This window comes from Halorubrum sp. CGM4_25_10-8A (assembly GCF_005435025.1).
Classification (GTDB): domain Archaea; phylum Halobacteriota; class Halobacteria; order Halobacteriales; family Haloferacaceae; genus Halorubrum; species Halorubrum ezzemoulense.
The window spans coordinates 55181-110737 of sequence record NZ_SGTX01000011.1 but is presented as its reverse complement, the minus strand read 5'-3'; the positions used below and the strand labels follow the sequence as shown (position 1 = coordinate 110737).

At 70.8% G+C, this 55557-nt stretch carries 58 protein-coding genes, 1 tRNA gene and 1 pseudogene (2 of these 60 only partly in view); 33 read left to right on the top strand and 27 right to left on the bottom strand.

The window, feature by feature from the left end; all coding sequences use genetic code 11:
* From EXE52_RS12575 to speB, 5 genes are all read left to right on the top strand, one after another.
* Positions 1-47, top strand: partial view of an aminotransferase class I/II-fold pyridoxal phosphate-dependent enzyme gene (locus EXE52_RS12575; RefSeq protein ID WP_089308767.1) — the end only. The gene continues 1123 nt to the left of window position 1, outside the view; 47 of the gene's 1170 nt are visible here — the last part of the coding sequence; its start codon lies beyond the left edge, outside the window; its stop codon occupies positions 45-47.
* On the top strand, positions 47-331 hold the full coding sequence (locus tag EXE52_RS12570; RefSeq protein ID WP_049932525.1) for a hypothetical protein: 285 nt from the start codon (positions 47-49) through the stop codon (positions 329-331). Before EXE52_RS12575 ends, EXE52_RS12570 begins: the two co-directional genes overlap by 1 nt.
* 171 nt (positions 332-502) lie before the next feature.
* Positions 503-697 (top strand): hypothetical protein, encoded by a 195-nt coding sequence (locus EXE52_RS12565; RefSeq protein WP_094495395.1) that lies wholly within the window; start codon positions 503-505, stop codon positions 695-697.
* A 48-nt stretch (positions 698-745) separates the two neighbouring features.
* Positions 746-1123, top strand: coding sequence for a translation initiation factor IF-5A (locus EXE52_RS12560; RefSeq protein ID WP_049932521.1), 378 nt, complete (start codon positions 746-748; stop codon positions 1121-1123).
* Between the two features lie 6 nt (positions 1124-1129).
* Positions 1130-1960 carry an agmatinase gene (speB, locus tag EXE52_RS12555; RefSeq protein ID WP_049932519.1) on the top strand — a complete coding sequence of 277 codons (831 nt, stop codon included), beginning with the start codon at positions 1130-1132 and terminating at the stop codon, positions 1958-1960.
* A gap of 18 nt (positions 1961-1978) precedes the next feature.
* Here speB and EXE52_RS12550 read toward each other — a convergent pair whose 3' ends face one another.
* The gene (locus EXE52_RS12550; RefSeq protein WP_049932517.1) at positions 1979-2230 is read right to left on the bottom strand and encodes a hypothetical protein; all 252 of its coding nucleotides are present in this window, start codon (positions 2228-2230) and stop codon (positions 1979-1981) included.
* Positions 2231-2327: 97 nt separating this feature from the next.
* Entirely contained in the window at positions 2328-3926 is a 1599-nt protein-coding gene (locus tag EXE52_RS12545) for an amidohydrolase (RefSeq protein ID WP_089308766.1), read from the bottom strand.
* 81 nt (positions 3927-4007) lie between these two features.
* Here EXE52_RS12545 and EXE52_RS12540 point away from each other — a divergent pair, with 81 nt between their 5' ends.
* Entirely contained in the window at positions 4008-4457 is a 450-nt protein-coding gene (locus EXE52_RS12540; RefSeq protein ID WP_086216017.1) for a universal stress protein, read from the top strand.
* A 57-nt stretch (positions 4458-4514) separates the two neighbouring features.
* Here the strand turns inward: EXE52_RS12540 and EXE52_RS12535 are convergent, their stop codons facing one another.
* Positions 4515-4970: a cupin domain-containing protein gene (locus tag EXE52_RS12535; RefSeq protein ID WP_089308765.1), complete on the bottom strand. Its 456-nt coding sequence runs from the start codon at positions 4968-4970 to the stop codon at positions 4515-4517.
* A 106-nt stretch (positions 4971-5076) separates the two neighbouring features.
* Positions 5077-6039, bottom strand: a complete 963-nt coding sequence (locus EXE52_RS12530) for an alpha/beta hydrolase (protein ID WP_089308764.1) — start codon at positions 6037-6039, stop codon at positions 5077-5079.
* Positions 6040-6088: 49 nt separating this feature from the next.
* Here EXE52_RS12530 and EXE52_RS12525 point away from each other — a divergent pair, with 49 nt between their 5' ends.
* Positions 6089-7471 (top strand): DEAD/DEAH box helicase family protein, encoded by a 1383-nt coding sequence (locus tag EXE52_RS12525; RefSeq protein ID WP_089308763.1) that lies wholly within the window; start codon positions 6089-6091, stop codon positions 7469-7471.
* A 421-nt stretch (positions 7472-7892) separates the two neighbouring features.
* Here the strand turns inward: EXE52_RS12525 and udk are convergent, their stop codons facing one another.
* Entirely contained in the window at positions 7893-8591 is a 699-nt protein-coding gene (gene udk, locus EXE52_RS12520; RefSeq protein ID WP_137703728.1) for a uridine kinase, read from the bottom strand.
* Positions 8592-8768: 177 nt separating this feature from the next.
* Here udk and EXE52_RS12515 point away from each other — a divergent pair, with 177 nt between their 5' ends.
* From EXE52_RS12515 to EXE52_RS12485, 7 genes are all read left to right on the top strand, one after another.
* Positions 8769-9491 carry a CBS domain-containing protein gene (locus EXE52_RS12515; RefSeq protein ID WP_086219773.1) on the top strand — a complete coding sequence of 241 codons (723 nt, stop codon included), beginning with the start codon at positions 8769-8771 and terminating at the stop codon, positions 9489-9491.
* An 86-nt stretch (positions 9492-9577) separates the two neighbouring features.
* The gene (locus EXE52_RS12510; RefSeq protein WP_089308762.1) at positions 9578-10120 is read left to right on the top strand and encodes a GNAT family N-acetyltransferase; all 543 of its coding nucleotides are present in this window, start codon (positions 9578-9580) and stop codon (positions 10118-10120) included.
* 61 nt (positions 10121-10181) lie between these two features.
* A tRNA-Thr gene (locus tag EXE52_RS12505) sits at positions 10182-10255 on the top strand.
* A gap of 141 nt (positions 10256-10396) precedes the next feature.
* Positions 10397-11164, top strand: coding sequence for a metallophosphoesterase (locus EXE52_RS12500; RefSeq protein WP_049933101.1), 768 nt, complete (start codon positions 10397-10399; stop codon positions 11162-11164).
* Between the two features lie 72 nt (positions 11165-11236).
* Positions 11237-13393, top strand: a complete 2157-nt coding sequence (locus tag EXE52_RS12495; RefSeq protein WP_049933102.1) for a pentapeptide repeat-containing protein — start codon at positions 11237-11239, stop codon at positions 13391-13393.
* Between the two features lie 31 nt (positions 13394-13424).
* Positions 13425-13814, top strand: a complete 390-nt coding sequence (locus EXE52_RS12490) for a hypothetical protein (RefSeq protein WP_049933103.1) — start codon at positions 13425-13427, stop codon at positions 13812-13814.
* 109 nt (positions 13815-13923) lie between these two features.
* On the top strand, positions 13924-14127 hold the full coding sequence (locus EXE52_RS12485; RefSeq protein WP_086216023.1) for a hypothetical protein: 204 nt from the start codon (positions 13924-13926) through the stop codon (positions 14125-14127).
* A 115-nt stretch (positions 14128-14242) separates the two neighbouring features.
* On the opposite strand, the gene EXE52_RS12480 is transcribed toward EXE52_RS12485, so the two are convergent.
* A complete protein-coding gene (locus tag EXE52_RS12480; protein WP_049933106.1) occupies positions 14243-14755 on the bottom strand; it encodes a CinA family protein in 513 nt (170 codons plus the stop codon).
* A 59-nt stretch (positions 14756-14814) separates the two neighbouring features.
* On the opposite strand from EXE52_RS12480, the gene EXE52_RS12475 reads away from it, so the two are divergent.
* The 4 genes from EXE52_RS12475 (at position 14815) to EXE52_RS12460 (ending at position 17711) form a co-directional block, all read left to right on the top strand.
* Complete coding sequence (locus tag EXE52_RS12475) at positions 14815-15486, top strand: bifunctional 2-polyprenyl-6-hydroxyphenol methylase/3-demethylubiquinol 3-O-methyltransferase UbiG (RefSeq protein ID WP_049933107.1); 672 nt, start codon at positions 14815-14817, stop codon at positions 15484-15486.
* Positions 15483-16082, top strand: coding sequence for a hypothetical protein (locus tag EXE52_RS12470; protein WP_049933123.1), 600 nt, complete (start codon positions 15483-15485; stop codon positions 16080-16082). Before EXE52_RS12475 ends, EXE52_RS12470 begins: the two co-directional genes overlap by 4 nt.
* A 66-nt stretch (positions 16083-16148) precedes the next feature.
* Positions 16149-16457, top strand: a complete 309-nt coding sequence (locus EXE52_RS12465) for a hypothetical protein (RefSeq protein ID WP_089308759.1) — start codon at positions 16149-16151, stop codon at positions 16455-16457.
* 72 nt (positions 16458-16529) lie between these two features.
* A complete protein-coding gene (locus EXE52_RS12460) occupies positions 16530-17711 on the top strand; it encodes a PAS domain S-box protein (protein WP_089308758.1) in 1182 nt (393 codons plus the stop codon).
* 46 nt (positions 17712-17757) lie between these two features.
* Here EXE52_RS12460 and EXE52_RS12455 read toward each other — a convergent pair whose 3' ends face one another.
* The 5 genes from EXE52_RS12455 to EXE52_RS12435 all read right to left on the bottom strand — a co-directional run bounded on the left by EXE52_RS12455 (position 17758) and on the right by EXE52_RS12435 (position 22275).
* Complete coding sequence (locus EXE52_RS12455; RefSeq protein WP_089308757.1) at positions 17758-18399, bottom strand: thymidine kinase; 642 nt, start codon at positions 18397-18399, stop codon at positions 17758-17760.
* A gap of 79 nt (positions 18400-18478) precedes the next feature.
* Complete coding sequence (locus EXE52_RS12450) at positions 18479-18934, bottom strand: hypothetical protein (protein ID WP_086216028.1); 456 nt, start codon at positions 18932-18934, stop codon at positions 18479-18481.
* A 104-nt stretch (positions 18935-19038) separates the two neighbouring features.
* Positions 19039-20103 carry an amidohydrolase family protein gene (locus tag EXE52_RS12445; RefSeq protein WP_089308756.1) on the bottom strand — a complete coding sequence of 355 codons (1065 nt, stop codon included), beginning with the start codon at positions 20101-20103 and terminating at the stop codon, positions 19039-19041.
* Positions 20104-20177: 74 nt separating this feature from the next.
* The gene (locus EXE52_RS12440; RefSeq protein WP_049933116.1) at positions 20178-20957 is read right to left on the bottom strand and encodes a class I SAM-dependent methyltransferase; all 780 of its coding nucleotides are present in this window, start codon (positions 20955-20957) and stop codon (positions 20178-20180) included.
* A gap of 31 nt (positions 20958-20988) precedes the next feature.
* The gene (locus tag EXE52_RS12435; protein WP_089308755.1) at positions 20989-22275 is read right to left on the bottom strand and encodes an HD domain-containing protein; all 1287 of its coding nucleotides are present in this window, start codon (positions 22273-22275) and stop codon (positions 20989-20991) included.
* 137 nt (positions 22276-22412) lie between these two features.
* Between EXE52_RS12435 and EXE52_RS12430 the strand changes: the two genes are divergently transcribed.
* Complete coding sequence (locus EXE52_RS12430) at positions 22413-22817, top strand: universal stress protein (RefSeq protein WP_049933119.1); 405 nt, start codon at positions 22413-22415, stop codon at positions 22815-22817.
* A 105-nt stretch (positions 22818-22922) separates the two neighbouring features.
* Here EXE52_RS12430 and EXE52_RS12425 read toward each other — a convergent pair whose 3' ends face one another.
* The 3 genes and pseudogenes from EXE52_RS12425 to EXE52_RS18770 form a co-directional block, all read right to left on the bottom strand.
* The gene (locus tag EXE52_RS12425; protein ID WP_049933120.1) at positions 22923-24155 is read right to left on the bottom strand and encodes an HD domain-containing protein; all 1233 of its coding nucleotides are present in this window, start codon (positions 24153-24155) and stop codon (positions 22923-22925) included.
* Positions 24156-24174: 19 nt separating this feature from the next.
* Positions 24175-24729 (bottom strand): transcriptional regulator, encoded by a 555-nt coding sequence (locus EXE52_RS12420; RefSeq protein ID WP_049933122.1) that lies wholly within the window; start codon positions 24727-24729, stop codon positions 24175-24177.
* 83 nt (positions 24730-24812) lie between these two features.
* A pseudogene (locus tag EXE52_RS18770) lies at positions 24813-26122 on the bottom strand (phosphoribosylamine--glycine ligase).
* Positions 26123-26241: 119 nt separating this feature from the next.
* On the opposite strand from EXE52_RS18770, the gene EXE52_RS12410 reads away from it, so the two are divergent.
* From EXE52_RS12410 to EXE52_RS12365, 10 genes are all read left to right on the top strand, one after another.
* Positions 26242-27048 (top strand): alpha/beta fold hydrolase, encoded by an 807-nt coding sequence (locus tag EXE52_RS12410; RefSeq protein WP_049932954.1) that lies wholly within the window; start codon positions 26242-26244, stop codon positions 27046-27048.
* 1 nt (position 27049) lies between these two features.
* The gene (locus EXE52_RS12405) at positions 27050-28654 is read left to right on the top strand and encodes a class I adenylate-forming enzyme family protein (protein WP_089308754.1); all 1605 of its coding nucleotides are present in this window, start codon (positions 27050-27052) and stop codon (positions 28652-28654) included.
* Positions 28655-28733: 79 nt separating this feature from the next.
* Positions 28734-29735 carry a hypothetical protein gene (locus tag EXE52_RS12400; protein WP_241988249.1) on the top strand — a complete coding sequence of 334 codons (1002 nt, stop codon included), beginning with the start codon at positions 28734-28736 and terminating at the stop codon, positions 29733-29735.
* Positions 29736-30176: 441 nt separating this feature from the next.
* Positions 30177-30878, top strand: coding sequence for a helix-turn-helix domain-containing protein (locus tag EXE52_RS12395; RefSeq protein WP_049932952.1), 702 nt, complete (start codon positions 30177-30179; stop codon positions 30876-30878).
* Between the two features lie 167 nt (positions 30879-31045).
* Positions 31046-32398: an ABC transporter substrate-binding protein gene (locus EXE52_RS12390; protein ID WP_096592131.1), complete on the top strand. Its 1353-nt coding sequence runs from the start codon at positions 31046-31048 to the stop codon at positions 32396-32398.
* Positions 32398-33309 carry an ABC transporter ATP-binding protein gene (locus EXE52_RS12385; RefSeq protein ID WP_049932950.1) on the top strand — a complete coding sequence of 304 codons (912 nt, stop codon included), beginning with the start codon at positions 32398-32400 and terminating at the stop codon, positions 33307-33309. The genes EXE52_RS12390 and EXE52_RS12385 overlap by 1 nt, the downstream gene beginning before the upstream one ends.
* Positions 33306-34004 (top strand): ABC transporter ATP-binding protein, encoded by a 699-nt coding sequence (locus EXE52_RS12380; protein WP_049932949.1) that lies wholly within the window; start codon positions 33306-33308, stop codon positions 34002-34004. The genes EXE52_RS12385 and EXE52_RS12380 overlap by 4 nt, the downstream gene beginning before the upstream one ends.
* The gene (locus tag EXE52_RS12375) at positions 34001-35053 is read left to right on the top strand and encodes a branched-chain amino acid ABC transporter permease (RefSeq protein ID WP_049932948.1); all 1053 of its coding nucleotides are present in this window, start codon (positions 34001-34003) and stop codon (positions 35051-35053) included. Before EXE52_RS12380 ends, EXE52_RS12375 begins: the two co-directional genes overlap by 4 nt.
* A 199-nt stretch (positions 35054-35252) precedes the next feature.
* Complete coding sequence (locus EXE52_RS12370; RefSeq protein WP_089308751.1) at positions 35253-36437, top strand: branched-chain amino acid ABC transporter permease; 1185 nt, start codon at positions 35253-35255, stop codon at positions 36435-36437.
* Positions 36438-36588: 151 nt separating this feature from the next.
* A complete protein-coding gene (locus tag EXE52_RS12365) occupies positions 36589-37641 on the top strand; it encodes a 3-oxoacyl-ACP synthase (RefSeq protein ID WP_089308750.1) in 1053 nt (350 codons plus the stop codon).
* Positions 37642-37953: 312 nt separating this feature from the next.
* On the opposite strand, the gene EXE52_RS12360 is transcribed toward EXE52_RS12365, so the two are convergent.
* The 4 genes from EXE52_RS12360 to EXE52_RS12345 all read right to left on the bottom strand — a co-directional run bounded on the left by EXE52_RS12360 (position 37954) and on the right by EXE52_RS12345 (position 41777).
* Positions 37954-38364 carry a MaoC family dehydratase gene (locus EXE52_RS12360; RefSeq protein WP_089308749.1) on the bottom strand — a complete coding sequence of 137 codons (411 nt, stop codon included), beginning with the start codon at positions 38362-38364 and terminating at the stop codon, positions 37954-37956.
* 83 nt (positions 38365-38447) lie between these two features.
* Positions 38448-39680 carry an FAD-dependent oxidoreductase gene (locus tag EXE52_RS12355; RefSeq protein WP_089308748.1) on the bottom strand — a complete coding sequence of 411 codons (1233 nt, stop codon included), beginning with the start codon at positions 39678-39680 and terminating at the stop codon, positions 38448-38450.
* A 181-nt stretch (positions 39681-39861) separates the two neighbouring features.
* A complete protein-coding gene (locus EXE52_RS12350; RefSeq protein ID WP_049932943.1) occupies positions 39862-40095 on the bottom strand; it encodes a YgaP-like transmembrane domain in 234 nt (77 codons plus the stop codon).
* Between the two features lie 59 nt (positions 40096-40154).
* Positions 40155-41777, bottom strand: coding sequence for a cryptochrome/deoxyribodipyrimidine photo-lyase family protein (locus tag EXE52_RS12345; protein WP_137703727.1), 1623 nt, complete (start codon positions 41775-41777; stop codon positions 40155-40157).
* A gap of 113 nt (positions 41778-41890) precedes the next feature.
* Here EXE52_RS12345 and EXE52_RS12340 point away from each other — a divergent pair, with 113 nt between their 5' ends.
* Positions 41891-43789, top strand: a complete 1899-nt coding sequence (locus EXE52_RS12340; RefSeq protein ID WP_089308746.1) for a prolyl oligopeptidase family serine peptidase — start codon at positions 41891-41893, stop codon at positions 43787-43789.
* A gap of 117 nt (positions 43790-43906) precedes the next feature.
* Positions 43907-44758 carry an NAD(P)-dependent oxidoreductase gene (locus EXE52_RS12335; protein WP_049932940.1) on the top strand — a complete coding sequence of 284 codons (852 nt, stop codon included), beginning with the start codon at positions 43907-43909 and terminating at the stop codon, positions 44756-44758.
* Positions 44759-44768: 10 nt separating this feature from the next.
* On the opposite strand, the gene thiE is transcribed toward EXE52_RS12335, so the two are convergent.
* Positions 44769-45401 carry a thiamine phosphate synthase gene (gene thiE, locus EXE52_RS12330; RefSeq protein WP_049932939.1) on the bottom strand — a complete coding sequence of 211 codons (633 nt, stop codon included), beginning with the start codon at positions 45399-45401 and terminating at the stop codon, positions 44769-44771.
* Positions 45402-45502: 101 nt separating this feature from the next.
* Here thiE and EXE52_RS12325 point away from each other — a divergent pair, with 101 nt between their 5' ends.
* Complete coding sequence (locus tag EXE52_RS12325) at positions 45503-46954, top strand: MATE family efflux transporter (RefSeq protein ID WP_089308745.1); 1452 nt, start codon at positions 45503-45505, stop codon at positions 46952-46954.
* 21 nt (positions 46955-46975) lie between these two features.
* Here EXE52_RS12325 and EXE52_RS12320 read toward each other — a convergent pair whose 3' ends face one another.
* The 7 genes from EXE52_RS12320 to EXE52_RS12290 all read right to left on the bottom strand — a co-directional run bounded on the left by EXE52_RS12320 (position 46976) and on the right by EXE52_RS12290 (position 54519).
* Positions 46976-47833, bottom strand: coding sequence for a mechanosensitive ion channel family protein (locus tag EXE52_RS12320; RefSeq protein WP_089308744.1), 858 nt, complete (start codon positions 47831-47833; stop codon positions 46976-46978).
* Positions 47834-47960: 127 nt separating this feature from the next.
* Positions 47961-49124: a 7,8-didemethyl-8-hydroxy-5-deazariboflavin synthase subunit CofG gene (cofG, locus tag EXE52_RS12315; RefSeq protein WP_049932936.1), complete on the bottom strand. Its 1164-nt coding sequence runs from the start codon at positions 49122-49124 to the stop codon at positions 47961-47963.
* A 113-nt stretch (positions 49125-49237) separates the two neighbouring features.
* Positions 49238-49885, bottom strand: coding sequence for a 2-phospho-L-lactate guanylyltransferase (gene cofC / locus EXE52_RS12310; protein WP_089308743.1), 648 nt, complete (start codon positions 49883-49885; stop codon positions 49238-49240).
* Positions 49886-49903: 18 nt separating this feature from the next.
* Entirely contained in the window at positions 49904-51082 is a 1179-nt protein-coding gene (locus EXE52_RS12305; protein ID WP_176450647.1) for a tubulin/FtsZ family protein, read from the bottom strand.
* Between the two features lie 109 nt (positions 51083-51191).
* Entirely contained in the window at positions 51192-52088 is an 897-nt protein-coding gene (locus EXE52_RS12300) for a complex I NDUFA9 subunit family protein (RefSeq protein ID WP_089308741.1), read from the bottom strand.
* 100 nt (positions 52089-52188) lie between these two features.
* Positions 52189-53046, bottom strand: coding sequence for a universal stress protein (locus tag EXE52_RS12295; RefSeq protein WP_089308740.1), 858 nt, complete (start codon positions 53044-53046; stop codon positions 52189-52191).
* Between the two features lie 108 nt (positions 53047-53154).
* The gene (locus tag EXE52_RS12290; protein WP_089308739.1) at positions 53155-54519 is read right to left on the bottom strand and encodes a hemolysin family protein; all 1365 of its coding nucleotides are present in this window, start codon (positions 54517-54519) and stop codon (positions 53155-53157) included.
* A gap of 179 nt (positions 54520-54698) precedes the next feature.
* Here EXE52_RS12290 and tmk point away from each other — a divergent pair, with 179 nt between their 5' ends.
* Positions 54699-55292 carry a dTMP kinase gene (gene tmk, locus EXE52_RS12285; RefSeq protein WP_049932930.1) on the top strand — a complete coding sequence of 198 codons (594 nt, stop codon included), beginning with the start codon at positions 54699-54701 and terminating at the stop codon, positions 55290-55292.
* 21 nt (positions 55293-55313) lie between these two features.
* Here tmk and EXE52_RS12280 read toward each other — a convergent pair whose 3' ends face one another.
* Positions 55314-55557, bottom strand: partial view of a hypothetical protein gene (locus EXE52_RS12280; RefSeq protein ID WP_049932929.1) — the 3' portion only. It continues 80 nt past the right edge of the window; 244 of the gene's 324 nt are visible here — the last part of the coding sequence; its start codon lies beyond the right edge, outside the window; its stop codon occupies positions 55314-55316.

Genomic DNA, 55557 nt, shown 5'->3' with positions numbered 1-55557 from the left:
ACGCGCCGACGGTCGACTCGGCCGCGACGAACGGGGGTGACGCCTGATGGGCGTGTTCGGCGACCTCAAAAACGACGTAGTCGGCTTCGTCCGCAACCCCACCGACGAGCAGAAGATCTTGTTGGTGGCGTTCGTCTCCATGGCGGTCTCGGACCGGTACTTCTATTATAACGACATCCCGTTCGTCGTGCGGACGACCGCGGCCGTCGGCGTCGGCTTCATCGTCATGTTCGTCGTCAGCTACCTGTACACGGGCCAACTCGTCCCGCCGGACGGGAACGTCGACGACGACGAGGAGCCGGAGGAGTACGTGGACGAGCTCGACCCGTAGGCTCGCTTTCGGGACGAGTTCGGTCGCCGCGGTCGTCGCGGCTGCCACGTCGCCGCCGTCATGGTCGCTACGTCGCCGCGGCGGCGCCCGCCGCCCCGGAGGACCCGCCGCCGCTCGCGGAGTCACCGCGTCGCCCCAGTCGACCGGGGGAACGCCGAGGTCGCCGTCCGCGTGCGTCGCGATCTCGTGGAGGCACGCGGCCGCCGGAACGTCGGCGTCATCGCGTATCGGCGCGCCGGCGTTGCCGGAGAGGTCGTCGCCGAGGGCGTCGGTGACGCGATCGACTCGGTCGTCCGACGAGCGGAGGACGTACACGACCACGCCGCAGGCCGTCGGGGCGGTTGGACGCCGTCTCGGGCCGGGTAGCGGCGGCATTCCAAACCGTTTATACCCGCGCCGGGGAAATTGGCGGACATGCCGCGAGAGCAGAAGCAGGTTCGCGAACTCCAGGAGGGCAGCTACGTGATGATGGACGACGCGCCCTGTAAGATCAACCACTACAGCACCGCCAAACCCGGTAAACACGGCAGCGCGAAGGCCCGCGTCGAAGGGAAGGGCGTCTTCGACGACAAGAAGCGCTCGCTCTCGCAGCCTGTCGACGCGAAGGTGTGGGTCCCGATCATTCAGCGCAAGCAGGGACAGGTCGTCAACGTCAGCGGCGACGAGGTTCAGGTGATGGACTTAGACACCTACGACACGTTCACGATGCGCATTCCCGAGGGCGAAGACTTCTCCTCGGACGACAACATCGAGTACCTCGACTACGAGGGCCAACGGAAGATCATCGGGTAATCGGCGATGTTCCCCGGGGCGACGACCGACCGCGAAGCTGCTTCCTACGTGGTCGTCGGCGCTCCGCTCGACGCCACGACCACGTTTCAGCCGGGCACCCGGTTCGGACCGGACCGAGTCCGGCGATTCGCCGAGACGTACGACGACTACGACCGCCGCACCGACAGTCGCTTCTCCGCGCTGGGCGTCAACGACGCGGGCGACGTGCGCCCGTGGGACGACGTGCCGGCGTACCTCGACCACCTCGCCGCCGAACTGCGGAGCGTCGTCTACGACGAGTCGGTCCCGCTCCTCGTCGGCGGCGAACACACGGTCACGCACGCGGGGGTCGAGGCCGTCGACCCCGACGCGCTCGTCATCTGCGACGCGCACCTCGACCTCCGGGACGCATACGACGGGAACCCGCTGAACCACGCCTGCGTCACGCGCCGGTGTCTCGACGACCTCGGCGTCGACCGCGCCGTTATCGTCGGCGCGCGGACCGGGTCCGAGGCCGAGTGGGACCGGGCGGCCGACGCCGACGTGGAGGTCGTCGCGCCGGAGGACGCCCGCGAGTGGGTCGACGGTCTCGACGGCGACGCGTTCGCCGGGGAGACGGTCTACTGCTCCGTCGACATCGACGGGCTCGACCCCGCTTACGCTCCCGGTACGGGGACGATGGAACCGTTCGGGGTAGCGCCGCGGACCGTCCGTGACCTCGTCCGCGCGGTCGCGCCGCGCGCCGACGGGTTCGACGCGGTCGAGGTGAACGACCGGGACGACGGGCAGGCGGCGGCGCTGGCCGCGAAGCTCCTGCGGGAGTTCGCGTACTCGCACGCGGCCGCAACGACCGAGTAACCGGGTTTTCGAGGCGAGTTACGAGAGTTCGGAGAGGCGGCGCCGCGCGGCGGTCACCGCCTCCATCGAGTCGATCCACTCGCGGGTGTCGGTACACCAGATGCGGTCGCCCTCGACGCTGACGCAGAAGACGGACTCGCCGGAGGGCGAGAGGGTGACGCGGTCGACGTCGGGCCGGTCACCGAGGTACGCGTCGATGAGTCGTCGGGCGGTCTCGGCCTCGGAGCGGAGACGGTTTCCCGCGGCGTACTCGACGGCTATCTCTGTCATGCTCCCAGATTAGAACTACATGATTAATAACTGCTGTTTTCTGGCAGCGATTGCGGCTTTCTCGGCGTTCCGGCAGGGTCGCGCCTCGGCCGCCGATTCACCGACCGTCGAACACGATGTCGCCGTCGACGACGGTCAGCGCCACGTCGATATCGTCGATCGCGTCGTCGCGCTCCCACGGCGACGCGTCGAGCGCGACGAGGTCGGCCCGCTTCCCCACCTCGATCGTCCCGAGCCGGTCCTCGTCGAAGCCGGCGTACGCGGCGCCGCGGGTGTACGCCCGCAGCGCCTCGGTGACGGTGAGGCGCTGAGGTTCGGCCGGCGCGTTGACCGCGTGGTGAACCCCGAACAGTGGGTCCATCGGCATCCCGTCCGAGCCGAACGCGAGCCGGACCCCCGCGTCGAGCATGTCCCGGTAGCGGTTCGTCTCGGCGGTGCGCTCGGATCCCAGTCGCTCCTCGTAGAGACCGCCGGGTTGCGCCCACTTCAGGAAGTTCGGCTGGACGCTCGCGACGACGCCGGTCTCCGCGAGCCACTCGATCGCGTCGTCGTCGGCCAGTTCGGCGTGTTCGACGCGGTGACGGGCTTCCCCGGCGTCGGTCCGGGAGGCGTGCTCGTATGCGTCCAAGACGGCGTCGACGGCCTCGTCTCCGATCGCGTGGGCGGTGAACTGGAGGCCCGCCTCGGTCGCGGTTGCGACGGCCTCGTCCAGCTCGTCGGGATCGACGACCCACTGCCCGGTCTCGTCTGGCGCGTCCGCGTACGGCTTGGAGAGGCGCGCGGTCCGGCCGCCGAAGCTCCCGTCCGTGTACGACTTGATCGCTCCGGTCCGTACCATATCGCTCCCGGCGTTCGTCGCGAGGCCGACCTCCCGGACCGCGTCGAGGTGGTCGCTCCAGTAGTTGATCCGGACGCGGGCGGTGAGCGACCCGGACTCGTCGAGGTCGCGGTAGACCCGGGGCGCGTGCGAGTTGCGGACCATGTCGTGGAAGCCCGTGATACCGCGGGCGGCGCAGCCGTCGAGCGCGGCCTCGACGACCGCGCGCGTCTCGGCCGGGCCGGGCTCGACCGCTCGGTAGATCGGGTCGATGGCGGCTTCGAGCAGGACGCCGGTCGGATCGCCGTCGTCGTCCGTGGGCACCGTCTCGTCGGGAGCGTCGGCGAGCGCGTCGGCGAAGCGGCCGAGCGCGACGCCGTTGACCGCCGCGACGTGCATGTCCTCGCGGAACGCCGCCACCGGGCGCTCGGTCGAGACGCGGTCGAGGTCCGCGCGGGTCAGGTAGCGCGAGTCGTCCCACGTCGACTCGTCGTAACCGTAGCCGAGGACCCAGTCGTCGCTTTCGGGGTCCTCCACCTCGCTCGCTTCGCGTTCCACTTCCGCCGCGCGCTCGGCCAATAGGTCGACGGCCCCGTCCGGGGAGTCGGCCGCCGAGAGGTCGGCGTGGAGGAGGTAGCGGCCAACGGTGGTCAGGTGGGTGTGCGCGTCGACGAACCCGGGGAGGATGACGCGCCCGTCGAGGTCGACCACGTCCGTGTCGACGCCGGCGAGCAGTTCCACGTCGTGCGTCCGCCCGGTCCGGACGATCTCGCCGTCGCGCACGGCGACGGCCTCGCAGACCGCGTCGCCGCCCGAATCCGGGTCCGCAAGCGTGTGTACCTCCCCGTTCACGAAGATCCGGTCCGCGGCCTCGGTCATGGAACTCCGGGGGGCACACAGCGTGTTAACCGTTCGGGAAACGGCGACCGATTTATTCGGTCGCTCGACGAACCGCCGCGTATGTACGACAACGTGCTCCTCCCGACCGACGGCAGCGTCGGCGTCGACCGCGCGATCGACCACGCGATCGACGCCGCCGACCGCTACGACGCGACGCTCCACGTCCTCTACGTCGTCGACAGCGGCGTGGTGAACGCCTACTCCGGCGACGAGTTCGTCGACGGCGCCGAGGGCGCCGAGGAGACGCTCGAAGAGACCGGCCGCGAGTCGCTTGACGCGGTGGCCTCGCTCGCCCGCGACGCCGACGTGGAGGCGGTCACCGCCCTCCGCTACGGCGTCCCGCACGAGGAGATCCTCCGCTACGCCGACGAGGAGGACGTCGACCTCACGGTGATGGGGTCGAAGACGCGCTCCGGCGACTACCGCCGGATGCTCGGCTCCGTCACTGAGCGCGTCTCCCGGCAGTCGACCGCGCCCGTGAGCATCGTGAAGACGACCGTCGACGCCTGAGTCCCGACGCCGGTCCGACTCCGTTTTCTCCCGTCTCCCGCGCCCGCCTCGACGGCGTCAGCCCTCCAGTTCGGCGCCGCACTCCGGACACCGGAGATCGAACCCGTCGTCGCTCGGAACGGCCCGCATGTTCTCGTGTCCGCACTCCGGACACTCCTGCGGGATCCGCACGTCCTCGCTGTCGCGGGGCGCGCCCAGTGCGAACGCGACGACCGGCTCGTCGCCGTCGTTCTTGCCCGACTGGAACTCGCCGGGCGCGAACCGGACCGCCTCGCCCGCGCCGACGCTCACGTCCCCGTCCATCGTCTCGAACGTCGCCTCCCCCTCGACGACGACGAAGATCTCTTCCTGGTCCGTGTGAGCGTGAAGCCCGCCGGAGAACCGCTCCCCAGGATCGAGGCGGTAGCGGTTGAGCGCCACGTCGGTCGCCCCGAGCGGCTCCGACAGCCCCCGGCGGTCCACGTCGCTTCCGAGGGCGCTCGGCTCGACCTCGTCGATAGAGACTCGTTCCATACTCACGGACACGGCCTCGCGAGAGTTATGCTTTGACCTCGCGCCGCGATTTCCGCTCGCCGCCGTCCGACGGGACCGGTCGGCGGACGACGCTTCGGGCGACCGATCACAGCCGGGATCGCGCGTCGCTCGCGACCGCGGACAGGGCGGTCTCCGCGGTGGCCACCCTGTCCGCGAGGCTACAGAACCCGTGCGCCATCGCCGGGTAGTGACGGTGCTCGACCGGCGTTCCCTCGCGCTCGAACCGGTCCGCGAGCGCGACGCCGTCGTCGCGCAGGGGGTCGAACCCGGCGGTGACGACCGTCGCGGGCGCGAGGTCCCCCAAGTCCGTCGCCTCCAGCGGGACCGCGTACGGGTTCGCGGCGTCGATGGGGCTCCGCAGGTACTGCTCGTAGAACCACCGCATGTCCTCGCGCGTGAGCAGCGGGCCGTCCGCGTTCTCCCGGTACGAGTCCGTCTCGAAGTCGCGGCCGGCGATCGGGTACAGCAGGAACTGCCCGGCGGGCGTCGGCGCGTCTCCGACGTCCCGCGCGCGGAGCGACGCCGCGACCGCGAGCGCGCCGCCGGCGCTGGTGCCCGAGACGCCGGTCCGGTCGGGATCGACGCCCAGCGCGTCCGCCGTCTCGGTGACCCACTCCAGCGCCGCGGTCGCCTCGTCGACCGCGACGGGGAACGGATGCTCTGGCGCGAGCCGGTAGTCGACGGAGACGACGACCGCGTCGGCGCGGACCGCGAGCTCGCGGCAGATCCCGTCGACCGAATCGAGCGTCCCAAGCGTCCAGCCGCCGCCGTGGAAGTGGACGAGGGCGCGGGCCGGCGGGTCGCCCCCTGCGCCCATCGGATCGGGCGCCCCCGCCGGGCGGTACACCCGGACCGGCACCTCGCCGTGCGGGCCGTCGAACGCGAGGTCGCGGGCGTCGGCCACCGGCGGTTCGGGCGGTCCCGAGAACAGGTCGTCTTCGAGGCGGCGGGCGGCATCGACCGAGAGGTCGCTCCACGCGGGCAGGCCCAGCGACTCGATCTCGGCGATCGCCGCGGCGAGGTCGGGGTCGAGTTCGTCCGCGCGCATGGCGGACCGAGGCGGTGGGCCTTTGTAAGTCGGACGGGAACTCGGGACGATGGACGTCCGGTTGACCTACGAGGACGGCACGATCCGGGTCGACGCGGACGTCGACCTCGCGCCCGACGCGCTGCCGCCGCTGCCCGGGGTCGAGACGGACCCCCGAACCGGGACCGGCCGGGCGCCCGCCCACCGCTACGCCGAACTCCGGCGGGCGCTCCGGGTGGCCGGCGTCGCAGTCGACGACCGGGTCCTCGACGCGAGCGAGCGCGCCGCGAGCGAGGCCGGGCTCCCGGACGCGCTCGCCACCGACTACGACCTCCGCGAGTACCAGCGCGAGGCGTTGGACGCGTGGCGCGACGCCGGCAACCGCGGCGTCCTCGAGCTGCCGACCGGGGCCGGCAAGACCGTGATCGCGATCCGCGCGATGGTCGAACTCGGCGTTCCGACGCTCGTGGTCGTCCCCACGGTCGACCTGCTCGACCAGTGGCAACGAGAGTTGGAGCGCGAGTTCGACGCCCCGATCGGCCGGTTCGGCGGCGGCGAGCAGCGTCGGGAGGCGATCACGGTGTCGACGTACGACTCCGCGTACCTGAAGGCGGACGGCGTCGGCGACGCCTTCGAGTTCGTCGTCTTCGACGAGGTCCACCACCTCGGCGGCGAGGGGTACCGGGACGCCGCGCGCCTCCTCGCCGCGCCCGCGCGACTCGGGCTCACGGCCACCTTCGAGCGCCCGGACGGCGCCCACGAGGCGGTCGCGGAGCTGGTCGGCGACCGCGTCTACGCGCTCGACGTCGACGACCTCGCGGGCGACCACCTCGCCCCCTACGACATCCGGCGGATCGAGGTGGAGCTCACCGAGGCGGAGCGCGAGCGCTACGACGAGAAACAGGGCACCTTCGTCGAGTACGTCCGCGACGCGGGGATCACGTTTTCGAGCGGGAGCGACTACCAGGAGCTGGTCAAGCGCTCGGGAAACGACCCGGCGGCCCGCGAGGCGCTCCTCGCGAAGCAGGACGCCCGCGAGGTCATGATGAACGCCGACCGCAAGGTCGAGCGGCTCGCGGAGATCCTCGACCGCCACCGCGACGACCGCGTGATCGTGTTCACGGCCCACACCGACCTCGTCTACCGCCTCTCCGAGCGCTTCCTGCTGCCCGCGATCACGGCCGAGACGGGCGCGAAGGAGCGCCGCGAAATCTTGGAGCGCTTCCGCGACGGCACCTACGGCCGGGTCGTCGCCGCGAACGTCCTCGACGAGGGGGTCGACGTGCCGGACGCCAACGTGGCGGTCCTGCTCTCCGGGTCGGGCAGCGAGCGGGAGTTCACCCAGCGGCTCGGTCGCGTGCTCCGCCCGAAGGAGGACGGCGGCCGCGCGACGCTGTACGAGCTCGTCAGCGCCGAGACCGCCGAGGAGCGGGTGGCGAGCCGGCGGCGATGAGCCGGGACGGTCGAGATACGATGGTTAAATGCCTGTGAGCGGCTACGACGATCGCTTGTAAATGACAGTGCGGTGGCGCGTGCCTCCGAGTGGCCGCCGGAGGCGGCCGCGAGGAGCACGCGCGAGGGACGCCGCGAGCGACCGGAGGGAGCGAGCGGCGAGGCTGGGGAGGCGTGAGGTGCGGTCGCGGGACGGGACTCAAAGGGGCAGCCGCGAGGACGCCGTAGGCGACGTAAGGACCGCAGGAGCGAGCAACACGAGCGACGAGGACCGCAGCGAGCGTACGGCGTCCTCGCGGCTGGGGCTTAGGAAGTGTTCAGCGTCGATCTACGAGCAGCGGTTTATAAGCAAACGAACGGGCTTCGGCGACAGATACCGTCGCTCCGGCGTCCACGCCCAGAGACCCACCGTTTCGAACTGATTAATCGTCGCCGTCCATGTCGAGCGAGCGCTTCTCGCCCAGCTCCGATTCGAGGCTGCCGCGCTCCCAACTCCTGACCGCGTCGCCCTCGACCTCGGCGCGCAGTTTCTCTTCTAAGAGGTTCACCGCGACGCTGTTGGCGCCCTCCGGGATGATCACGTCGGCGTGTTTCTTCGAGGGCTCGATGAACTGCTCGTGCATGGGCTTCACCGTCGAGAGGTACTGGTCGATGACGCCCTCCAGGTCGCGGCCGCGGTCGATCACGTCCCGGCGGATCCGGCGCAGGATCCGCACGTCGGCGTCGGTCTCGACGAAGAGCCGCAGGTCCATCATGTCGTTTATGTCCTCGTCGTACAGCGCCAGGATGCCCTCCAGCACGATGACATCGGTGGGTTCGACAGTGATCCGCTCGTCTTTCCGATTGTGAATCTCGAAGTCGTACTGCGGCATCTCGACGGACTGGCCCTCCAGGAGGGCTTCGAGGTGCTCCCTGAGGATTTCCCACTCGAACGCCGACGGGTGGTCGTAGTTGACCTCCTTGCGCTCCTCGAACTCGAGGTGCGAGAGGTCCTCGTAGTAGTTGTCCAGCGGGATCCGGGTGACGCTGTCGCCGAGGTCGCGGGTGACGAGCCGGGAGACCGTCGTCTTCCCGGCGCCCGTCCCCCCCGCGATCCCGATCACGAACGAGGGAATGGCCATGTCCCAGTTCGAACGTCGGAGGGTTTGAACGCTCCCTTTCGTCGGCGGGGCGCGCCCGCAGGGCGTCCGGACGCGACTCGCCCCGCCGGATATGCGAACCGATCGCAAGCGTAGGCCGGGCACGGATAAAACGCTACCGGGGGCACCTTTTAGCCGGTCGGAGCGGATCCGAGACGTATGCGAACAGACACCACGGTTCATGACGTGATGCACCGCGAGTTCCTCGGCGTCAGCGAGTCGGACGCGCTGCCGGAGGCGGCCGCGCTCTTGGTCGAAGAGGAGACGAACTGTCTGGTGGTCGTGCGCGGCGGCGAGCCGGTGGGACGGCTGGAGGCCCGCGACGCGCTCGAGGTGCTGCTGGAGGCGGGCGACGGCGGGGAGTCGCCCGAGGGGCCGCCGTCCACGGTCGGCGCGGCCATGAGTCCGCCGCTGCCGACGGTCTCGCCGGACGACTCGCTCGCGGCGCTCGAAGAGCGGCTCGTCGCCGAGGGGACGGACCGAGTCGTCGCCGTCGACGACGGGGAGGCGGTCGGCGTCGTCACGGACGGCGACGCGCTCGCCGCGGGGGCGCCGCGGACGGGCGCCGGCGCCGACGGCTTCGGTGACGAACCCGCGACGGGCGACCCCCACCCGGAGGAGACCGTGCTGTCAACCGCGGCCGCGGCGGACTCCGACGCGGAGCGGAGCGCCGCGGCGACGATGGACCCGGCCACGGCATCGGAGCCCGCCGCGGCCGCCTCGGGAGACGGCCCCTCCGGAAGCGAAGACGGCGTCGACCCGGTGACGGGTGCGCCGAGCGAGGGCTCGACGCAGGGGGTCTGCGAGAGCTGCGGCGCGCTCGTCCCCGACCTCGTCACCGCGAACGGGCAGGCCGTCTGCCCGAACTGCCGCGAGGTCTGAGTCGCTGGGCCGCCGTTCGATGCGCCAACGGCGAGGCCGAGTCATCGGCCGGCACTCTCAACACGTCGCGAGCCGAACGCGAACGTATGGCCGAGACGGACGCCCGGATCGAGCCGGCGACCGCCGACGACGTCGACCCGGTCACCGACATGTGGGTGGCGCTCGCCGCGGGGCAGCGCGAGTACGGCGCCACGCTCCGCGGCGAGGCGAACCGCGCGACCGTCCGCGAGTGGGTCGCGCAGTCGGTGGTTACCAGCGACCTGCTGGTCGCTCGCGACCCTGAAGCCGCGGCCGAAGCGGACGCCGGCGATCCGGACCCCGTCGGGTTCGTCGGCTTCTCGCTCGAACGCGGTGACTACGACCGCGACGCCGTCCGCGGAACCGTCAGCAACCTCTTCGTGCGACCGGACCGGCGCGGCGAGGGGGTCGGTGCGGCGCTGCTCGACGCGGCCGAGCGCGCGCTCGTCGAGGCGGGCGCCGAGCGCGTGGCGCTAGAGGCGCTGGCAGACAACGACCGCGCCCGTGCGTTCTACGCGGACCGCGGCTACGGCCTCCACCGCGTGGAATTGACGAAGTCACTGGACCCCCAAGACGAGGACGAGCGCGGCGGCGATCAGGAAAGCCGATGACTCCGGCCGGGTTCGCGGAAAGCGACACGCACTCATAGGAGGACCGAGTACGGCCGCACGCGCCAGGGGAGCATGGGTGGTTCATGCACTCGACTTGTAATCGAGACTTCCGGGGTTCAAATCCCTGCCCTGGCTCTGCTGGACGCCGTCGACTCTCTGAGGAGTCGGGCGGCGACTCCCCGACGCGATCTGGCGCCGAGACGGCGAGGCGTTTTCCCCGCGGCGAGCGCCGATCCGTAGTTATTTGACCGCGGTGCGTCGACTCATTGGTAACCGATGGGTCGATTCGCGCTGTTTCCCGATGTCCACATGCGGAGCGGCCACGCGGCCGAGATCGAGCGGGAGCTACGCGACGCGCTCGAGGCCGTCTCCGCCGACGCGTTCGACCGGATCTTCGTGTTGGGCGACCTGATCGAAGACGACGGCTCGGCCGAGGTCGACGAGGCGAACGTCGAACGGGTCCGCGAGATATTCGCGGACGCGCCGGTCCCGGTCACGTATCTGCTGGGGAACCACGACGTCGAGACGCTGACCCGCGCGGAGCTCACGTCGCTGCTCGGCCAGGACCGTTTCCACGGCGTGATCGAGACCGACGACGTGCCGATTGTCTACCTCGACTCGACGAAGGAGGCGACGCCGGGCGCCCGCGGCGAGCTCGGGTCCGACCAGCGCGAGTGGCTGGCGGGCGTCTGCGCGGAGTACGACGACCCGCTCTTCCTGAGCCATCACCCGCTCGGGACCTTCGACATCTCGGACAACGACTGGTTCAGACACTACCCGGAGCGCGCGTTCCTCTCCGACCGAAAGGAGACGCTTCGCGTCATCGAGGGGCTCGGGTCCGGACGCGGCACGATAAGCGGGCACATCCACCAGTCCGGGTTCGCGAACTTCCGCAACATGGCCCACGTCTCGGTCAACGCGTTCAGCAAGGAGGTGCCCGGCAAACCTCTGACCGGGACCTACGCCGACGTGACCGTCGGCGATCGGATCACCGTCGACGTGACCGTCGGGGGCGACACCGTGACGTCGTACACCATCCTCTAGCCGGACGGCGGTTGCGTCGGGCGGTGCTGTGAGGTAGTTTTACTATCCGCGCTGTCGTCGGCCCGGTACGTCGTGTCCGTCGGAACGTGTGCGTACAGCTTCGACCCGGTGGCGTGGGAGGAGGAACACGGTCGTTCGGCCGCGCTCGACGAGAGGTGGTCCTGTCCCCGAGAGGCGGAGGGAGAGACGGACCGCTGTCGGTTCCACCTCTCTCCCGCTCGGCGCGCGGAGCTCGGCATCGACGACGAGTCGGTGTGCGAATCGCTGGTGTCGGAGCTGGCGACCGGCGAGGCGTCGTCGCTCGGGTTCGTCGGGGCCGAGTTCGGAACGATCGACGTCTCACACCGAGTCCTCGACCGGGTGACCAACCACCCGATCGACCTCCGGCACGTCACCGTCTATGGGGAGTTCCTCGCGGAGCAGACCGTCCTCCGACAGCCGCTCCTGATGGACGAGATACGGGTCGAGGGTGCCGCCGACTTCACCGACGCTGAGTTCGGCGAAGACGTGTCGGCGGAGCGGGCGACGTTCCGCGGCGACGCCGTCTTCGACGGGACGGACTTCGAGGACAGCGCGCGGTTCGGCGGCTCGACGTTCGCCCGGCCGGCGAGCTTCGACCGCGTCAGGTTCGGCGACGTGGCCGACTTCTACCGGGCCCGGTTCCGCGCCCCCTGTTCGTTCGAGGAGTCGGCGTGGCGGGGCGCGTGTCTGTTCCAGCGCGCGGCGTTCCGGTCGGACGTGACCTTCACCGCCAGCCGGTTCCACGCGAGGACCGACTTCCGCACCGTCCAGTTCGGCGGGACGAGCCGGTTCAACCGGTGCGAGTTCGAGGACGCCGCGGTGTTCATGAACTGCGCGTTCGCGGCCGAGGCGTTGTTTAAAAAGGCGAGCTTCGCGCAGCCCGCGCACTACCAGAACGCCGACTTCGACTCCGAGGCGTCGTTCACCGAGACCGAGTTCGGCGACAAGGCGAAGTTCCAGTTCGCGACGTTCGACGGCGAGGCGGTGCTGTCGTACATCCGGTTCGGCGGCGCGACGTACTTCAAGGCGGTCGATTTCAACAGCTACGCGTCGTTTTACAAGTCGACGTTCGACCGGCTGGGCGACTTCCGGAATGCCACGTTCGCCGACACGGCGCGGTTCCTGAAGGCCGAGTTCACGGACGAGGCCTTCTTCGGGCGGGCGACGTTCGTCGGCGACGGCGACTTCCGGAGCGCCGCGTTCCGGGGGACGGTCCACTTCGTCGAGACGACGTTCAGATCGAGCGCGACGCTTCGGGAGTCGACGTTCGAGCGGGCGCGGTTCGAGAACGTGCGAACGGCCGGCGGCGACGTCACCATCAACCTGGAGCGCACGACGGTCGACGGCGGCCGGTTCGTCCAGGAGAACGGGGCCGCCGTGTACTACAACCTCCGACGGAGCAGGGTCGGCGACGTGGATATCGAGATGGCCGACTCGGAGGGCGTCTTCGAGCGGTTCCTCTTCTACCGGACCGAGTTCGACGGCTTCGACTTCTCCAACTACCGGTACGTGCTGGCTCCGGAGTGGGTGTTACACACGTTCCGCGGGACGGTCGACGACACGTACAGCCTCGAAGCGGACCGGTTCGCCATCGAGGACGACGCCGACGAGGCGCCCGGCGCGGACGGCGGCGCCGCCGACGAATCGGGCGGGGGTCCGGGAGAGCCGGCCGACGGAGGCGGCGTTCGAAGCCGGCTCGCGGGCTGGCTCGCCGACGGCGAGGCGTCGGACCTCGAAGTGACGTACCTGAAGGCGAAGAACGGGGCCGAGCGCGTCGGCGACAGCCAGTCCGCCTCCCGGTTTTTCATCAAGGAGATGTACTACCGGCGCCGGACGCACGTCGACCGGGCGTTCGCCCACAAGGAGTCACTTCGCAGCCGGCTCAAACTGCTGTTCTTAGTCGCGGTGAACCTCACGCTCTCGGCCACGTGCGGGTACGGCGAGAAGCCGCGCCGCACCATCGGATTCTCGCTCGTCACCGTCGTCGTCTACGCGGCGCTCTTCGCCGCGGTCGTCACAGACCCGCCGTTCGCGTCGCCGCTCGGATACGGGCTGTTGAGCGTTCAGTCGTTCACGTCGCTGATATTCGGCCCCACGGCGACCGTTCCGAACTTCGCGGGCAGTTTCCTCGCCGCCACCGAAGGATTCGTCGGCGCGTTCATGATCGGCCTGTTCATCTTCGCGCTCACCCGCAGCGTCCACCGGTGACGTTATGCGACGACGGGTCCCACGAGGCGCCATGAGCGAGTCGACGGGCGACGGGGAGTTCCGGCGGACCCTCCCGCTGTTCGACAACCGAGACCGAGACGCCGTCCAGCGACTGCTCCACCACGCGGTCGAGGACCTCAGGTACGACCACCCGGACCGGAAGGTCGCGAGGGACCTCTACCACGAGATCCGAGAAGGGGACGCGATCCGGCTCCGCGTCGGGCGGGGGATCCGCGACGAGACCCTCGTGATAACGCCGGCCGAACTCGACGCCGACGCCGGGCAGATACTCGACCGGTTCGTCGGGGCCATCCCGTCGGAGTCGGTCGAGTGGCGCCGCGTCGCGACCGAACTCGGGGAGTGGCGGACGGAGCGAGAGCTGTCGGACGACACCGAGATCGCCTTCCAGTACCTCCACTGACACCGGACGCGGCGGCGCGGGTTTTCACGCCCGCCGCCTTCTCGACGGCGCGTCGACCGCTGTCTCGCGTTCGGGATCCGTTTATATACGTCCCGCGCGGATCGCCGCCATGGACTCGTCGGACCGGGCGCTGCTCGGCGTGGCCGGAATCGTCGGCGCGCTCGTGCTGGCGGTAGCGCTCGCCGGCGGCGCCCTCTTCGGCTTCGGCGAGTCGGCCGCGCGGCCGCTCCGCCTCCTCGCGGTCGAACCGCTCACGTGGATCGTGATCGCGGCGCTGCTCGTCGCCGTCGTCGGGAACGCCTACATCGACTGACGGCGCGAACGCTTCACCGGACGACGGCCACCGGCACCGACGATCGCCGGGACACCGTCTCGACGACGAGGAGAGCGGCGTCCTCGGTCGCTCAGCCGTCGGCGTCCCCGGTCGCTCAGCCGTCGGCGTCCTCGATCGCACGGACGAGCGCGTCGAGCGCGCGCTCGGCGGCGCCCCGCTTCACCGCGTCGCGGTCGCCGTCGATGACGGCCCGCACGGTCCGGACGAACGACTCCCCGGTTCCCCACGGGGCGGCGTGCGCGACGCCGAAGTGGACGAGACCCACCGGCTTCTCGTCGGTGCCGCCCGTCGGGCCGGCGATACCGGTCGTCGCGACCGCCCAGTCCGCGTTCGCCCGGTCTCGGGCGCCCGCCGCCATCTCGCGGACGACGGGGTCGCTCACGGCGCCGTGGGCGTCGAGCGACTCGCGGGAAACGCCGAGCAGCTCGCGTTTCGCGTCGTAGGTGTACGTCACGAAGCCGCGGTCGAAGTAGGCGCTCGCGCCCGGCACGTCCGTCACCCGCGATCCGACCAGCCCGCCGGTGAGCGACTCCGCGGTCGCGAGCGTCTCGTCGCGGTCGCCGAGGAGCGCGTTCAGTCGCTCGGCGGGGGCCTCGGTCTCGTTCATACCCGCAGTCCGGGCGAGACGCCCCTGAGGTTTACGCCGCGGCGCGGCGAAGGGCGCCCGTGACCGACACCGACTGGGACGAGCGGTTCGCGTCGGGCGAGTACCCGCGCGCGCCGGAGCCGTCCCCCGTGCTTCGCGCCTACGAGCCGTCGCTCCCCGACGGTCGCGCGCTCGACGTGGCTGCGGGGACCGGCCGCAACGCCGTGTTCCTCGCGGACCGCGGACGCGAGGTGGACGCGCTCGACGCGTCGGCGGAGGGGCTCCGCGTCGTCCGCGACCGCGCCGCCGAGCGCGGGATCGGCGGGCGGATCGAGGCGGTCCGCGCCGACGTCTCGACGTACGGCTTCCCGACGGAGGCGTACGACGTGATCACGATGAGCTTCTTCCACGCGCTCGGTCGGTTCGCGGACCTCGTCGAGGCGCTCGCGCCGGGCGGCTACCTCTTCGTGGAGGGGCACCTCCGGTCGGCGGACCCGTCGCCGTCGGGACCGAGCGACGACCGATACCGGTTCGCGGCCAACGAGCTGCTCCGCGCCGGACTGGCCTTGAGCGTGCGCTACTACGACGAGACCACGGCGGAGCGCCCGGACGACCGCCGGCGCGCCACCGCGCGGCTGCTCGCGCGGAAGGCGAGCGGCGGCCGGCAGTCGTACCCGACGCGCCCGGACGCGCCGGACAGGTGGCCGGGCGGCGAGAGCGACGCGACCGCCGCGGACGAGCGAGACGCGTGAGCGACGACGGCTCCGCGTCGCCCGCGGCGGTCCTCCGGTCGATCGTAGCGCGCGCAGTCGACTGCGACCCCGCGGGCCTCGGCGATCGGACCGCGATCGTCGAACGCGCGAGCGGCTCGGCGAACGGCGCCGACGAGCCGGAAGGTTCGCCGACGCCCGTGGGCCGACTCGCCGAGCTGATCGGTGGGTCCGACAGCGTCGTCGCGGTCGTGCCGCGGTTCGACGCCGACCTCGCCGGGCGACTGAACGCGTCGCTATCGGCGGGAGACGAGGCGCACGAATCCGGCGCCGCCGCCGACGCGACCGCGCCGAGCGAGGGCCGCGTCGTGTTCACCGGTTCCGCGGCCGACCGCCTCACCGGAACGACGGGGGCGGTCGTCCGCCGCGCGCTCGCCGACCGCGGCGTCGACGCGTACCGCCACGAGGGCGAGTCCCCGATCGCGGTCGTCCTCGCCGACGACCGCGCGGCCGTCGGGCTGATCGACGGAGCGGGGGTCGCCGCCCTGCTGTGGACGAGGGACGCCGCGGTGCGGGAGTGGGCGGCCGCGACCTGTCGGCGGTATCTCGACGCCGCTGAGCCGGTAGCGGACGGCTGAGGGACCGACGCCGAACGACGCCGCAGTCCCCGGGCCGCTTTTGAGGGCCCCCGACGAAGGGGGCGTATGAAAGCGCTACTGCTGTTGGTGGCCGGACTCGGCGGACTGATCGAGGCCATCGCGCCGCGCCGCGTCGTCGCGCTCTGGACCCGCGCGCTCTACCGGAACGCCGGCGAGGCGGAGCCGCGCGAGTGGGTGTACGCGGCCGCGAAGGTCGAGGGAACGCTGATCGCGGCCGGCGCGCTCGTGGGGTTGTTCCGGCTCGCGACCGCGGACGGGGATTTCCCGGTCGACGACTCGACGGCGGCGGACGAGCGCGAATCCGACCCGGCGATCGCAGGCGGGCACGGGGACGACCAAGCGGCCGCGGAGTGAGCCGACCGCCCGCCCGAACCGTTTGATAAACGGACCCGAACGTATATTGCGCAGGTCGCGGTATGAGTGCGCATGACGGGGCCTCCAGCGGACCCCAAGTCGGACGACCCGTCGACGGTCCGCGTCCTCCACGTCGACGACGACCCGGCCTTCCTCGATCTGACCGCGACGTATCTCGAACGGATCGACGAGACGTTCGAGGTCAGCTCCGAGACGAGCGTCGAGGACGCCCTCGACGCGCTGGAGTCGGCGCCGATCGACTGCGTCGTCTCCGACTACGACATGCCCGAGACCGACGGGTTGGCCTTCCTCCAGCGCGCCCGCGACAACGGCGTCGACACCCCGTTCGTCCTGTTCACCGGGAAGGGGAGCGAGGAGATAGCGAGCGAGGCCATCTCCGTCGGCGCGACCGATTACATCCAGAAGCGCGGGGGAAACGACCAGTACGAGGTGTTGGCCAACCGCGTCCGCAACGCCGTCGACCAACACCGGTCGCGGGCCGCGCTCGCCGCGAGCCAGGAGCGGCTGTCGCGGTTCATCGGCCAGTCACCGCTGGGAACGATCGAGTACGACGACGAGTTCCGGATCGTTCGGGTGAACCCCGCCGCCGAGGAGATCCTCGGCTACGAGGAGTCCGAACTCCTCGGCGGGACGTGGCTCCCGTTCGTTCCCGAGACGGAACGCCGACACGTCGCGGTGCTCGAACGCGACCTGCTCGCGAATAAGGGCGGGTACCAGAGCGTCAACGAGAACGTCCGCAGCGACGGGGAGCGGATCCGCTGCGCGTGGCACAACCAGGTGGTGACCGACGAGGACGGAGCGGTGATCGGCGTCTTCTCACAGTTCGAGGACGTCACCGAGGCGGAGGCCCGGAAGCGCGAGATCGAGCGGACGAACGCCGTCCTGTCGACCGCGCTGGACGCGCTCCCCGTCGGGATGCTCGTCGAGGACGGGGACAGGCGCGTGATACGCGCGAACGAGCGGGTGTACGAGCTGTTCGACATCGACGGCGACCCGGAGGCCGCCGCCGGGCGCGACTGCCGGGAACTCGCCGTCCAACTGAGCAGGCGGTTCGCCGATCCGGAGGGGTTCGTCGACGGGATCGAGCGGATCGTCGACGCCCGGCAGCCGGTCGACGACGAGCGGCTGGCGCTCGCCGACGGAACCGCGCTGATTCGGACGTACCGACCGATCGATCTGCCGGGCGGCGGCGGCCACCTCTGGGCCTATCGGCTGGCGAACGGGCCCGACTGAGCCGCGGTTCGTCCCCACCGTCGAGGGGCGGCGTCGCGGGACCGGCTCAGTCGTTCGCGGAGTCCGCCTCCGGGCAGTCGAACGGTCGCTCCGCGTCGGGGCGGTCGCCGGTCAGGAGGACGTGGCAGTCGCGGCACCGCGCCTCGTAGGACTCCTCGGCGCCGACGAGTATCGTCGGGTCGTCGACGTGGGCGGGCTCCCCCTCGATGAGCCGCTGGTTCCGAGAGGCGGGCTCGCCGCAGACCGAGCAGATGGCCTGGAGCTTGTCGACGTACTCCGCGGTCGCCATGAGCTGCGGGAGCGGCTCGAACGGCTCGCCGCGGAACGTCTGGTCGGTGCCCGAGACGATCACGCGGCTGCCGCGGTCCGCGAGGGCGTTACAGACCTCGACGAGCGCGTCCGAGAAGAAGTTCGCCTCGTCGATCGCGACGACCTCGGCGGGGTCGTCGTCGAGGATGTCGAGCGGCCCGTCCCCCTCGTTGTCGACGACGGTCGCCTCCCACTGCCGGCCCGTGTGGCTCCCGATCGTCGCCTCGCCGTAGCGGTCGTCGATCGCGGGTGTGTAGACGGCGACCGACTGGCCGGCGATCTCGGACCGCCGGAGCCGGCGGAGCAGCTCCTCCGTCTTGCCCGAGAACATCGACCCCGAGATGACCTCGATCCACCCGGATCGAGTGATTGCGTGCATACCCGATCCGGCCGGAGCCAGCGACTAAACCGTTTCTCTCCCGGAACGCGGCCGCCGCGTCGCCGCCGGCGACCGCCGCTCAGATCCCGGTCGCGACCCCGACGATCGCGGCGGCGACGACGACGTACGCCGCCGCGGAGACGGCCCAGTCGCGCCGGACCCGACCGAGCCGCTGACGCGGGAGCCCCGACGCGCGCGGCAGCGGGACGAGCGCGAAGAAGCCGACCATCAGCGCGAGCTGGACGACCCCGGCGACCGCGACGGCCACGAGGGGACCGAGACCGAGCAGCGACCCGGTCGCGGCCGCCAGCCCGACGAACAGCAGGCCGGAGCCGCCGCCGGCGACGTAGTGGACCCACGTCGCCAGCCGCTCGGGCGCGTCGTCGACCGGCGTGTCCGTGAGCACGCCGGCGGCGACCTTCGGGGCCGTCGTCCCCTCGGGGAGCCGAGGCATCACCTGATCCATCGCGAGCGTCGCGACGAGACCGACGATCGGTCCAAGCGCGAGTCCGGCGAGCAACGAGAGCGTCGTCATCGCGCGGTCGTACGCTCGGAAGCCATTTCATCCCGTCGGCGCGGTGCGGAATCGGACCGGGAGCGGAGCGAGCGAGGAGTCGCGGCGGAAGGCGAGAGCGCGATTCAGTCGTCGCGGGGGACGACCTGCCTGCCGCCGATGACGACCCGCGAGACGTCTGCCTGTCCGGCCCGCCTGACGACCGCGCGGACGAGGTCGCGCGCGCCGCTGAGGTTGTCGGAGTCGCCGTCGAGGACGAGCAGGTCGGCGTCGGCACCGGGCTCTATCACGCCGCGGTCCACCCCGGCTATCTCCGCGCCGTTGGCCGTCGCCATGCGCAGTATCGCTCGGGCCGGGAGGTCGGACAGCTTCGCCGCGAACTCCATCTCGCGGAACATCGAGGGCGAGTCGGTCATCACGTTGTCCGTGCCGAGGGCGACGGTCGTTCGCTCGCTCAGCTCGCGGATCGGCGGCACGCCGACGTTGGTGACGAGGTTCGACCGGGGGCAGACGACGACCGGCGTCCCGCGGTCGTCGAGCCGTTCGAGGTGGATCGGCTCGGCGTGGACCATGTGGACGAGGAAGTCGGGCGCTAAGTCCATCGCGGCGTTGATGTCGTCGGCGTCGCGCTCCCCGGCGTGGATCCCGAAGGGCTTGCCTGCGTCCCGCGTCGCCGTCCGGACCGCGTCGAAGTCCGCGTCGCGGGCGCCGGAGGCGCCGTACCCGTCCGCGACGGAGAGCACGTCGGGGTCGTCGCGCCCGAAGACCACCGGGTCGATCGCCCGCTCGCCGAACGGAACGCCCGCTCCGGCGAGCGCGTCGCGGAGCGCGGCGACGCCGTCGACGCCCCCCTCGCGGAACTCGAGGAACGTCCCCGTGCCGGTCGACTCCATGTACCGCAACGTGCGCGCCATCGCGGCCACCTTCTGCCCGCGGTCGGCCGCCCGGAGGAGCCGGTGTTTCAGCCCGTCCGGCGGCACGACCAGCTCGTCGAGCGAGAGGCCCTCGCCCGCCTCCTTGGCGATCGAGTCGCCGATGTGGGTGTGCGCGTTGACGAACGCCGGGAGGATCACGTCGTCGCTCTCGACGGTCGCCTCCTCGACCCGGACGACCTCGCCGTCCGCGACGACGACCCGGCCCTCGACCGGCTCGAAGTCGGGGCCGACGAGGATCGTCCCTTCAAGATACATACCGGAGGCTCGTCGCGCCGCGGGGAAAACGTCGTGGGAGCGGCACCGAGCGGCGGCACCTCCGAGGAGGGGCGTCAGGGCGCGTCGAGCCGCGCCCAGAACCCGAGCGTGTCCGGGAGGAGCGCCCGTGGCTCGGCGGCCGACGCGGCGTCGCCCTCGCTCGTCGTCTCGCCGCCCGCGGGCTCCGGCTCCACGACGCGCTCGACGTCGAACCCCGCGTCAACGAGGGCGCGGTGGAGCTCGGAGACCGACCGGTCGAAGGCGACGAGGTCGGCATCGTACGACTCGTCGATCTCGATCTCCCGCCGCGGCGGCGCGTGATACCCCCTGTCGATCGTTCCGGTCTCCGGGTCGATCAGCTCCCGGAACGGGTGCATCACCGACAGGTAGAACGCGCCGCCCGGCCGGAGGACGCGACGCGCCTCGCGCACCGCGGCGTCGAGGTCCGCGACGAGTTGGAACGCCGCCTCGGAGAACGCCGCGTCGAACGCGTCGTCTGCGAGCGGGATCCGGGTCACGTCACCCTGGAGGAACCGGGCGTCGACGCCGTAGTAGTCGCGGAGCCGGCGCGCGTGATCGAGCTGCCCCTCGGCGATGTCGACGCCGACCACGCGGTCGGCGCCCGCCAGCGCCGTCCCCACGCTCCCTTGGCCGCCGCCGCAGCCGAGTTCGACGACGTCCGCGCCCGCTATCGGCGGCGGGAACTCCGAGCCGGCCGCCGCGTGGCTGTCCGGGTCGAAGGGCGTCGGGACCGGCGGAACTCCGGACTCGTCCGTGTCGGCGTTCCACAGCGCCTGGAACGCGTCGCTCCACTCGTTCCAGAGCCGGCGGTTCTCGCGGTGGTCGTCGGTCACGCCGGCGGATCGGTCGGCGACGGCATAAACCTCACTCGAACTCGTCGAGCGTCGTCGGCATCGCGCCGCGCACCTCGGTCACGAGCCCGTCCGGGTTGAGGCCGAGCACGTCCGCGGCCGCGCGGCCGACGCGGTCGGTGGCCGGTGCCGGGGCGTACACCCCGAGGCGCCACTGGTTGCGCTGGGCGGTCCGGAGCGCGGAGACGAGCGGCGACTGGCGCTCCAGCCGCCGTATCTCGCCGTTGACGGTGACGCGCGCGGTCGACTCCCGCATTGTCGGCTCGGGGGGCACGTCGAGGATCACGTGGTCGCGGGCGACGCCCGCCTCCGCGGCGATCTCGCGTTCGAGCGCCGTCTCGGCCGCGCGGTCCGCCTCGTGGACCCGCTCCGGCACGTCGTCGTACTCGGCCCACACCGCCAGCTTGTACAGGTCGCGCTCGTCGTACCGCCGGGAGAGCTCCGCGGTCCCCGGGCAGTCGCGGATCGCGGCGAGGAAGTCGTGGTCGTCCATCCGGCGCAGCTCGGCCGCCGTCGTCGCGGTCGCGTCGAGGAGTTCGCTCGCAGCCCGACGCAGCATCGCCTTCGATATCCGCGCGACGTGATGGGTGTAGACGACCGGGTTCATCAGCGCGCGGGCGAGGAGCAGGCTCTCGGCGGTCTGGACGTTCCCCTCGTCCAAGACGAGCTCCGGGGCGCGGCGGTCCGGGGTGTCGCCGTCGGTGGCGGCGCTCTCCCCGCCGTCCGCGACCTCGCCGCGCTCGACGAACGTCAGCTCACGGACGAACCGCTCGGTGTCGATCGTGCCGTACGGGACGCCGGTGTGGTAGGCGTCGCGCACGAGGTAGTCCATGCGGTCCACGTCGAGCTCGCCCGAGACGAGCCCGGCGTAGGGCCCCTCGCCGGCGACGATGTCGGCGATCCGGTCCGGGTCGAGGCCGTGGTCGCGCAGCACCTCGCCGACCGCGCCGGTCGCGAGCAGCTCGTCGACATCGTCGTGGTACTTCCCGGTCCGGCGGTGGGTGAGCGATTCGAGGTTGTGGCTGAACGGGCCGTGCCCCACGTCGTGGAGCATCGCCGCCGCCTCGATGCGGTCGGCGCGCTTCCCCTCGATCCCGAGGTGGTCGAGCGCGCGGCTCGCGAGGTGGTAGACGCCGAGGCTGTGTTCGAACCGCGTGTGGTTCGCGGAGGGGTAGACGAGCTGGACCGTGCCGAGCTGTTTGACGTGGCGGAGCCGCTGGAGGGCGGGGGTGTCGACGAGGTCCGCGGCGACACCGTCGATCTCGATGTGGTCGTGGACGGTGTCCTTGACCGTGATCATGCGTCCGGCTTCGGCGGCAACCGGTAAAAGGCTGTGAGTGTCGCTCCCGCCGCGGCGGCGCCGGAAGCCGCCGGTCGGCTCCCGTCAGCCGCGAATCCGTGGCACGGTTTATGAGGCGACCGTGCGAAGTGTCGCGTATGTACGACGTGTTGCTCGGCATCGGACTCGACGACGAGCCGCGAGCGATCGCACAGGCCGAGGCGGTGATCGACCTCCCGGGCGATCCCGACGAGGTGACCGCGCACCTCTGTCACGTGTTCCGAGACAACCCGGAAGGCGCGTCGGTCCACCAGATCGGGACCGTGCGGCGCGCCCGGGAGATTCTGGAGGACGCCGGCGTGAACTGCGTCCACTACGAGGCCAGCGGCGATCCGGGCGAGGAGATCCTCGCGGCCGCGACCGACATCGACGCAGACCTCATCTGCGTGTCCGGGCGCAAGCGGAGTCCGGCCGGCAAGGTGGTCTTCGGCAGCACGACGCAGGCGCTCGTGTTGAACGCCGACCGACCCGTGTTGGCGGTTCCGGGACCGAACGAGGAGTGACGCCCGCGGTGTGCGATCAGGGGTGGCGAAACTGAGCGCGCGGTCGCGGCGGAAGCGAGAGCACGCCGCGGCGCCCGAGCCCCGGGGCGTCGCCGTCGGCGGGGGTCAGGGAGCGGGCCGCTCCGTCGCGCGCAGTCCCAAGACTTCCCGCGCCGCAGTCGCGACCGGGTCGACGCGTTCCGCGGGACAGTAGACGCCGAGCGTCCAGCGGCGGCGCTCGGCGGCGCGGAGCCCGGTGACGAGTTCGGAGGCGTCCTCCAACCGCTGCGGGACGCCGTCGACGACGACGGCGGAGCCGGACTCCTTGAGGGTCGGTCGCGAGGGAATGTCCACGATCACCGCGTCGCGGTCGACCCCCGCGGCGTCCGCGATCTCGCGTTCGGCGGTCCGCTCCTCGGCGCGCCCCGCGTCGACCGTACCAGCCGGCACTTCGTCGATCCCCGCCCACACCGCGCGCTTGTAGAGGTCGCGCCGCTCGATGCGCTCGCCGAGCGCCGGCACGCGCTCGCGGAGTTCGACGAGGAGGTCGTGGTCCGCCATCCGGCGGAACGCCGCCGCGTCGGTGTCGGTCCGGCCGAGGTAGCGCTCGCAGGCGCGCTCCAGCATCGCGCCCGCCACGCGGGAGACGTGGTGGCGGTAGACGACGGCGTTCATCAGCGAGCGCGCGACGAGCAAACTCTCCGCGGTCGCAACGTTCCCCTCGTCCAAGACGAGGTCGACAGCGTGGCCCGGATCCGAGACGAGGTCGGCCGACCCGCCGGCCCCGTCCCCGCCGACCAGCCGGAGCTCCGTGACGAGCCGGCCGGTGTCGACGGTGCCGTACGGGACGCCCGTGTGGTGGGCGTCGCGCACGAGGTAGTCCATGCGGTCCACGTCGAGCTCGCCCGAGACGAGGGGGCCGAGCGCGCCCGCGCCGTCGATGAGGCCGGCGACGCGCTCAGGGTCGAGCCCGTTGCGTTCGAGGACCTGACAGACCTCGCGGTCGGCGTCGGTGAGCAGCCACCCCACGTCGTCGTGGTCGCGGCCGGTCGCGCGCCGGATGATCCCCTCGGTCTGGTGCCCGTACGGGCCGTGTCCCACGTCGTGGAGCATCGCCGCGGCGCGGACGTGCGCGGCGGTGTCGCCGTCGACGCCGAGTCCATCGACCGCGCGGCCCGCGAGGTGGTAGACGCCGAGGCTGTGTTCGAACCGCGTGTGGTTCGCGGAGGGGTAGACGAGCCGGACCGTGGAGAGCTGCTTGATGTGTCGCAGCCGCTGGAACGCGGGGGTGTCGACCAGCTCGGCGGCGAGGTCGCCGAGCCGGACGTGCCCGTGGACGCTGTCTTTGATCGCCTTCATCCGCGCGTCTCGGTCAGAGTCACTCGTCGACGACGTCGATCCCGAATCGCTCTTCGAGCGCGCGCACGACAGAGCCGCCGACGTTGGCGGTCGCGGCCCGGCCGTCCTCGACCGCGAGGAGGTCGTCCTCGTCGACTTCCAACTCGGCCGCGACCTCCTCGACCGTCAGCCCGGCGTCCTGCCGCGCTTCGGTGACGACGTCCCCGTAGCCGGAGACGAGGTACGGCAGCCGGTCCGACTCGTAGCTCGTCCCCTCCTCCTCCCAGCGCTTCGAGTCGCCGGTCGCGGAGTCGTACATCTTCGCCTGTTTCCGGGCGAGCTCCTTGTTCCGGCTCTCCGTCGGCTGCGACTCGGAGCCGGCGCCGCCGGGGCTCCCGCCCCGCGACCCGCCGCTCGGACCGCCGCGGTCGCTGGGGGCGTTGCCGGCGTCGTCGTGGGGGCGGCAGTTCGAACACACGAGCAGCTTGGCGCCGGCGACCGTCGCCTTGCGGAGGTCCGCGGTCTCGCGCCCGCAGAGCTCGCACGCGTCGCCGTCGTCGCCGCCGCCGCCGCCGCCCGTCGAGTACTTCGGCATACCACGTGTAGTTGCGCCGGACCGTTAAAAACTCGTGGAGCCTCGCGGCCCCGTCTCGGGTGCCGGTCGGACCGACCCGCGCGTCACGGGCCGAGGTACCCCCACGCCTGAAGCCGGTCGCCGTCGCCGTCGATCCAGCGCTCGCCGATGTCGTCGCGGTAGTACATTTCGGCATCACGACGTCGTCGATGCGCCCGTACGCCCGTTTGCGCGCCGCCCCCATCGTCTCTCCCTTCCCGGTGACGACGATCGGCATCCCGCTCTCGCCGGCGACACGCCACTGGCCGTCGACCCGCTTCGCGTCCTCGATGTGGATCCCCGCTCTGTCCGCGGCGTCGAAGACGACGGCGGCGTTCCGCGAGTTCTCGTCGTACGTCTGCTCGTCGTCGAACGGGAACGGCGGCAGCACGACTCGCACGGCGATCTGGTAGCCGTCGTGGAGGTCGGGCTCGGGCTTGTCGCCGTGCGCGAGGTCGTGGAAGAACTCGGCCGTCGACGACTCGATCGACTCCTCCTGGAGGGCGATCGTCGGGTATCCGAACCGCGGCGTGAACTCCAGCGGGTAGATCCCCGTCTCGTTGACGATACAGTTGATGTCGATGCTCCCGACGTACCCCTCGTCGGCGAGCCACCCTTCGAGCTTCCCGAACGTCTCTCGAAAGAGCCTGTTCCGTCCCGCCCAGAACATCGAGGCCCCCATCTCGTCGGTCGAGGGCCCGATGTTCCCCGGGAACAGCTTCTTGTGCTCGAAGTTGAAGTTGACGCGGTCGACAAACTCGTTCCCGTCGAAGAAGCCGCAGATCGCCACCTCGACGCCCTCGACCTTCCGCTGGAGCTAGAACCCCTACATCCGGTGCCCCCACGCCTCCTTGTACGCGCGGAGGACGTCGGCCACGTCGCCCCCGTCGTCCTCGTCGCCGACGTACAGCAGGCGCTTGACGTTTTGTACCTCGCCGAGCGGTTTGATCGCGTAAGGTCCGGGGTTCCGTTGGACCTGCTGGATACCGGCGTCGAACTCGCGGAACACGTGGTGTTCGACCGTGTTGACGCCGTGGTCTTCGAGCACCTCCGTCGCGTAGCCGCGGTCCTCTTCGAGGCGGTCGGTGTTCGGCGTCCCGCCGACGACGGCCTCCCCCTGTTCGCGTCGTTCCTAGGCGGGTTCGCACGTACCGACGCCGGAACCGACCCAGATGTCGTCGAAGACGGTCACGTCGGCCCAGTCGACCTCGGCGCGCCAGTCGTCAGTCTTCGGGACGAACCCGTCGCCGATCTACTGGTCGCTTTCGGCCTCGACGTAGTACTTCACGTCGTGGCCCTCGCGGTGAACCTGCCACGCCAGATCGGCGATCAGCGCGGCGTCGGCCGAGACGAAGAGGAAGGCGGCGTCGTCCATGCGGGGCGGTCGCCCGGGAGGGACTTGAGTGTGTACCGCGTCGCTCGCGCCGGTCCGACCGGGAGACGGTTGAAACGTTAACGCCCGGGTTGATGAGGGACGGCGTGGTCGATCCGAGTATGCCAACCGTGACACGGGACGGCGTGACGATAGACTACGCCGTCGACGGGGATCCCGGGGAACCGACCGTGCTGCTGCTCGAAGGGCTCGGGTACGGCCGGTGGATGTGGCGGTGGCTCGCCGAGGCGCTGGCCGACGACTACGAGGTGCTCCGGCCGGACAACCGCGGGACCGGAGACTCGGACGTGCCGGACGGGCCGTACACCGTCGCCGAGATGGCGGCCGACGCGGCCGCGGTCCTCGACGACCGCGGCGTAGAGGCGGCCCACGTCTGCGGCGCGTCGATGGGCGGGATGATCGCGCAGGAGTTGGCCCTCTCCGACGACCGGGTCGCCTCGCTGACGCTGCTGTGTACCTCTCCCGGGGGCGACGACGCGGCACCGACCCCGCCCGAGGTGCAAGAGCACATCTTCTCCGCGCCCGAGGACGCCGACGCCCGCGAACGGATCCGCTACCTGATGGAGCCGGCGGTCTCCGACGGCTTCTACGACCGCGAGCCCGAACTCGTCGACCGGATCGTCGACTGGCGGCTGACGGGCGACGCGACCCCGACCGGCCGCGAGGCGCAGGCGGCCGCGGTGGCGGCGTTCGACGCGAGCGACCGGATCGGCGACCTGTCCGTCCCGGCGCTCGTCCTCCACGGGACGGCGGACCGCGTGCTGCCGGTCGAGAACGCGGAGCTGCTCGCCGAGCGTCTCCCGCACGCGGAGGTCGACCTGTTCGACGGCGGGCCGCACCTCTTCTTCGTCGAGGAGCGCGAGCGCGTCAACGACCGAATCCGGGCCTTCCTCGGCGGGGTCGCCTGAGATGGCGACCGGAAACGATCCGCGGGGAGACGACCGTACGGAGGAGGTCGGCGCCGAGTCCGACCCGCGACCGCACCCGCACGGCGACCGGGGGTACGACTGGGTCGGCTCGCTGTCGGCCCGCCGCGCGCGGCTCTCGCCGGACCGCGTCGCCGTCACCGACACGGCCGCGAACGCCGAGTACACCTACGCGGAGCTGGACGAGCGCGCCAACCGGACCGCGCGCTTCCTCCGCGACGCCGGCGTCGAGGCGGGCGACCGCGTCGCCGTCGTCTCCCGGAACCGCGTCGAGCTCGTCGACCTGTACTTCGCGACCGGGAAGACCGGGTCGGTGCTGGCGCCGCTCTCCCACCGCCTCGCGGAGCGCGACCTCGCCGCGGTGTTGGGCACCGTCGACCCCGAGTTGCTCCTCGTCGAGGCCCCGTTCGGCGGCGACGTCATCGACGCGTTAGAGCGGGCGGACGTCGAGCCCGCGGTCCGCTCGATCCCGACCGACGGCGACGACGCGTGGCGCCCGTACACGCGGGATCTGCCCGGGGACGGCTCGCCCGTCGAAACCGCCGACGTGTCGCTCGCGGACCCGCACCTCCTCTTACACACCGGGGGCTCGACGGGCACGCCGAAGGAGACGGTCATCAGTCACGGCGCGATCCGCTGGAACGCGTTCAACACGATCACCGCGTGGGGGCTCCGCGAGGACGACGTGACGCCGATGGTGTTCCCGATGTTCCACACCGGCGGCTGGAACGTGCTGACGGTCCCCTTCTTCCAGATGGGCGGGCGGATCCTCCTGAGCCCGGAGGTCGACCCCGGCCGCGTCCTGCGCGACGTCGAGCGCGAGTCGGCGACGACGCTCGTCGCGGTCCCGGCGGTGTTGCGGATGATGGCCCGCCACGACGAGTGGGACGCCACAGACCTCTCCTCGCTCCGCTTCGTGAAGAGCGGCGGGGGCCCTTGCCGCGAGAGCGTCATCGCCGCGTGGCGGGACCGCGGCGTCGAGATATCGCAGGGGTACGGCCTCACCGAATGCGGGCCGAACAACTTCGCGATGCCCGACGACTTCCCGCCGGAGAAGACCGGGAGCGTCGGCGTCCCGGCGCTCGCGGTCGACGCGCGCGTCGTCGACGAGGACGGTCCCGTGCCCGACGGCACCGTCGGCGAACTGGAGCTCGCCGGGCCGGCCGCCGCGGACCGATACTGGGACGAACCGGAGGAGACGGCCGAGACGTTCGGCGACTGGGTGTCGACCGGCGACCTCGCGCGCGTCGACGAGGACGGCTACTACCACATCGAGGGGCGCAAGAAGAACATGTTCGTCTCGGGCGGCGAGAACGTCTCCCCGCCCCGCGTCGAGGACGCGCTCACCGACCACCCGCGGATCGAGGAGGCGGTCGTGATCGGCGTTCCGAGCGAGCGCTGGGGGACGGTCGGGAAGGCGATACTCGTCGGCGACGAGTCGCTCTCGCTCGACGACGTGGAGTCGCACCTCGCCTCGCGGGTCGCCCGGTACGCGGTCCCGAAGGCGCTGGCGTTCGTCGACGAGATGCCGACCTCCGGCCCGTCGAAGATCGACCGCGCGGCGCTGAAAGAGCGGTTCGGCGAGTAGGCGATGCGAGGAGATCGGCTCGGAGCGGGGCTGGCGGGCGGAGAGCGCCTCGCTCGGAGTGAGCAGTAACAATTTTTTTTTGAAACTCGGAGTAGACAACCGGTGTATGTCCTCCACACGTCGTGCCCTCCTTGCGACCAGCGGACTCATCGCGACCGCGGGGTGTGTGAGACCGATATTCGGGCCCGCGCACGACAAGATCGGATCGCTGTCATTGCGCGCCCAGACCCCCTCGACCGTCGCCGAGCGGACCACCACGCCGGTGACAGTTCGTGCGCTCGGCCCGTACGGACACACCCTTGTTCGGCGTGTACTCGACGACGGATCGGCGTCCTATACCGCTGCCGACACGCTGGTTGCCGAAGGAGAGATCGTCCAGCAGGACGGAGCGTTCTACGAACTCACTCACGAAACGACGGGGCATACGCCGGCGATGGCCTATCCGATCGAATTCGAGGCGACAGTCCCGGCGACGACCTCGGTCGACGACGATGAGACGGTCTCTTTCGATGCCCTCCCGGCGGTTGATCGAAGCGCCCTCCGAACCGGTCTCATAAACGAACTCTGGCGGAGGCTCTCCCGGACCGAGGGGCGCGTCTCCGGCGATGGGGAACTGGTCTATCCGGCGACACCAAGCGGACCAACGGAGTCGCTGGTCGTTCCGACTCCCGAGTATGATACCGTCCGCTACGGAGACGGACAGGTCCGGCTCTCGGTTACCGGCGAGGCGACCGAGACGCGCTTACACAGCTACAGACTCGAAGGCTCGACGGTCGCCACCTCAGAAGAGGCCTATGTATCCGATGTCCTTACGCGGTCTCGGACGGACGCCGTAAAACTCGAAGCGTCGACGCTCACCGACCGCCAACACGATATTCTTCAGGCGGCAATCGATCAAGAGTACGGCCACGATCAGCCGATCGACGACGCGTCATCGGCGTACCGGACGCTCGTTGTGCGCCTGTTCGCCTCTGATAGCGACCCCGAATCGGTTGATCTCGTTGACCTGTCGGGTAGTGAGGCAATGGTCGTCTACGACGGGACACTGTATCGGGCGAGCTACACTGTCAGTACCCCCTGATCACGACCTACCCGGTCGTTCAGGAATCATCGTAGTACTCGCCGCGGGGCTTCTGCTCGCGATCAAGTTGACCGTCGAGCTTGTTGATCCGTGGACCGCGGCTTCGTGCGTCCCGTCGGAAGCTGATGCCAAGCGCCTCAAGGAAGGCGTTCACACCCTCGCGCATCGGTTGTGGGGCTCCGACTGTCCGTGTTCGCCCGACGTGTCTCGAAGACGATCGGTCGGTCGGCGACCCGATCGGTGACAGAGGGGTCGCGATCAAACAGCGTTTCAGGCTCCTCGGGCGCAATCTGCGTCTGCGAGGGGTCGCGCGTACGCAGTGACGAGGTCGACCGAGACACCGGGGGCGACGGCTGTTATGACGTGCCAGACAAGGTTTTGAGTCTTCACCGAGCGTTCCACAGGAACAACCGTTATATACGCGGGGGATAAGGTCGTGTCATGCTCGACGTCACGATGGATATGGAGCAGTTCGACTGCCCGTTCATCGACACCTCCGCGGACCACGACGTCTCCTTCTCCGCTATGCACTGGCAGCTGGACACCGCGGCGGAGCAGCTGGAGACGCGGCTGCTCGTCGAGTCGCCGGACCGCTACGAGCTCGGCGAGGGGCTCACCGCCCTCCGCGACCACGAGAACATGGCCGAGTACCGGCTGTTCTCGAAGCAGGACGGGACGGCGATCATCCGGACCGTCATCGAGGAGACGAACGCGATGTCGACGATAACCGACCACGGCGGCTACATCACGGGCCCGTTCCTGATCGAGGACGGGTCCGAGCGCTGGCAGGTCGGGTTCGACGACGAGGCGACGACGGAAGCGGCGCTCCACGACTTAGAGAAGGGCAACGAGTTCGTCGTCGAGGACCGGTCCGAGCTCTCGATGGAGGCGCTGTTCGACACGATGCGGAACGCGAACGCGGCCTCGACGATGCTGGACGCGTGCCGCGACCTGACCGACGTCGAGCGCGAGACCATCGAGACGGCCGCCGACGCGGGCTACTTCGAGTCGCCCCGCGAGGCGACGCTGTCGACGCTCGCGGACGAGTTCGACGTCTCGACCGCGGCCGTCTCGAAGAACATGCGCCGCGGCGAGAAGAAGTTGCTCCGCAGCGTCGTCGCCGCGCTCGACGGCCTGGAGTAGACCGGGGACGCGGCGACACGACCGAGGCGCCGCGGTCGTCGGACCGACGGCTCGTCGTTCGGAAACCGCGGTTTCGGCGCCCGTTTTCGGCGTATTCTCTCGACACCCCGCGGTCTGTTAACATCTTAACTCGGCCCTTCATGGTGGTGTCCGGTGTCGAACACTGTATGCGAGACGAACACACACGGCGAGCGTATCTGCGACGAACCGGCGCCGCGGTCGGCGCGGCCGGAATCACCGGGCTGGCCGGCTGTTCCGGCGGAGACGGCGGCGACCTCTCCGGCGAGACGGTCCGGATCGGGGCGCTCCAGCCGACCTCCGGCGACCTCAAGTACTACGGGCAGATCAGCCTCCGCGGGTTCTACTCCGGGTTGGCGTACAAGCACGACCTCGACCCCGTCGAGGAGGCGACGCCGGGCACGTACACGGTCGAGCCCGATGGCGGCCCGACCTACGAGATCATCGTCGAGGACACCGGCTTCAGTCCGGATACGGCCCAGAGCGTCGCGACCGACCTCGTCTTGGAAGAGGAGGTCGACATCCTGTTCGGCGGGACCTCCTCCGACAGCGCGCGCCGGCTCATCAACACCGTCGTCGACGAGACGGACATCCCCTACCTGATCGGGCCGGCGGCCGACGCCGGCATCACGGTGAGCGACGAGTTCTGTCACCCGATGGCGTTCCGCGCGAGCGAGCACACCGCGATGGACGCGCGGGCGGGCGGCACGTACGTCGCCGAGAACTTCGACATCGACACGGTCGCGGTGTTCGCGTCCGACAACGCGTTCGGGCAGAGCGTCGCGGAAAACTACACTCAGGTATTGGAGAACAACGGGGTGGAGGTCTTGGAACCCCGCTTCGTCGAGGTCGGGTACTCCGAGTTCGACGGGCTCTTCGAACAGGCGATGTCGGACGGCGCGACGGGCGTCGTCGGCGGCTTCACCGCGTCCACGCTGCCGCAGTTCCTCACCTCCGCGATCTCCTACGACGTCCAGGTGTTCGGCGGGTTCGCCGCCCTGCTGACGACGCAACTCATCGGCGGGACCATCGAGTCGGCGCTGGGCGAGGGCTTCACCGAGCAGGATATCAAGGACGCCGGGCTCGGACCGTTCACCAGCCGGTACCACTGGAACCAGTACGAGAACTCGATCAACGAGGAGTTCCGGCAGCTACACATCGACGCGTACGGCATCGTGCCGGACCTGTTCAGCGCCGGGACGTTCACCGCCGCCTCGGCGCTCTCGCAGGCCGTCTCGGAGACCGGCTCCACGGACGGCGCCGACATCGCCGAGGCGCTGCGCGGCATGACCGTCGCTGAAACGCCGAAGGGCGCGGACGGGTACACCTTCCAGGAACACAACAACCAGGCCGCCTCGCAGATGACGGTCGCGTGGCCGGTCCCGACCAGCGACGAGTACGCCGACACCTGGGGCGCGCCGATCATGCCCGGCCAGCCCCTCGAACGGCTCGACGCCGAGGACGTGATGGTCCCCGAAGAGGACGCGAGCTGCTCGCTGTAATGCTGCTGGAGACCGAGGGGCTCACGAAGCGCTTCGGCGGCATCACCGCCGTCGACGGCGTCGACTTCGCGTTGGAGACCGGCGAGCTCTGCTCGATCATCGGCCCAAACGGCGCGGGGAAGACGACGTTCTTCAACCTGCTCACGGGCGTGTTGGAGCCCTCCGACGGGAGCATCCGGTTCGCCCCATCGGGCGGCAGAGACGCGGGGGCGGCCTCCGCCGGTGCCGACGGGACCGGCTCCGCGATCGACATCACGACGGCCTCGCCGGACGAGACGGCGCTCGCGGGGATCCACCGGTCGTACCAGATCACGAACCTCTTCCCGACGCTGTCGGTGCTGGAGAACGTCCGCGTCGCCGCGCAGGCGAGCCGCGGGAACGACTCGTGGAAGCTGTGGCGCAACGTGACCGACTTCGAGGACCACTACGCGGAGGCGACCGCGATCCTCGAACGGATCGGGCTGGCCGAGGAGGCCGAGACCGTCACGCAGAACCTGAGTCACGGCGAGAAGCGTAGCCTCGAGATCGGGGTCGCGCTCGCCGGCGACCCGGATCTGCTCCTGCTCGACGAGCCGACCGCCGGCGTGTCGAGCGAGGGCGTCGACGAGGTCGTCGCGCTGATCGAGGACGTGGCCGAGGATCACTCGGTGATGCTCATCGAACACAACATGGAGGTGGTGATGGACATCTCCGACCGTATCGCCGTCCTCCACCGCGGCGAGCTGATCGCCGACGGGCCGCCCGAGGACGTTCGCGGCGACGAGGACGTTCAGGAGGCGTACCTCGGCGGGTACGGCCGCGAGGGATCCGCCGACGGACGAGAGCGCTCCGCCGACGAGGGAGGGCGCTCGGACGGCGACGCGGCCGCCGACGGCGGCCGACGCGTGCGCGCCGGGGGTGAGTCGCGGTGACGACGCTCGAACTCGACGGCGTCCACACCTACTACGGCGAGAGCCACATCCTTCAGGGGTTGTCGCTGTCGGTCGAGGCGGGCGAGATCGTCGCCCTCGTCGGCCGGAACGGCGTCGGGAAGACGACCACGCTCCGCACCGCGCTCGGGCTCACGCCGCCCCGCGAGGGGACGGTCCGGTTCGACGGGACGGACGTGACGGGGATGGAGCCCCACGAGATCGCCGCCCGCGGCATGGGGTGGGTGCCGGAGGAACGACGCGTATTCTCGCATCTCACGGTCGAGGAGAACCTCCGCGTCGCCGCCCACTCGGCCGCCGATCCCGGCGCTCGGATCGCGGGGGCGTACGAGCTGTTCCCGGCGCTCGACCGCTTCGCCGACAAGGAGGCGGGCGACCTGAGCGGCGGGCAACAGCAGATGCTCGCGATCGCCCGAGGGATGCTCGGCGACAACGACCTGCTGCTCGTCGACGAGCCGAGCGAGGGGCTCGCGCCACAGATCGTCGAGGACGTGGTGGAGGCGCTGCGCGCGGCCTCCGCGGACACGACGATGGTCCTCGTCGAGCAGAACTTCCGGCTGGCGATGGATCTGGCCGACCGCTTCTACCTCATCGACCACGGCGTCGTGGTCGAGGAGGGAGAGACCGCCGGCGTCACGAGCGAGGACGAACGGATCCGGAGGTACCTGACCGCATGAGCCTCGGACCGCTCGCGGGGACCGCCGCGCAGGTCGCCCCGCTCGTCGACCCGGGCGCGCTGCTCGCGACCGGCGGCGCGGTCGACGGCCTCCAGACGGCCACTCGCGTGCTCGCCGAGGGGATCGGCAAGGGCGCGGTGTACTTCACCATCGCGGTCGGCCTGACGCTTGTCTTCGGGCTGATGGGCGTGCTCAACTTCGCGCACGGCGCGATCGCGATGGTCGGCGCGTACCTCGGCGGCTTGGTGCTCGTCCTGCTCGTCGGGGCGAACACCGGGACGGTCGCGACGATCCTCGTCTTCTTCGTCGCGCTGGCGCTCGTGTTCGCGGTCACCACCGCGGCCGGCAGCGCGATGGAGGTGACGCTCATCCGGCCGATCTACGACCGGACGCCTACCTACCAGATCCTGTTGACCTTCGGCGTCTCGCTCATCATCGAGGAGGTCGCCCGGATCGTCTTGACGCTCCGGGGGATCCAGCCGAACCCGCAGTGGCAGGCGCCGATGGGCACCGCGCCCGACGTGCTGCTCGGGCGGACCGAGCTGCTCGGCGTCGGCGTCAGGCGGCTGTACCTCTTCGAGGTCGCTATCGGCGCGGTCGTCGCCGTCGCCGTCTGGGCGTTCCTGACGAAGACGCTGTACGGCCTCTACATCCGGGCCGGCAGCGAGGACACCGAGATGGTCCAGGCGCTCGGCGTCGACGTGCGGCAGGCGTTCACCGTCGTCTTCGGCGTCGGGACCGGCCTCGCCGCGGTCGGCGGCGTCCTGCTGATGTGGGACCCGATCTGGGGCCCCAGCGTCCTCCTGAGCATCGACGTGCTGCTGTACGCGTTCGTCGTCGTGATCATCGGCGGGCTCGGGAGCTTCACCGGGACGCTCGTCGCGGCGGGCATCGTCGGGATCGCCGACTCGGTGACGACGTGGTTGTTCACCACCGGGATCGTCACTTTCCCCGGCCTCTCCGAGGTGACCATCTTCCTCCTGCTCGTGGTGATGCTGATACTCCGCCCGCAGGGGCTCTACGGCGTCGAGGAGGTGGGAGGCCATTAGCGACCCCGACTCCGGTGTCGACGCGGACGCCCCGGCGGACTCCGACGGGTCGGTCGGCGACGCGGGCGCACCGGTCGGCGGTTCCGGCGCTCACGTCGACGAATCGGACGCTCCCGTCGACGAGACGGATCCGGTTCCGCCGTCGAAGGCAACCGGCGGCCTCCGCGAGTACCTGCGAGACCACGCGGTTCACGCGGCCGTGATCGTCGGGTTCCTGCTGTATCCGCTCGGCTACGAGGCGCTGCTCGCGACGCCGGCGGCGCCGCTCGCGGAGACGTTCCTCCCCGCGATCACGTTCATGGTCGTGGTGCTGTACATGGGGCTGTTCGCGATGAGCTTCGACTTCGTCAGCGGCTACACCGGCTACCTCTCGTTCGGGCACGCCGCCTTCTTCGGGACCGGCGGCTACTTCGTCGTCCTCGCCGCGAACGGGCAGGTGCCGGGGGTCCCGGGCGGGACGCCGTTCATGATCACGCTCCTGCTCGGCGCGGTGGTGGCCGGCCTGCTCGCGCTCGTCATCGGGTCGGTGTCGTTCCGGCTCACGGGCGTCTACTTCGCGATGATCACGCTCGGGTTCGCGCAGGTGATCTACGAGCTGATCCGCTCGTGGGGGTACGTCTCGACGAACCCGACCGAGGGCGCGACGGTGAGCGGCGACGCGCTCGCCATCGGCGTCCCCTTCGTCGACGCGCTGAGCCTCGACGTGGGGCGGCTCACGGGCGAGAGCGTCGAGAACCTGCTCGGCCTCGGGATCGACCTGTCGGCGACCGTGGTCTCGTACTACGCGCTCGGGATCGTAGTGGTCGTCTGCTACTTCGCGATGCAGCGGATCATCCACTCGCCGTTCGGGCGCGTGATGATCGCGATCCGCGAGAACGAGGAGCGCGCCCGGGCCGTCGGCTACGCGACCTACCGGTTCAAGCTGGCCGCGTTCGCCATCAGCGGCTTCTTCGGCGCGGTCGCCGGCGGGATTTTCGCCGCCTACTCGCGCTCCGTCGCGCCCGACGGGACGTTCTACTTCCTCGTCACCGCCGACGCGCTGATCACGACGATCGTCGGCGGGTTCGGCACCCTCGCGGGGCCGGTGTACGGGACCCTGTTCACGCAGGGGTTAGAGGACGTGCTCTCGACCGAGAGCGGCGGGATCGCGACGCTGCTGCGCGAGGAGCTCCCGGCGAGCGTCCTCGAAGCGGATCTGTTCGGGATCAGCGTGGAGCTGTTCGTCAACACCGCGGTCGACGGGCGCGCCCCGCTGTACCTCGGGATCATCTTCGTGCTGTTCGTGCTGTTCGTCCCGAACGGCATCCTCGGGACGCTACGCGACCGGCTCGGCGGCACCGTCGGGAAGCGGCTCCCGGACCACCTGCGGCGCTACCTCCGGTAGCGTCGCGGGCCCGCGGCTCCGCGGCCTCCGTCGCACGTCCCGCGACGGACCGCGACGTAGACACACGACACATGACCGATATCACGCGATACGACGGAGCGAACCGAACGCGGCGCGGCGAACCGGACCGAACGCGGCGCGGAGGAGACGGATGACCGTCTCGATCACCGGACTGGGGACGTACGTCCCGGACGAGACGATCACCGGCGAGGCCATCGCGGCCGAGAGCGGCATCCCGGAGGAGGTCGTCGTCGAGAAGATGGGCGTCCGTGAGAAGCACGTCTGTCCGCCGGACGACGACCACGCGACCGACATGTCGGTGACGGCCGCCGAGCGCGCGCTCGCGGACGCCGACGTCGATCCGGCCGACCTCGACGTGGTCGTCTACCACGGATCCGAGTACAAGGACCACGTCGTCTGGTCGGCCGCGGCGGCGATCACCGACCGACTCGGGGCGACGAACGCGTACGCGACCGAGAGCTACACGCTGTGTGCGGGCGCGCCGATCGCGCTCCGACAGGTGACCGCCCAGCTGGAGACCGAGCCGATCGACACCGCGCTGCTCGTCGCCGCGAGCCGCGAGGAGGACCTCGTCGACTACGGCAACGAGGACAGCTCCTTCATGTTCAACTTCGGCAGCGGCGCGAGCGCGTTCGTCGTCGAGGCGACCGACGGCGGATCGGTCAACGACGAGGCCGATCGCTTCGACGGTCGAGCGCGAGCGACCGTCCGCGCCAGCGCGGCCCAGACCGACGGCTCGTTCGCCGGCGACGTGGTGATGCCGGCGGGCGGGTCGAAGCGCCCGCCGAGCGAGGAGACCGTGCGCGAGGGGCTTCACACCCTCGACGTGCCCGACCCGGACGGGATGAAAGAGCGGCTCGGGCCCGTCTCGCTGCCCGCGTACCTCTCGGTCGCCGACACGGCCCTCGAACGGTCCGGGCTCGACCGCGACGACCTCGACTTCGTCGCGCTCACCCATATGAAGCGGTCGTTCCACGAGCGGGTCCTCGACGAGCTCGGCCTCGATCCGGGGAGCGACGGCTACTACCTCGACGAGTTCGGCCACGTCCAGAGCGTCGACCAGGCGCTCGCGCTGGAGCGTGGCGTCGAGACCGAGCGCCTCGAACCGGGCGACCTCGGCTGCCTGCTCGCGGCCGGGACGGGGTACACGTGGTCCGCGACAGTGATCCGGTGGCGAGGCTGACCGCTTGTAAACAGCGGAGCGTCTCACGGTTCTCCAGAACTCGCAAGACAGGGGGCTCGACTGATCTCTGTGCGGTTCCGTCCGAGACGAACGATTCGATTACTTACACTGTTACGTCGCGGCTGCCCCTTTGAGTTCCCGCCCCGCACAGCACCTCACGCCTCCCCAGCCTCGTCGCTCACGCCCTCCGGGCGTTCGCGACTCCCTCGCGCACTCCTCGCGGCCGCCTCCGGCGCCCGCTCGGAGGCACGGGCCACCGCTTCGACGCGTCGTCATTTACAAAATGGCTCGGCCGAGCGCCGCCTCCGTCGGTCAGTCGCTGTCTCCGTGCGGGACGGACAGCACCGTCGCCTCGCCGGAGAGGACGCGCTCGTCGCGCTCGGGGACGGTCGCGGTCGTCTCGACCGCGACCCGGTCGCCGCCGATGTCGTCGATGACGCTGACGCTCGCTTCGACCGTCTCCCCCGGGTACACCGGCTTCTCGAACGACAGTTCCTGCGAGAGGTAGACGATGTCGCCGGAGAGCCGCGCGAGCGCCGCGGAGACGACCGCGGCCGAGATGATTCCGTGCGCGACGCGGCCGCCGAACATCGTGTCGGCGGCGTACTCGTCGTCGAGGTGGATCGGGTTCTCGTCGCCCGAGAGGGCCGCGAACGCCTCGATCGTCTCCTCGGTGATCGTTACTTCGTGCGTCGCCGTCTCGCCGACCGTCGCGACTGGCATACCGATCGGACGCGCGCCCGCCGCCTCAATCCCGCGGTTCAGCCTCGAACCCGTGCGGCGTCGGGGACTACCTCCGGCGTGGATCAGTCGTCCGCCGGCGCGTCGACCACGTCCGCGTCGGTGGGGTTCGCGCCGCCGTACGCCTCGACCAGCTCGTCCAGTCGGTCCGGATCGTCGGCGTGGGCCAGCGGCTCCGTCGCCGTCTCGCAGGCGGCGTCGACGCCGAGGCGGTCGCAGACCTCGTCGACGGTCGTCTCGGCCATCTGGCGGTAGGTGGTCAGCTTGCCGCCCACGACGCTGTACAGCCCGGCCGCGCCGTCGCGGTCGTGGTCGAGCAGCGTGAACCCGCGCGAGATCCCGCGGCGGTCCGACCCCGCCTCGTCGGGCGAGTAGAGGGGGCGGACGCCCCACCACGTCCGGACCGTCGGCGCGTCGGCGACCGCGGGGAGCATCGCGGCGCACTCCTCGACGGAGCGCTCGATCTCCCAGTCTTCCGTCTCGTAGTCGTCGGGGTCAGAGACCGGCACGCTCGTCGTCCCCAGCACGACCTCGCCGTCGTGGGGCACGACGATGTCACCGTCGTCGGGGTCGCGACACCGGTTCAGCACGGGCGGCGCTCCGTCGTACTCCACCGAGACCATCACGCCCCGGCTCGGGGCCATTCCGACCTCGACGCCGGCCATCTCGGCGATCGAGTCGGCCCACGCACCGGTGGCGTTGACGACGATGTCCGGGGTCAGGGTCGCATCGACCGCGCCGCCGACGCGGACGGACTCGACCGCGCCGTCGCGGACCGTCACGTCCTCGACCGGCGCGTGCGGGTGAACGGTCGCGCCGCGGCGCTCGGCGTCAGCGGCGTTGGCGGCAACCAACCGGGACGGATAGATGACGCCGTCGGGCACGCGGAACGCCTCTTGGACCTCGTCGGCGAGGCCCGGCACCGCCTCGCTGGCGGCGTCGCCGTCGAGCCGTTCGGTCTCGATGCCGATCGCCTCGCAGGCCGCGATCTTCTCCTCGAAGTAGTCGGGGTCGTCGCCGTCGAGCCGGACGAACAGGCCGCCCGTTTCGCGGACGCACGCCCCGGCGATATCGCGGAGCGTCCGGTTCTCGACGATACACTCCTCGGCCCCCTCGGCGTCGGCCTCCGCGTAGCGGGCCCCGCTGTGGAGGAGGCCGTGCGACCGACCGGAGGTGCCGCTACCCAGGCCGCCGCGGTCGACGAGCGTCGCGTCGACGCCGCGCATGGCGAGGTCCCGAGCGATGCCCGTTCCCGTCGCGCCGCCGCCGATGACCAGCGCGGTCGGGTCGTCGCTCACGCGTCGGTCACCCGGGTTGGCGCGGGAGCGTGCTCCGCCGCGAGACGCCGTCGATTCCGGTCACTGTCGATCATGCCATATATACGCATTCCGCGCACTTGAGACTGCCGTCGAACGAGGGAGAAAACCGGTTTCGAAAGGGTGTTACCGGCCGAATTCCGGATCCGGCCGCGACGGCGGCTCAGCGCGGTCCGCCGGCGTCGGCGGGGCAGGTGTCGACGCCGAGCACGGAGTAGAGGCCGCAGGTCCCGGTCGCGGCGGTCGCGAGCATCGCGAGGGCGACGACGCCGAGCACCGGGGCCGCGACCGCGGGGAGGGGCCCGGAGCCCGCGAGGGTGGCTAACGAGGCGGCACCGGCGACGGCACCGACCGCAGTCCTGACGCGCTTGTCCATCGCACCGACGTTTTGGTTCATGCGTCACAATACGGCTCACGGCCGTATGAACCTTTCCACCGCCGACTCGCCTCTCGCGTTCACCCGAACTCGTCGAGGCCGGTCTGCGAGGTCGCGTCGGCGTCGTCCCCGTCCGCCTCGGCCAGCTCGCCGTGGTCGGCCGCGATCGACCGCGCGGCCCCGACACCCCCCGACAGCGACGCGCGTCGCGCGATCTCTTCGTCGCCGAGGCGGGCCGCGGCCGCGCCGTGGACCGCGCCGTAGCGCTCGCGGAACTCCTCCCGGGCCGCCTCGTAGTCGACGACGGGATACGGGTACGCCTCGCCGATCTCGATCCCGACCTCGCGCTGGACCGCGAGCGGCGTCTTCTCGGGGGCGTCGAGGTGCGCGGCGGGGAGCGGGTCGAGCTCGGGGACCCACCGCCCGACGAACTCGCCGTCGGGGTCCTGATCGCGGACCTGCTTGCGGGGATCGTACAAGCGCAGTCCCGGGCGGCCGACCAGCCCGCACTGCGACTGCCACTGGGTGTAGTTGATCGCGGGGTCGCCGTCGATCAGGTGCTCGTAGAAGTGGTCGGCGCCGATCCGCCACGGCTGTTGGAGGATGTGAAAGTAGAACGACGCGCACAGCGCCCGCATCCGGAAGTTCAGCCACCCCGTCTCGCGCAGGCAGCGCATGCTCGCGTCGACCATGGGGAACCCCGTCTCGCCGCGCTTCCACGCCACGACGAGGTCCGGATCGTGGCGGTCGCCGTTGAACCCCTCGTACACCGGGTTCACTGCGCGGTCGAGCCACCCCGGCCAGTCGAGCAGCTTCTGCGTGTAGTGGCGGTTCCAGAACAGCCGCGAGACGTACATCGACTTCCCGCGCCCGTCCGGCGCGCGCTCGTCGACGTGGCGGTGGACCTCGCGGACCGACAGGCAGCCGAACCGGAGGTACGCCGAGAGGCCGCTCGTCCCCTCGCGGGCGTCGACCGGCGAGGATATCGATCCCGGATACTCGGCGATCCGCTCCGCGAACGCGCGGAGTCGATCTTTCGCCGAACCGCGTCCGCCCGTCGGGACGCGCGTCTTCGTCGGGGCGACTCCGTAGGCGTCGCTCACGCGGTCCGGGCTGACGCCCGTCTCGACGCGCTCGACCGCGACCGACCGGGGGTCCCAGTCGAACGGGTCGGCGGCGAACCAGGACTCGACGCGGTCGCTCCAGTCCTCGCGGGGTCGGTCCGCGTCGCGGACGAGCCCGTCGCCCGCGACGAAGCGGACGCCGAGCCGCTCGCGGGCGCGCTCGTCGCGCCGGCGGCCGTACCGCCCGCTCGCCGTCGCGCTCGCGACGACCTCCCAGCCGGCGTCGACGAACCGGGCGAGCACGTCCAGCGGGTCGCCGTGGCCGTACGTCAGCCCCGCCCCGCCCACGTCGCGGTACTGGCGGTCGAGGTCCCGCAGGCAGTCGTGAAGGAACTCGATCCGGGCGTCGCAGGCTGCGCCGCGCTCGTCGTAGAAGCCGGGGTCGAAGACGAACAGCGGGAGGATCCGGTCGGCGTCCGCCGCGGCTGCCGCGAGCGCGGGGTTGTCCGCGATCCGCAGATCGTCTCGGTGCCAGACGACGGTGCCCGGCTCGTCGGGAGCGTCGTCGGACCGAGAGATCGACCGAACCGCATCCGGGCCGGGAGCCCTCGGAAGCGGCGCGTCCTCGCCGGGAGCCATGGGTTAGCTCCGTTACGAGTTCCCGTCGCATGGGCCTGTCGGCCGGGCTCGGACGCGGCGCGGGCTCGGGGACGGGAAACGTTGAATAGGGTTCCGCCACCGTTACTTCACGGATGTCTGACACAGACGAGACCGACGTACTGCGCGAACTCGCCTCGCTGCCGACGATCGCGAGCCCGCGCGTGTCCCCGGACGGCGAGACGGTCGCCCTCTACTACGACGTCACCGGCCGCAACGAGCTTCACCTCCTCAACCCCGCCGACGGCTCGTTGGAGCAGCTCAGCGACGGCGACGTGCCGCGCTCCGTCCGCGCCGGCTTCGAGTGGGACCCGAGCGGCGACCGGCTCTTCTATCACCGCGACGAGGGCGGCGACGAGCAGCACGACGTGTGGGCGATGTCGCTCGACGGCGAGAGCGAGCCCGTCGTCGAGATGGACGGCCAGATCCGGCTCCACGACGTGGGCGAGGACGGCGAGACGCTCCTGCTCGGCTCCAGCCGCGACGGGCAGATGAACCTCTACCGCCACGACGTGTCGACCGCCGAGACGACGAAGCTCACCGACTACGAGCGTGCGGTCGCAGCCGGCGAACTCTCCCCCGACGGCGACCGGATCGCGTACACCACGAACGAGACCGACGCCTACGAGAACAGCGACGTGTACGTCGCCGACGGCGACGGGTCGAACGCCGTGAACCTGGAGATCGGCGATGTCGGCGCCGAGGCCGCGCCGGCGGACTGGGGTCCTGACGGTGACCGCCTGCTCGTCGTCGACAACACCACCGACCTCGGGCGGGCCGGGATCGTCGACCTCGCCGACGGCGTCGAGGACGCGACGGTGACGTGGTTCGGCGAGGGCGAGTTCGAGGAGTCGCCGAGCCACTTCCTCGAGGGCGGCGACCGGTTCGTCGTGAGCCGGACGCGCGGGGCGGTGACGGTGCCGGTCGTCTACGACGCCGACACGGGCGAGAGCGAAGAACTCGACTTCCCCGCGGGCGTCGCGAGCGTCACTGAGGGCCGGCTGGCCGACGACCGCCTCCTCGCGTACCGGACCACGTCGAGCCGGCGGCCGGAGCTGGTGGCGTACGATCTCGCCACCGACGACGCCGAGACGGTGTTCGACGCGGAGTACGGCCCGTTCGACCCCGACGACTTCGTCGAGCCCGAGACGGTCTCGTTCGTCTCCGACGGGGTCCCCGAGACGCCGGCGCGGGCGGTCGACCACGACCCCTACGAGGAGTTCGAGATCGAGGGGCTGCTGTTCGACTCCGGTCGCCGACCCTCGCCACTGGTCGTCAATCCGCACGGGGGGCCGCGACACCACGACATGCGGCGGTTCAGCTACCGCGTCCAGTTCCTGCTCTCGCGCGGCTACTCCGTGCTTCAGGTGAACTACCGCGGCTCCACGGGGCGCGGCCGCGAGTTCGTCGAGGAGCTGTACGACGACTGGGGCGGCGCCGAGCAGGGCGACGTGGCGACGGGCGCCGAGCACGTCCTCGACGAGTACGATTGGCTCGACGAGGACCGCGTCGCCGTCTACGGCGGCTCCTACGGCGGCTACTCCGCCAACTGGCAGATGGTCCAGTACCCGGACCTGTACGCCGCCGGGATCGCGTGGGTCGGCGTGAGCGACCTGTTCGACATGTACGAGAACACCATGCCCCACTTCCGGACGGAGCTCATGGTGAAGAACCTCGGCGAGCCGGACGAGAACGAGGCGACCTACCGGGAGCGCAGCCCGGTGAACTACGTCGAGAACGTCGGCGCGCCCCTCCTAATCGTCCACGGTGTCAACGACCCGCGGGTGCCCGTCTCGCAGGCGCGGATCCTCCGCGACGCGCTCGACGAGGCCGGCTTCGAGGAGGGCGACGACTACGAGTACGAGGAGCTCGGCGAGGAGGGCCACGGCTCGGGCGACATCGACCAGAAGATCCGCTCGCTGGAACTGCTCGACGACTTCCTCGACCGTCGGATCGGCGCGGAGCGCACCGCCGTCGCCTCGCTGGACGACTAGCGAGGCGCGGTTCGGGCATTAGCGACGCGGCGTTCGACTGACGCCGGCGGTCGACTGGTGTCGGCGGGCGGGACCGATTACGCCGTGGTTTAACACGCGGTCGGTCGAACGGGGGGTATGGCACTCGCGGACCCCGATCTCTCGGACTCGACGGCGTTCATCACCGGAACGACGCGCGGCATCGGCAAACAGATCGCGCTCGCGCTCGCTGACCGCGGCTGTAACGTCGTCTCGACCGGCAAGACGACGGACGACGACGACTCCGAGCTGGCGGGGTCGATCGAGCAGACGGCCCGGGAGGTGCGCGAGCGCGGGCCGGAGGCGCTCGCGCTCGAACTCGACCTCCGCGACGAGGACCGCGTCGAGGCGGTCGTCGAGGAGGCGATCGACCGCTTCGGCGAGGTCGACATCGTCATCAACAACGCGAGCGCGATCCAGCTGGCGAACGTCGCGGACCTCCCGGCCGACCGGTTCGACCTCCTGACCGACGTGAACGTCCGCGGGACCCACCTCGTTGCGCACGCGTTCGCCGACCACCTCGCGGGGCTCGACGAGGCGTGGCTGCTGTCGAACTCGCCGCCGATCGTGACCGACCGCTCACCGGGGAAGGCGCCGTACGCGTGGTCGAAGCTCGGCATGTCGTTCATCACGCTCTCGCTCGCCGAGGAGCTGGCGAGCGACGACGTGGGCTGTAACACCTTCTGGCCGGTGACGACGATCGACACCCGCGCGACGCGCTACTTCGGGCTCGGGACGGAGGACGACTGGCGCACCCCCGAGGTCGTCTCCGACGCCGTCCTCGAGATCCTCGCGCGCGACCCCGCTGAGTGTACGGGCAACAGCTTCTACGACGAGGACCTGCTCCGCGAGGCGGGCGTGACAGACTTCTCCGCGTACAACGTCACCGAGGGCGACCCCGCCCCCATGTCCGCGCGGCTGTTCGCGCCCGAGTTCGAGCGCGAGGACTGAGCGGGCCGACTCACTCCGTGACCGCCGCCCGCAGCGCCGCGGTCGCCGCTTCCGGGTCCTCGGCGGCCGTGATAGCCGACAGCGCCGCCACGCCGGTCGCCCCCGCCTCGACCACCGGCGCGGCGTTCCCCGCGTCGACGCCGCCGATCCCGATCACCGGGAGGTCGACCGCGTCGGCGACCGCGGCGATCCGCTCCGTCCCGATCCCGTCGCGGTCGCCGGAGACGTCCTTCGAGTCGGTGCCGTAGACGGCGCCGACGCCAAGGTAGTCGGCCCCAGCGGCCTCGGCCTCGCGCGCCTGCTCCACCGTCGAGGCCGACACGCCGACGACGGCGCCTTCTCCCAGCCGCTCGCGGGCGACCGACACCGGGAGGTCCGTCTGCCCGAGGTGAACCCCGTCCGCGTCTATCGCGGCGGCGAGGTCGATCCGGTCGTTCACGAGCAGGGGGACGCCGGCCGCCGCGGTCAGCTCCCGGAGCCGGAGCCCCGTCTCGTACCGCTCGCGGTCGGTGGCCGCCTTGTCTCTGAGCTGGACGACATCGACGCCGCCGGCGAGCGCGGCCGCGACGACCTCGGGGGTCGACCGCCCCGCGGACCGGCTCACCGCGGTGACGAGGTATGTTCGCCACTTAGTGATATTCATGCGTAATCATCGGCCGCGAGTCGGTGAAAACGGTTGCGCTCCGACCGCGTCCCCACCCGCGACGGACAGACACAAACCCGCCCGGCCCCTACGATAGTTCCATGTTCTCCCGGCTCCGGCGGATCGTCGCTCGCGTCGCGGAGGCGGTGGCGGGCGCGCTCGACCGGGCCGGCGTCATCGACCGGTCGCGGCTCGACGAGACGATGGGGCTCGCGTGGCCCCGGATCGTGACTGGGTTCGCGATCATGTCGAAGAACACCGTCGACCTCGCAGTGATCGGCTACGCGGTCGGCGTCTCCGCGGTCGCCGGGCTCGGGTACGCGTTCGCGTTCTGGCAGCTCGCGAAGTTCGTCTCCATCGGGCTCGCCGGCGGCACCGTCTCGCTCGTCTCGCAGAACTACGGCGGCGACGAGCGCGGGCGGGCGGGGCTCGTCGTCAAGCAGTCGCTGATCGTGGCCGCGCTGCTCGTCGCGCCGATCGTCGCGGGGTACGTCCTCGGCGCGGAGCGACTGGTCGCGCTCGTGGGCGGCGACGGCGCGGCGCTGTCCGCCGGGACGACCTACCTCGTCGTCACGGCGCCCGCGCTCGCCTTCGAGTTCTTCAACATGATCGCGAGCCGGACGTACGCCGGCGTCGGCGACACGGTCACTCCGATGGTCGCGCGAGCCGGCGGCGCGCTGTTGAACGTCCTCCTCACGACGTGGCTCGTCCTCGGGGCCGGCATGGGCGTGTTCGGCGCCGGGCTCGGTACCGCGGTCTCCATCGCCGCCGTCGGGCTCGTCCTCGCGTGGGGGATGTCCGGGCGGTCGTACTTCGGCCGCGGCGCCTCGCCGGTCCCGGTCGGGCGCTCCGGGCCGTGGTTCGACCGCGGACTGACCCGGCAGCTGCTCCGCGTCTCCGCGCCGCTCATCGCGCGGCGCGTCGCCGAGGGGATCGTGGTCTTCCCGCTCCTGTGGATCGCGTCGTCGTTCGGCTCCGCGACGGTCGCCGCACTGGAGGTCGGCCGCCGGGTCAGAGCGCTGCTCGGCAGCTTCAGCTGGGGGTTCTCGATCGCCGCGAGCACGCTCGTCGGCCAGCGGCTCGGCGCGGGCGAGGAGTCGCTCGCGACCGCGTACGGCCGCGACGTGATCGCGCTGTCGGCGGTCGTCTACGTCCTCGCGTCGGCCGCGGTGATCGCCGCCGCCGGCCCGATCGCCGGCGTGTTCGTCGACGATCCGGCCGCGGTGAGCGCGACCGCGGCGTTCATCGTCGCCGCCGCGGTGAGCGCGGTGCCACTCGGCGTCGACGGCTCGATCACGGGGTCGCTCCGCGGCGCGGGCGACACGCGCTGGCCCTTCCTCGCGTCGATGGTGGGACTGTACGTCTTCGCGCTTCCCGTCGCGCTGGTCGGGCTCGTCACGCCGCTCGGCGTCGGCGGCCTCTACGCGGCGCTGGTCGCGGAGAAGCTCGTCCCCGCCGGACTGAACGGCTACCGGTTCCGGTCGAACCGGTGGCAGGCCGTCAGCCGGCAGTACCGCCCCGACGCGGGCGAGGTGGAGGAAGAGGTCGGATAGGGCCGCGGGCGGATCGGGAGCCTACTCGTCGGCGACGTCCTCGATCACTTCGACGCTGCCGGTGAGCTGCCGGTGGACGTACGGCATGTCAATCCCGGCGTCGTCGAACGCCTCCTTCACCGCGGTGACGTACTCGGAGCGCACGCGGACGAAGTCGCCGCGGTCGGGGTCCGCGATCCACCAGCGCGACTGGAGCCCGACGGCGGAGTCGCCGAGCTCGACGAGCCGGACTGAGACGCCCGGGTCGTCGAGGATCTCCTCGTGGGCCTCGGCCTTCTCGACGATGATGTCGGTCGCCGTCTCGATGTCGTCGTCGTAGCCGATCCCGAAGACGAACTTCTGGCGGAGCGTGTCGTAGGCGACGGGGTTCGTCACCGCGCTGTTCGCGAGATCACCGTTCGGGACGGTGACCAGTTCGTTGTCGAAGGTCCGGACCCGCGAGACGCGGAGATCGATCTCCTCGACGCGGCCGGACATGTCGCCCCACTGTATCCAGTCGCCGACCTCGAACGGCTTGTCCTTCAGGATGAACACGCCGGCGACGAAGTTGCCGAGGAGGTCCTGCGCCGCGAAGCCGACCGCGAGCGCGATGGCGCCGCCGAACACCGCGAACGCCGAGAGGAAGCCGCCGTAGCCGGCGACGGCGAAGCCGATGGCGATCGCCGCCACCCAGACCACGGCGTTGAGCACGTTCGTCCCGAGGCTCACAACCGCCTCGTCGAAGCCGCGCGACCTGACGATCCGTCGGAGCCCCGGAATGACGACGTACTTGCCGAGCAGCAGCACGGCCAGGAACCCGGCGACGAACCCGACCACCGAGGTCGCTATCGCCGCGACGTCGACCGCGGTTGTGACCGCGTCGAGCTGTAAGAGAAGCATCACCCGCCCTTTCACGAGGATATATAAAGAAGCTACTGGCGGCGCGGTTGTTTACGTCCGGTGGACGGACGGCCGCGTGGGAAACCGGTCGCTCGCACGGGGCAGCGGTCGCCGGCGGGAGACCGCGTCAGTCGCTCCGTACCGCGAGCGGTCCGTCGCCGCGGGCGACCGCGCGCAGCCGTCGACCGTGGACGTCGTCCGCCGCGATCCGCTCGCGGACCGCGGGCGGGATCCACGCCTCGCGACCGTCCGGTTCGGGCGCCGGCTCGACGCCCGCGGGGCGAACGTCGTCCGGGAGGTAGCGGGCGTACGTCGGGAGCCGCTCGCGGAGCGGGACGCCGCCGGCGTCGGCGACCGCCTCGAGCCCGCGGAGGTCGGGCCACTCGTACGCCGGGTTGATGTAGTCGTCCGTCACCGGCGAGACGCCGCCGAGGTCGTCGATCCCGCAGTCGACGAGGTCCGCCGCCGGCGAGAGGTTCGGCGGTACCTGAACGGACACCTCCGGCGGGAGCGCCGCGCGCGCCATCGCGACGACGCGGCGCATCGTCGCGAGGTCGGGCTTCGGGAAGTCCGAACGCTCGTTGGGGACGACGTTCTGTACTATCACCTCCTGGACGTGGCCGTGTCGCTCGTGGAGCTTACGGATCGCGAGCAGGCTCTCGGCACGGTCGCGCCAGTCCTCGCCGATCCCGACCAAGATGCCGGTCGTGAACGGGACCCTCTGTCGACCCGCAGCGCGGATCGTGTTGAGCCGCTGGCCGGGCGTCTTCCGTCGCCCGCCGCTGTGCGCGTCCACGTCGGCGGTCGTCTCCAGCATGACGCCCATGGACGCGTTCACCTCGCGGAGGGCGGCGAACTGCGACTCCGTCAGGTCGCCGGGGTTCGAGTGCGGGAGCAGCCCCTCCTCCAAGGCGATCTCGCAGGCCCGGTGGAGGTACTCGTGGATCGAGTCGAACCCCCACTCGGCGAGCGTCTCGTGGACCTCGGTGTACCGGTCGTCCGGCTCGTCGCCGAAGGTAAACAGCGCCTCCGTACAGCCCGCGTCGGCGCCGACGCGGCACTGCTCGCGCACCTCCTCGGGCGACAGCAGCGACGCCTCCCCGGGCGCGTCGTAGTAGGTACAGTACGTACAGGTGTACCGACACGCGGTGGTGAGGGGAATGAAGACGTTGCGCGCGAAGGTGAGCCGGTCGGCCGCGTCGACGTCGCCCGGGCTGACGGAGAGCAGTCGCTCGACCGCCCGCTCGTCGACCGCGACATCGACCCCGTACTCGTCGGCCCCGGCGAACACGGGCGTCACTCGCGGTCGATGTTTAAAAAGGATCGCGGTTGCGGATCCCCCGGCGACACCGCGAGTGGTTACGTTGGCGCCCCCTTCGGTCGCACGACCAATTTCGACGGCGCTCACTCTCGGACGACGCTCACGCGACCCTCGGACGCGTCGAGCGCGAAGCCGGCCTCGCGGAGCCACGTCGCCGCGCGCCCCTCGCCGTGGATCAGGACCTCCGCGAGATCGGCCGGCTCGTCGACGTCGGTGCCGAGCCGGTGCGAATCGACCGTCTCGAACGCCGCGCCGACCGCGGCCGCGATCTCGCGGTGGTCGAGGTACGACGCGCCGTGGTAGTCCACGCGGAACTCGGGGTGGGAGGCGACGAACGCGTTCGTGCCGCCGCCGCGACCCGGGGCGACGGCCACGTCGGCGTCGCGGCCGGCCGCGAAGAGCCGGTCGAGCGTCGCCGGCGTGGCGAGCGCGAGGTCCGCCATCACGACGGCGGTTGGCTCGGGCGGGCCGTCGGACTCGTCGTCGGCTCCCAGTCGCGTGTCGAGCGCCCCGTTGACCGCGTCCGTCAGCGGGCGGTCGTCGACGGTGACCGGCCGGTCGAGGTCGACCGCGTCGGTCGCCAGCACGCGCGGCTCACCGCCGGCGGCGGCGACGGCGTCGAGCACGTCGTCGAGCATCGCCCGCGCAAATGCCACGCGCTCCTCGGGGGCAAGAACGCTAGAGAGCCGCGACTTCGGGCGGTCGGTCGAAAAGGGAACGATGACCTCCATCGCGGGGAGCGGCGCGCCTCAGAACAGGGATTCCAGCTCGTCGCTGTCGTCGCTGACGAGCTCGTCGAGGTTGTCGTCGCTCTCCTCGCGGATCTCGTCTAAGTTGTCCTGCGCCTCGATGGCGACCTGCTGGAGCTCCTTGATCCGCGGGACGTTCGTGACCCCCGCGAGCAGGATGACGGTCGCGACGAAGCCGGCGCCGCGGTACGGGTAGTCCCCGCCGCGGACCTCCATCGAACCGGTCTGCTCTTCGAGCCACTTCCGCCCGCGCTCGATGCCCTTCCGGTTGAGGTACTCGGGCGGACCCGCGAGCACGAGCAGCGCGCGCTCCGCGCCCTCGATCTCGCAGGGGAGCGTGAGCCGGCCGAGCGCCGCCTTGCGGACGAGGCTGGTGATCCGGTTCGTGGTGTGCGCGCTGTCGAGCTCGTCGTCGTCGCCGTCGTCGCGCAGCCGCGAGAGCAGGCCGCCCGAGGAGCGCTCCTCGACCTCCTCCTCCGCGTAGCCGACCGTGGAGACGCCGCCGCCCGAGAGCGTGTTGATGATCTCGGAGGAGTCGACAACGCTCTCGGCGACCTCCTGGCCCTGCTGGATCTCGCCGGCGCCGAAGAGGATGCCGAACCGACGGACGATCTCCTCGTTGATCTCCTCGTAGCCGCCCTGAACGGACTCGCCCGTCTTCCGCCAGGCGTCGTTGTCGAACACCATGAGGTTGTCCACCTCGCGGACGAACGTCTGGAACGACCGGGCCGCGTTGAGGGTGTAGATACCACCCTCGTCGCTGCCCGGCAGGATGCCGAGCCCGTAGACGGGCTCGGTGTAGATCCGCTTGAGGTGCTTCGCGAGCACCGGTGCGCCGCCGGAGCCCGTCCCGCCGCCGAGACCGGCGACGACGAGGAACGCGTCGACCTCGTGGACCGGGATCGAGTCGATCGCGCCCTGAACCTCGTCGATGTCCTCCTCCGCGATCTCCGCGCCGAGCTCGTTGTCCGCGCCGACGCCGTGGCCCTTCACGCGCGACTGGCCGATGAGGACGCGCTGGTCCTCGGAGATGTGTTCGAGCCCCATGAGGTCCGCCTTCGCCGTGTTGACGGCGGCGGCCGCTCGAACGATCTCGGAGCCCGTCCGCTTGTCGTACTCCAAGAACTTGTCAACTACTTTACCTCCCGCCTGGCCGAATCCGATCATTGCGAGTTTCATCGTGTGCTCCCTCCGCGTTTGAACTGAACAGAGCGTGATCTCGTATATAAGCCTTCGGTTGGCGTTACCAGCGTTGAGATTATGACAGTTGACATGTTCGCGCTCCGCGTCATCTGACCCCGAGGTGCTCCCCGAGCGTGGTCAGGTCCGCGGCGTCGACGCCGAACGCGCCGACGTCGCTGTCGGCGGTCGTGTTGTCGAACTTCAGCGACCGATACTGGTCCGGCCCCATCGGGAACCCGGGGACCGCGCCCAACACGGAGAGCCCGACCTTCGCGAGCGGCATGGGGAGCGGGACGATCGTGACGCCCTTCTTTTCGGCGTCGTAGACGAGGTCCGTGACCTGCCGGAGCGTGAGCACCTCCGGGCCGCCGATCTCGTAGGTCTCGCCGACGTGCTCGTCGTCGGTCACCGCGGCGGCGATCATCGGGACGAGGTCCTCCACGTGGATCGGCTGGAACCGGGTCTTCCCGCCGCCCGGGAGGGGGTACAGCGGGACGCCCGGCGCGAACATCCCCTTCAGGCGCTTGGTGAACGAGACGAACTCGCCGCCCTCGCCGAAGACGACGGAGGGGCGGAAGATTGTCCAGTCGAGGTCGCTGTCGCGGACGATTTCCTCCGCCTCGCCCTTGGCGCGGATGTAGGCCGTATCGCCGTTCGGGTTCGCGCCGAGCGCGCTCAGCTGGACGAACCCGTCGACGCCGCCGTCCTCGGCGGCGCGGACGAGGTTCTCCGTGCCGCCGCGGTGGATCCGGTCGTGCATACGGTTGCCGCCCTCGGGTTCGAACAGGGGCGAGAGCGCGACCAAGTTCACGACCGCGTCGTGGCCGTCGACGGTCGACGCGATCGAGTCGTAGTCGGTCACGTCTCCGCTGGCGCCCGTCACCCCGTCCGCCGTCCCGTCGGGCGAGCGAGAGAGCGCGGTCACCGCGTGACCGTCGTCCGCGAGCGCGCGACAGAGGTGCGAGCCGATAAAGCCGGTCCCCCCGGCTACCAACACTTTCATGCGATCTGTATCGCGTGGAAGGCCCGTAAACCTACCGCGGCGTCAGACGCGCCCCCGAAATCCGGCGCAGAGGCGACCGAAACGGACCCGAGCGCCCGGATCAGTCCTCGTCGGGAACCGGGACCGTCAACACCGGAACGGGCGCGCTCCGCAGGGTCCGTTCGGCGACGCTCCCCAGCAGGTATTGCCCCACGCCGGTCCGGCCGTGGGTCCCCATCGCCACGAGGTCGACCCCGGGGTCGTCGACGTACGCCCGGATCCCGCGGGCGGCGGAGGTGGCGACCTCGACCGCGCCGACCGCGTCCAGTCCGGCGGCCTCGACGCGCTCGACGCCCTCGGCGACCGCGTCGTCGGCGTACTCGGAGAGGGTGTCGACGTGGTCTCCGATGCCCACGTCGCCGGTGTCGACGACCGAGAGGACGTGGACGGTCGCGCCCGCTCGCTCCGCGACCGGCAGGGCTCGGTCGAGCGCGGCGGTCGCTGCGGGGCTCCCGTCGGTCGGCACCAGAATGTCCTCGTACGGGTACGGGACCGTTTCGTCGCCCGGACGGAGGGCCAACACCGGTACCGGCGACTGGCGGACGACGCGCTCGGTGGTACTCCCGACGAGGTGTTCGACCCCCTGCCGCCCCCGCGTCGACATCGCGACGAGGTCGGCGTCGACCTCCTCGGCGTACGCGGTGACCGTCTCCGGGACCCCACCCTGCCGGACCGCCGTCTCCGCGTCGACGCCGCGGTCGGCGGCGCGGGCGGCCGCCTCCTCGACAATCGATTCCCCCTCACGCTCTAACACGTCGACCACGTCGCCGCCGATCCGCGTCACGCTGTCGCGGGTGGTGTCCGCGACGTGGAGCACCTGGACCGTCGCGCCGTGGTCGGCGGCGATCGCGAGGATGTGGTCGAAGGCCGCCGCGGCCGCGTCGCTGCCGTCGGTGGGCACGCAGATCCGTTCGAACATACGGCCATGGTCGCGGCCGCGCGTGAAAAACGCTCGCGTCGTCTCGGCCGTTCCCGGAACGCCGTCTCGCGGCGTGTGTCGCGTCGCCCTGCGGCGTGTGTCACGTCGTTACGCGGCGTCGTCGTCCGGGTCCGCGCCGGTCGCGGCGTCCGCATCCTCCTCATCGTCGCGTCGCTCCACCCGGACCGTCGAGATGCGCGCGCCGTCGACGGCGGTGACTTCGAAGGAGAATCCCGCCGCTGCGGCGACGTCGCCGATTTCGGGCGAGCGCCCGATCCGGTCGAGGACGAACCCGCCGAGCGTCTCGTAGCCGTCGCCGCTGAGGTCGGTCCCCAGCGCGTCGTTGACGTCGGAGAGGGCGACCGACCCGTCGGCCTCGTGCGCCCCGTCACCGGTCCGCCGGATCGTGTGGCGGTCGTCGGCCACGTCGAACTCGTCGCGGAGGTCGCCGACGAGCGCCTCGGCGACGTCTTCGACCGTCGCGATCCCCTCGAAGGCGCCCCACTCGTCGATCACCGCCGCCACCTGTCGGCGCTCGTCGCGGAACTGGACGAGGAGGTCGCTCGCGCTCGTCGTCTCCGGGACGACGAGGATCTCTCGGGCGAGGCCGCCCGCGGTGGCGCCGTCGTCGCCCTCGGCGGTCGCGCGCAGCACGTCCTTCGCGTCCACGAAGCCGACGACGCGGTCGGCGTCGTCGCGGTCGACGACGGGATACCGCGTGTGGCCGGCCTCAAAGATCGTCTCGCGAATCGCCGCCAGCGACGCGTCCGCCGGCAGCGAGACCACGTCGGGACGCGGAACCATCAGCTCGCGGGCCGCGGTGTCGTCGAGCTCGAAGACCCCCTCGATCATCGCCACCTCGGACTCGTCGACGTGCCCGGCCTCGCCGGCGCGGGCCAGCACGCGACGGATCTCGCGCTCTTCGAGGGTCTCGTCGCTCTCGGAGGCGGGCGGGACCCCGATCAGGCTCGTGAAGGCGTTCGCGGTGCCGTTGAACACCGCGATGCCGGGCGAGAAGATCAGGTACGCCAGCTTCATCGGCGGCGCGAGCAACAGCGAGATCCGCTCCGCCTGCGCGATCGCGATCGTCTTCGGCGCCAGTTCGCCGAAGACGACGTGGAGGAAGGTGATGAACGAGAACCCGACCGCGAACGCGACGAGGTGGACCAACCCCTCCGGCAGGAGCGGGCCGAGGACCGGCTGGATGAGCGCCGCGACCGCCGGCTCGCCGATCCACCCGAGACCGAGCGACGCGAGCGTGATCCCGAGCTGGGTCGCCGCGAGGTAGTCGTCGAGGTTCGTCATCACCTCCCCGAGCGTCTCCGCGCCCGCCTGCCCCTCCTCGACCAGCTGTTCGACCGAGGTGGCACGGATCCTGACGAACGCGAACTCCGAGGCGACGAAGAAGCCGTTCAGGACGACCAGAAACAGCGCGGCCGCGATCCGCGAGAGTGAGACGGCGACGGCTACCATTCGCGCCTCCCGGGCCCGCGGCGAGCCGGTGAGCCGACGGCGGTGCGTGAGTCCACGTTCATGTCGGCCGTTCGCGGAGGGGTCACTAAAAAGGCATGCGAACGCCGCACGCGAGGGAGAAGGGCCGGTCCCTGGACCGGACCCGCGCCGTTTATTCCTCGCCGCGGCGGAACGCCACCATGCTGATCACGCTGGAGGGGCTCGACGGGAGCGGCAAGACGACGGTCTGGGAGGCGCTCCAGGACGTGTACCCCGACGCGACGTTCACCCGCGAACCGACCGACAGCTGGTACGGAGAGGCGGTGGCCCGATCGATGGGCGACTCGGAGGCCGACCCGCTCGCGGAGCTGTTCCTCTACACCGCCGACCACGCGAACCACCTCTCGGAGACAGTTCGACCGGCGCTCGCGGACGGCGACCTGGTCGTCTCCGACCGGTACTCGGACTCGCGGTTCGCCTATCAGGGGGCGACGCTCGCACGGACCGACGCGGATATCAAGCGGCCGCTGGAGTACGTCCGCGGGATCCACGCCGCGTTCTCGCACCCGCCGGACGCGACGATCTACCTCGATCTGGACCCCGAGACGGCGGCCGAGCGCGCCGGGCGAACCGACAAGTTCGAGCGCGACGGCTACCTCGCGGCCGTGCGCGACAACTACGAGCGCCTGATCGACGCCGAGCCCGGGCGGTTCCACCGGGTCGACGCGACGCGGGCGCCCGAGGACGTGGTCGCTCGGGTCGAGGAGGTCGTGGCCGGGCTCGTCGACCGCTGACGGCGTCGCGGTCGAGCCCTCTCAGCGCGTGTCCGGGAGTTCGTACTCGTCGGGCGGCGTGAGGTAGAGGTAGTCGATGGCGGCGCCGAGCGCCATCGGGAGCGCGATCAGAAGCGCCAGCAGGATCGTCGAGCTCCCGACGTTGATCCCGGTCCCGACGCCGAGCGCGCCGGTGAAGACGAGCGTCGAGACGAGCAGCAGGATCGGTGTCAACACGAGCGTGTACAGGATCGACCCCCACGACGTCGAAAGCTGAATCCGGAAG

Excerpts from the sequence above, each read along its gene's own strand:
- tmk (WP_049932930.1), top strand. The coding sequence starts at position 54,699 with ATGCTGATCACGCTGGAGGGGCTCGACGGGAGCGGCAAGACGACGGTC.
- EXE52_RS12485 (WP_086216023.1), top strand. The coding sequence starts at position 13,924 with ATGGACTCGTCGGACCGGGCGCTGCTCGGCGTGGCCGGAATCGTCGGC.
- EXE52_RS12465 (WP_089308759.1), top strand. The coding sequence starts at position 16,149 with ATGAAAGCGCTACTGCTGTTGGTGGCCGGACTCGGCGGACTGATCGAG.
- cofC (WP_089308743.1), bottom strand. The coding sequence starts at position 49,885 with ATGGAGGTCATCGTTCCCTTTTCGACCGACCGCCCGAAGTCGCGGCTC.
- EXE52_RS12365 (WP_089308750.1), top strand. The coding sequence starts at position 36,589 with ATGACCGTCTCGATCACCGGACTGGGGACGTACGTCCCGGACGAGACG.
- EXE52_RS12445 (WP_089308756.1), bottom strand. The coding sequence starts at position 20,103 with ATGTATCTTGAAGGGACGATCCTCGTCGGCCCCGACTTCGAGCCGGTC.
- EXE52_RS12550 (WP_049932517.1), bottom strand. The coding sequence starts at position 2,230 with ATGACAGAGATAGCCGTCGAGTACGCCGCGGGAAACCGTCTCCGCTCC.
- EXE52_RS12515 (WP_086219773.1), top strand. The coding sequence starts at position 8,769 with ATGCGAACAGACACCACGGTTCATGACGTGATGCACCGCGAGTTCCTC.
- EXE52_RS12560 (WP_049932521.1), top strand. The coding sequence starts at position 746 with ATGCCGCGAGAGCAGAAGCAGGTTCGCGAACTCCAGGAGGGCAGCTAC.
- EXE52_RS12430 (WP_049933119.1), top strand. The coding sequence starts at position 22,413 with ATGTACGACGTGTTGCTCGGCATCGGACTCGACGACGAGCCGCGAGCG.
- EXE52_RS12540 (WP_086216017.1), top strand. The coding sequence starts at position 4,008 with ATGTACGACAACGTGCTCCTCCCGACCGACGGCAGCGTCGGCGTCGAC.
- EXE52_RS12340 (WP_089308746.1), top strand. The coding sequence starts at position 41,891 with ATGTCTGACACAGACGAGACCGACGTACTGCGCGAACTCGCCTCGCTG.
- EXE52_RS12455 (WP_089308757.1), bottom strand. The coding sequence starts at position 18,399 with ATGCACGCAATCACTCGATCCGGGTGGATCGAGGTCATCTCGGGGTCG.
- EXE52_RS12545 (WP_089308766.1), bottom strand. The coding sequence starts at position 3,926 with ATGACCGAGGCCGCGGACCGGATCTTCGTGAACGGGGAGGTACACACG.
- EXE52_RS12395 (WP_049932952.1), top strand. The coding sequence starts at position 30,177 with ATGCTCGACGTCACGATGGATATGGAGCAGTTCGACTGCCCGTTCATC.
- EXE52_RS12345 (WP_137703727.1), bottom strand. The coding sequence starts at position 41,777 with ATGGCTCCCGGCGAGGACGCGCCGCTTCCGAGGGCTCCCGGCCCGGAT.
- EXE52_RS12450 (WP_086216028.1), bottom strand. The coding sequence starts at position 18,934 with ATGACGACGCTCTCGTTGCTCGCCGGACTCGCGCTTGGACCGATCGTC.
- EXE52_RS12525 (WP_089308763.1), top strand. The coding sequence starts at position 6,089 with ATGGACGTCCGGTTGACCTACGAGGACGGCACGATCCGGGTCGACGCG.
- udk (WP_137703728.1), bottom strand. The coding sequence starts at position 8,591 with ATGGCCATTCCCTCGTTCGTGATCGGGATCGCGGGGGGGACGGGCGCC.
- EXE52_RS12375 (WP_049932948.1), top strand. The coding sequence starts at position 34,001 with ATGAGCCTCGGACCGCTCGCGGGGACCGCCGCGCAGGTCGCCCCGCTC.
- EXE52_RS12510 (WP_089308762.1), top strand. The coding sequence starts at position 9,578 with ATGGCCGAGACGGACGCCCGGATCGAGCCGGCGACCGCCGACGACGTC.
- EXE52_RS12425 (WP_049933120.1), bottom strand. The coding sequence starts at position 24,155 with ATGAAGGCGATCAAAGACAGCGTCCACGGGCACGTCCGGCTCGGCGAC.
- EXE52_RS12460 (WP_089308758.1), top strand. The coding sequence starts at position 16,530 with ATGACGGGGCCTCCAGCGGACCCCAAGTCGGACGACCCGTCGACGGTC.
- EXE52_RS12325 (WP_089308745.1), top strand. The coding sequence starts at position 45,503 with ATGTTCTCCCGGCTCCGGCGGATCGTCGCTCGCGTCGCGGAGGCGGTG.
- EXE52_RS12420 (WP_049933122.1), bottom strand. The coding sequence starts at position 24,729 with ATGCCGAAGTACTCGACGGGCGGCGGCGGCGGCGGCGACGACGGCGAC.
- EXE52_RS12350 (WP_049932943.1), bottom strand. The coding sequence starts at position 40,095 with ATGAACCAAAACGTCGGTGCGATGGACAAGCGCGTCAGGACTGCGGTC.
- EXE52_RS12385 (WP_049932950.1), top strand. The coding sequence starts at position 32,398 with ATGCTGCTGGAGACCGAGGGGCTCACGAAGCGCTTCGGCGGCATCACC.
- EXE52_RS12300 (WP_089308741.1), bottom strand. The coding sequence starts at position 52,088 with ATGAAAGTGTTGGTAGCCGGGGGGACCGGCTTTATCGGCTCGCACCTC.
- EXE52_RS12435 (WP_089308755.1), bottom strand. The coding sequence starts at position 22,275 with ATGATCACGGTCAAGGACACCGTCCACGACCACATCGAGATCGACGGT.
- EXE52_RS12480 (WP_049933106.1), bottom strand. The coding sequence starts at position 14,755 with ATGAACGAGACCGAGGCCCCCGCCGAGCGACTGAACGCGCTCCTCGGC.
- EXE52_RS12295 (WP_089308740.1), bottom strand. The coding sequence starts at position 53,046 with ATGTTCGAACGGATCTGCGTGCCCACCGACGGCAGCGACGCGGCCGCG.
- EXE52_RS12360 (WP_089308749.1), bottom strand. The coding sequence starts at position 38,364 with ATGCCAGTCGCGACGGTCGGCGAGACGGCGACGCACGAAGTAACGATC.
- EXE52_RS12405 (WP_089308754.1), top strand. The coding sequence starts at position 27,050 with ATGGCGACCGGAAACGATCCGCGGGGAGACGACCGTACGGAGGAGGTC.
- speB (WP_049932519.1), top strand. The coding sequence starts at position 1,130 with ATGTTCCCCGGGGCGACGACCGACCGCGAAGCTGCTTCCTACGTGGTC.
- EXE52_RS12335 (WP_049932940.1), top strand. The coding sequence starts at position 43,907 with ATGGCACTCGCGGACCCCGATCTCTCGGACTCGACGGCGTTCATCACC.
- EXE52_RS12305 (WP_176450647.1), bottom strand. The coding sequence starts at position 51,082 with ATGAAACTCGCAATGATCGGATTCGGCCAGGCGGGAGGTAAAGTAGTT.
- EXE52_RS12490 (WP_049933103.1), top strand. The coding sequence starts at position 13,425 with ATGAGCGAGTCGACGGGCGACGGGGAGTTCCGGCGGACCCTCCCGCTG.
- EXE52_RS12320 (WP_089308744.1), bottom strand. The coding sequence starts at position 47,833 with ATGCTTCTCTTACAGCTCGACGCGGTCACAACCGCGGTCGACGTCGCG.
- thiE (WP_049932939.1), bottom strand. The coding sequence starts at position 45,401 with ATGAATATCACTAAGTGGCGAACATACCTCGTCACCGCGGTGAGCCGG.
- EXE52_RS12500 (WP_049933101.1), top strand. The coding sequence starts at position 10,397 with ATGGGTCGATTCGCGCTGTTTCCCGATGTCCACATGCGGAGCGGCCAC.
- EXE52_RS12390 (WP_096592131.1), top strand. The coding sequence starts at position 31,046 with ATGCGAGACGAACACACACGGCGAGCGTATCTGCGACGAACCGGCGCC.
- EXE52_RS12290 (WP_089308739.1), bottom strand. The coding sequence starts at position 54,519 with ATGGTAGCCGTCGCCGTCTCACTCTCGCGGATCGCGGCCGCGCTGTTT.
- EXE52_RS12570 (WP_049932525.1), top strand. The coding sequence starts at position 47 with ATGGGCGTGTTCGGCGACCTCAAAAACGACGTAGTCGGCTTCGTCCGC.
- EXE52_RS12410 (WP_049932954.1), top strand. The coding sequence starts at position 26,242 with ATGCCAACCGTGACACGGGACGGCGTGACGATAGACTACGCCGTCGAC.
- EXE52_RS12530 (WP_089308764.1), bottom strand. The coding sequence starts at position 6,039 with ATGCGCGCGGACGAACTCGACCCCGACCTCGCCGCGGCGATCGCCGAG.
- EXE52_RS12535 (WP_089308765.1), bottom strand. The coding sequence starts at position 4,970 with ATGGAACGAGTCTCTATCGACGAGGTCGAGCCGAGCGCCCTCGGAAGC.